The following is a 56,458-nucleotide window of genomic DNA, read 5'->3' on the forward strand; positions in this document are numbered from 1 at the left end:
CGTTGACTTTTGGCACGCTGTTGAGTTCTCAAGGAACGGACGCTTCCTTCGTACTCACCGGAGAGACTCACTCTCTCGGCTTTCCTCCGGGCGCTCCCCTTCGGTGTTTCCGACTCTATCAGATCTTTCCGATCCGATTTCCTCGGTGCTTTCCAGGTTCCCGCTTTCACGTTTCCCTTTCCGGCGGTTCCGACTTTATCAGAGGTTTTGGGGCGGACTGACCGCCGACCACTTCTGATTCAATCGGGGGAGGCTCCTCGGAACTGATCGTCCCGAGAGCCGGCAGATGCTCACTGTTCCTGTTGTGGGTGGATACCTCCACCTCCAGGCAACTGTCTGAATCTACCTCCCCACGCCACCCGTGTCAACAGGTCCCGTGGGGCGAAGAGGAGAGTAGCAGGCCGGCGCCGGAAGACGCACATCCGGAGGGGGCCATCCCGGTCACGCTGCCGTCGGAACGGTCGCGCTGCGCTCGTCCGCGTCCACGTCCCCTGTGTCCCCGGCCCGCGCCGCGCGTCCGCCGAGGACATAGACGTACGCGAGAAAGGCCAGCTCAGCGGCGATGCCGATCGCGATCCGGCCCCAGGTGGGAAGGCCGGAGGGGGTCACGAACCCCTCGATGGCGCCCGAGACGAACAGGACCAGCGTGAGTCCTATGGCCATGCCCAAGGCGGCCCTGCCCTCCTCGGCGAGGGCGGTGCGGCGGGTCCGGGGACCCGGGTCGATGAGGGTCCAGCCGAGTCGCAGCCCGGTTCCGGCGGCCACGAAGACGGCCGTCAGTTCCAGCAGCCCGTGCGGGAGGATCAGACCAAGGAAGGTGTCGAGGCGGCCGGCCGAGGACATCAGGCCGATGCCGACCCCCAGGTTCAGCATGTTCTCGAAGAGGATCCACAGCACCGGGAGACCCAGGAAGATGCCCAGGACCAGGCACATCGCGGCAGCTCGGGCGTTGTTCGTCCACACCTGGGCGGCGAACGCGGCGGCGGGATGGCTGGAGTAGTACGTCTCGTACTCGCCGCCGGGGCGTGTCAGGTCGCGTAGTTCGCTGGGGGCGGCGATCGATGCCTGGACATCCGGGTGGGTGCCGATCCACCACCCCAGGAGCACCGCCACCACCGTGGAGAGCAGTGCCGTGGGTATCCACCAGCGGCGCGAACGGTAGACGGCGGCGGGGAAACCGTGCGTGAGGAAGCGCGTGACATCGCGCCATGAGGCGCGGCGCGTGCCCGTCACGGCGCTGCGCGCGCGTGCCACCAGTTGACTGAGCCGGCCGGTGAGCTGGGGGTCGGGTGCGCTGGACTGGATCAGCGAGAGATGGGTGGCGGTGCGCTGGTAGAGGGCGACGAGTTCGTCCGCTTCGGCTCCGGTGAGGCGGCGCCGGCGGCGCAGCAGGGCCTCGAGGCGGTCCCACTCGGCGCGGTGGGTGGACACGAACACGTCGAGGTCCATGGATGGGCTGCTCCTCGTACTGCGGCGCGATGTGCCCTCAGCTTGGCAGACTGTCGTACTCCGGGGAGGGTCAGGGGAAGGACGGTCGGCGTGAGTGAGCTAGTGACGGGTGAGGCGGTGGCGCTGGAGCTGCGCCCCGCGAAGCTGCCGAGCCGGGCGCTGGCCGTGTTGCTCGACCTGGTGGTGGCCGTGGTCGCCTACGTCCTCGTGGTGATCGCTCTGGTGGCGTCCACGTCCGGCCTGGACGAGGCCGCGCAGATGGCGGTGTCGATCGCCGCCTTCGTCCTCGTGCTGGTGGGTGGGCCGATCGCGGTGGAGACGCTGAGCCATGGCCGTTCGCTGGGCAAGCTGGCGTGCGGGCTGCGGGTGGTGCGAGACGACGGGGGGCCGATCCGATTCCGGCACGCGTTGGTACGGGGCGCGGTCGGTGTGGTCGAGATCCTCATGACCTTCGGGGTCGTGGCGTGCGTCGCCTCGCTCGTTTCGGCACGGGGGCGGCGGCTCGGTGACGTGTTCGCGGGCACGCTCGTCGTACGCGAGCGCGTGCCCGCCGGCCGTGCGTCCTTCGTGCCTCCGCCGCCCCCGTGGCTGGCCGGGCGGTTCTCCGCGCTCGACCTCTCGGCTGTTCCGGACGGGCTGTGGCTGGCGATCCGGCAGTACCTGACCCGGATGCACCAGCTGGATCCGCAGGTGGGCTGGACGATGGCGGAACGTCTCGCCGCGGACCTCGCGGCTCGTACGGGCGTGCCGACGCCGTCCGAGGTGCCGCCGGCCGCTTATCTGGCGGCGGTGGTGCAGGAACGGCAGGCACGGGAGGCCCGGCGGGCATCCGGCGGTCGGGGAACTGTCGAGGTCGTCGAGGGGGGTCCGCAGACCGGCGCCGCGGCTCAGCAGCCCTACGCCCCGCCCCGGGCCCCGGGCCCCGTCTCTCAGCAGGACCCGCAGCCGGCACCGGCTCAACCCACGCGACCCACACACTCCGAACCGCCGGCTCGGCCCTCCACCGGCTTCGCGCCGCCCGCGTAACCGCGGTCACCGCCGGTCGCTGTCACCGGAACACCGACGGCGGCGACTGGAGGTCCTCCAGCTCGATGCCCGGTGCCGCCAGCACCACGTCTCCTGCGATGTGCACGGTGTGTCGCTCACCCGTGTCCAGGGCTGTGACCTGGTATTCGTCCACGACGAGGGGGGCGTTGTCAGTGGTGTGTGCTTCTCTTGCGATCAGGGCCCAGGACTGGTCCACGGTGCGGGGGGCGAGGACCGGATCGGTGAAGGCGACGAGGCGTACGCGCGTCGCGGAGGAGGAGGGGGTGAGGCGGAGCAGACGGGCGGTGGCGACGAGGAAAGCGGGGGATGTGCCGGTGAAGGCGTGGGCGCGGACATTGCCTTCGGTGGCATGGGTGCCGGTGGGGTCGGTGCGGACCCAGGTGACGCCGTCGAGGGCGGCGCCCCGCACCTGCCAGCTCGCGGCGTGGAGTTCGAGGCGGATGGGGCGGCCGAGCTCGTCGAGGGCGAGGTCGACGGAGCCTGCGTGATCGCCGGAGGGGGTGGTCAGTTGGGAGACATAGCGCCAGCCGGTGGGGCCCGGCGCGCACTGGAAGTGTTCTTCGGCGAGGAGGGTCTGGTCGTGCGGGTCGTGAAGCGAATATCGGCCGCGGGGCATGAGGGTCCTGGGGCTTGACGGGCCGGTCCGCCCAGTGGTCCGGAGGGCCCAGTGGTCTGGAAAGGGGGCAGGCCCCCGGCACGGGGGTGCGGGGGCCTGCCTTGGGACCGGGGCTCGGTCAGTAGCGGTAGTGGTCCGGCTTGTACGGGCCCTCGACCTCGACGCCGATGTACGCCGCCTGCTCGGGGCGGAGCTTGGTCAGCTTCACGCCGAGCGCGTCCAGGTGGAGTCGGGCGACCTTCTCGTCGAGGTGCTTGGGCAGCACGTAGACGCCGGTCGGGTACGCGTCGGGCTTGGTGAACAGCTCGATCTGGGCCAGGGTCTGGTCCGCGAAGGAGTTGGACATCACGAACGACGGGTGACCGGTGGCGTTGCCCAGGTTCAGCAGGCGGCCCTCGGAAAGGACGATGATCTTCTTGCCGTCGGGGAAGGTCCAGGTGTGGACCTGCGGCTTGACCTCGTCCTTGACGATGCCGGGGACCTTGGCGAGGCCGGCCATGTCGATCTCGTTGTCGAAGTGCCCGATGTTGCCGACGATCGCCTGGTGCTTCATCTTGGCCATGTCACTGGCCATGATGATGTCCCGGTTGCCGGTGGTGGTGACGAAGATGTCGGCCTTGTCGATGACCTCGTCCAGGGTCGTGACCTGGTAGCCGTCCATGGCGGCCTGCAGCGCGCAGATCGGGTCGATCTCGGTGACGATCACGCGGGCGCCCTGTCCGCGCAGGGACTCCGCGCAGCCCTTGCCCACGTCGCCGTAGCCGCAGACGACCGCGGTCTTGCCGCCGATGAGGGTGTCCGTGGCGCGGTTGATGCCGTCGATCAGGGAGTGGCGGCAACCGTACTTGTTGTCGAACTTCGACTTGGTGACCGCGTCGTTGACGTTGATCGCCGGGAACAGGAGGGTGCCCTCGCGCTGCATCTCGTACAGGCGGTGGACGCCGGTCGTGGTCTCCTCGGTCACGCCACGGATCTCGGACGCCAGCTGGGTCCACTTCTGGGGGTTCTCCGCCAGGGTGCGGGTCAGCAGCTGGAGGATGACGCGGTGTTCGTCGGACTCGGCGGTGTCGGGCGAGGGGACCTTGCCGTCCTTCTCGTATTCGACGCCCTTGTGGACGAGGAGGGTGGCGTCACCGCCGTCGTCGAGGATCATGTTCGGGCCGCCGGTGGGGCTGTCGGGCCAGGTCAGTGCCTGCTCCGTGCACCACCAGTACTCCTCGAGCGTCTCGCCCTTCCAGGCGAAGACGGGGATGCCCTGGGGGTTGTCGGGCGTGCCGTTCGGGCCGACGGCGATGGCGGCGGCCGCGTGGTCCTGGGTGGAGAAGATGTTGCAGGACGCCCAGCGGACCTGCGCGCCGAGAGCGGCGAGGGTCTCGATGAGGACGGCGGTCTGGACGGTCATGTGCAGGGAGCCGGTGATACGGGCGCCGGCCAGGGGCTGCGCCTCGGCGTACTCCTTGCGGATCGCCATCAGGCCGGGCATCTCGTGCTCGGCGAGGGTGATCTCCTTGCGGCCGAACTCGGCCAGCGAGAGGTCGGCGACCTTGAAGTCCTGTCGGTTCTCGACAGTCGTCATTGCGAGCTGCTCCTCGGGGTTGGGTCGAGGTGGGTACGGCTGGTCTGCGCGGCGGCGGGCACAGGGTGCCCGAAAGAGGACACAGGCATGCCCACGTGCGCGCAGCGCAGTCCGTCGGAGGCCCTCTCTCCCTCGGACGGCCCGTCCTGGACCGCCCGACCGCCATCAGCAGCGACGTCTGGCTCCGTTCCAAGCTACACCGGAGGACCCAGCCGTCCCCAGTCCGCCTCGGAAGACGTCCGACTGGCTGCGGCCGGCAGCGGCTCGGCGGTGAGTTCAGTGACCGGTGCTCGGTCCCGGGCCGCCCGGCGTCGCCTGGGGGTCCGGGCCCTTGGCGGCCTCGGCCTCGCTGTAGATGTCCGGCTCCAGGTAGATGACGCGGGCGATGGGGACGGCGGTGCGGATGCGGTCCTCGGCGGCGTTGATCGCGGAGGCGACCTGAGCGGCCGTGTCGTCGTGCTGCACGGCGATCTTGGCGGCGATCAGCAGTTCCTCGGGGCCCAGGTGGAGTGTGCGCATGTGGATGAGGCCGGTGACCGTCTCACCGTCGACGATCGCCGCCTCGATCTGCTTGACGACGTCGACGCCCGCGGCCTCGCCGAGGAGGAGGGACTTGGTCTCTGCGGCGAGGACCAGGGCGATCAGGACGAGGAGGACACCGATGCAGACGGTGCCGATGCCGTCCCAGATGCCGTCGCCGGTGAGCAGGGCCAGGCCGACGCCGCCGAGGGCGAGGACCAGACCGATGAGCGCGCCGAAGTCCTCCAGGAGGACGACCGGCAGCTCCGGGGCCTTGGCCCGGCGGATGAACTGCGCCCAGGAGAGCTTGCCGCGCAGTTCGTTGGACTCCTTTATCGCCGTGCGGAAGGAGAAGCCTTCGGCGATGACCGCGAAGACGAGGACGCCCACCGGCCAGTACCAGTTCTCGAGCGCGTGCGGGTGCCGGATCTTCTCGTAGCCCTCGTAGATGGCGAACATGCCGCCGATGGAGAACAGGACGATCGAGACGAGGAAGGCGTAGATGAACCGCTCGCGGCCGTAGCCGAACGGGTGCTGCGGGGTCGCCTCCCGCTGGGCGCGCTTGCCGCCGATCAGCAGCAGGAACTGGTTGCCGGAGTCGGCGATCGAGTGGACGCCCTCCGCGAGCATCGACGACGAGCCGCTGAAGGCGAACGCGACGAACTTCGATGCCGCGATCGCGAGGTTGGCGCCGAGTGCCGCCACGATCGCCCTGGTGCCGCCTGACGCGCTCATGTGTTCGCGTTGTTCCCTTCATAGCCGTCGCGCCCGGGACGTCCGTACGTACCGTACGCCGTCCGGGGCTTTGCCCGTCCTTTGCCGGTGGGCCATTGTTGCAGCAGGCTCCGACAGCGGTGCGCCAGGCCGGGACCGCGACGGCGCCCGGCCCGGGGGCCGGGCGGCCGCGTCAGGCGGCGACCGTGGCCCGGAAGACCGTGCCGGCGCCGGACACCTCGGCCTTGTCCTCCGCCGGTACGAACACCGACTCGCCGGGCGCGAGCACCTGGTCGCCCGCGCGGACGGAACCGGCCGTGCACAGCAGGATCTGCGGGGTCGCGCGCGTGAGGTCGTGCGGGGCGGCGCCCTCGGTCACCACGTACCGCGACAGGCGGAACTCGTCGATCGGGGTCTCGTAGACCTCCTCGCCGTCCGCGGAGGCCTCGGGGCGCAGGACACCGGGGTCGCTCGCCTCGAAGCGGACGATCCGCAGCAGTTCGGGGACGTCGACGTGCTTGGGGGTCAGGCCGCAGCGCAGCACGTTGTCGGAGTTGGCCATGATCTCGACGCCGAGACCGCTCAGGTAGGCGTGCGGGACACCGGCTCCGAGGTAGAGGGCCTCACCGGGCTGGAGCCGGACGTGGTTGAGCAGCATCGCGGCGATCACGCCGGGGTCGCCGGGGTAGTGGTGGGCGATGTCGGCGTACGGGGCGTAGGCGCCGCCGAGGCGGGCGCAGGCGGCCGCCGCCTCGGTGACCGTGTGGGTCATCTCCTCGGGGTCGGCGCTCAGCACGGCGGTGAGGACCTCGCGCAGGGCGGCGTCTTCGGGGTGGGCGTGCAGCACGTCGACGTACGGCTTGAGGGAGTCGACGTCGAGGCCGGCGAGCAGGTCGGCGGCGGCGTCAGGGGCGCGGAAGCCGCACAGGCCGTCGAACTCGGTGAGGGCGCAGATCAGCTCGGGCTTGTGGTTGGCGTCCTTGTAGTTGCGGTGGGGCGCGTCGACGGGGATGCCGCGGCGCTCCTCGTCGGCGTAGCCCTCCTTCGCCTGCTCCAGGTCGGGGTGGACCTGGAGGGAGAGCGGGGCGCCGGCGGCGAGGATCTTCAGCAGGAACGGCAGCCGGGGGCCGAAACGGGCGACCGTCCGCTGCCCCAGTTCGCCTTCCGGAGCCTTGTCGATCACCTCGTTGAGGGGGCCGCGCGGGGTGCGCGAGGGTGCGCCGGGGTGGGCGCCCATCCACATCTCCGCCTGCGGCTCACCGGTCGGCTCCACGCCGAGGAGCCGGGGGATGGCGGTGGTCGAACCCCAGGCGTAGGGGCGGATGGTGTTGTCGAGGCGATCCATGAGTCTTCTTCGTCTCCGTACGTACGCTCCCGGTCGGCGCCGCTGTGGACGGGTGGGCCGGTGCGCGCTGGTCAGATGGTGTGAGCCTAGTGCTGTGGCCGGAAGCTAGTGCTGTGGCCGGAAAGGTCCCCGGTGGACCTCTCCGGTGACAGCGCCAGGTCAGGCCCCGGATGCGAGCGCCACGTAAACGGCGGCGAAATCCGTGATGGCGATCAGTTCCGCGAGGGTCTCCAGCTCGTCGCCGTCCTCGGGTTCCAGTTCGCTGATCGCCGTGTCGTGGCTGAGGGCCAGGTCTCGGGCGGCGGGGGCGGCGCTGAGGCCGCCGATGGGGCGGTCGCGCAGAAGCACCACGCGCGCGTGCAGGGCCTGTGCCTCCTCCACGCGGTCGCGGAAGAAGTCGTCGGGGTCGGCGCCCGCGGCGAGCGCGCCGGAGAGCAGGACGCTGTGCGAGGCGAGTGCTTCGGGCAGTTGCGCGGTGAGCGCGGGACGGCCGGCCAGCTCGGCGAGTGCGGCGGCGAAGCGGCGGCCGGCGGGTGCGGCGGAGGCGCCTTCCGTCCAGATCACCGGGAGCGCTTCGGCGAGTTCGGCGGCGAGGTTCTTGGCGGGGTTGCTGTAGGTGGCGATGGCCGGGCCGCAGCGTTCGGCGACCTGGTCGAGGCGGTCGGCGACCTTCTCCAGGACGTCGGGCGGCGCGGAGAGCAGGCCGGTGCGGTCCAGGAGGGCGAGCAGCGGGGTGAGCAGGGCCCACAGGACGCCGGGCGCGGAGGCGGCGAGGGGTTCCTCCTGCTCGTACGGGGCGGTCGCCATGGGCACGAACAGGCCGTGGGCGGCGGCCACCGCCTCCGTGATCGGGGAGCGGGCGGGGGCCACGGAGACGACGGTGCAGCCGCGGCGGTAGGCCTGCTCGACCAGGATGCCGAGGCCGGGTTCGGAACCGTCAGGGGTGGCGATCAGCAGCAGGTCGACGGGCCCGGCCCAGCCGGGCAGCTCCCAGCGCAGCGCGCCGGCCGCGGGGGCGACGCCGGTGGGGTGGATGCGGGCGACCGGGCAGGCGGCGCCGGCGAGGGTGTCGAGGAGTTCGGCGACGCCCACTGAGGCGGTGCCGGGGCCCGCGATGAGCACGGCTCGGGGCCGGCCATCGGGCCTCAGGTCGTTGACCCCCGCCTCGGCGGCGAACCGCACGGCCGTGCGGACCCGGGCGCCTGCCTCGGCGGCGCCCCGGAGCAGTCCGCGTCGGTCGGCCCGCGCCAGCGCCTCGGGGTCGTCGAGCAGCGATTCGTCGAGCATGGGCGGCAGCCTCCGATCGCCGGGTGCGTCAGGCGGGGCGGCGGGCTTCGTCGACGAGCAGGACCGGGATGCCGTCCCGGACGGGGTAGGCGAGGCCGCAGTCCTGGCCGGTGCAGACCAGCTCGTTCTCCTCCTCCTTGAGCGGTGCGTGGCACGCCGGGCAGGCGAGGATCTCGAGGAGGCCGGCTTCGAGCGGCATGACGGGTCCCTTCGGGCTGGTGCGCTTGGCCTGGTCAGACTACCGCTGCGGACGGCGGCGTGCGGGGGTTGGGCGGGGCGGGCGCTGTCGTGCGCCCGCCCCGCCCGGCGCGGCGTGTGGCGGGGCGTCAGGCCCGGATGATCTCCAGCACCTCGTCCCGGATCTTCGCCATGGTCGCCTCGTCCCTCGCCTCGGCGTTCAGGCGCAGGAGCGGTTCGGTGTTGGAGGGGCGGACGTTGAACCACCAGTCGGCGGAGGAGACGGTCAGACCGTCCAGCTCGTCCAGTTCGACGCCCTCGTGGCCCTCGTAGGCGGCCTTGATGGCGGCGAGGCGGCCCTTCTGGTCGTCGACCGTGGAGTTGATCTCGCCGGAGCCCACATAGCGGTCGTACTCGGCCACGAGCTGGGAGAGCGGGCCCTCCTGGCCGCCGAGGGCCGCGAGGACGTGGAGCGCGGCCAGCATGCCCGTGTCGGCGTTCCAGAAGTCCTTGAAGTAGTAGTGCGCGGAGTGCTCGCCGCCGAAGATCGCGCCGGTGCGGGCCATCTCGGCCTTGATGAAGGAGTGGCCCACGCGGGTGCGGACCGGCGTGCCGCCGTGCTCCCGGACGACCTCGGGCACCGACCAGGACGTGATCAGGTTGTGGATGATCGTGCCCTTCCCGCCGTGCTTGGCCAGTTCACGGGCGGCGACCAGCGCGGTGATCACGGACGGGGTGACCGGGTCGCCGTGCTCGTCGACGACGAAGCAGCGGTCCGCGTCGCCGTCGAAGGCGATGCCGATGTCGGCGCCCTCTTCCCGCACCCGCTTCTGCAGGTCGACGATGTTCTTCGGGTCGAGCGGGTTGGCCTCGTGGTTCGGGAAGGTGCCGTCCAGCTCGAAGTACATCGGGACCAGGTCGACGGGCAGTCCGGCGAGGACGGTCGGCACCGTGTGGCCACCCATGCCGTTGCCGGCGTCGACGACGACCTTCAGCCGGCGGATGGAGGTCAGGTCGGCGAGGGAGCGCAGGTACGCCGCGTAGTCGTCCAGCGTGTCGCGCTGGGTGATCGTGCCCGGCGTCCCGACCGGCTGCGGCGCCTCCCCGTCCAGCCACTCCTCGACCAGGGCGCGAATCTCCGCGAGGCCCGTGTCCTGGCCGACGGGTGCGGCACCCGCGCGGCACATCTTGATGCCGTTGTACTTCGCCGGGTTGTGCGAGGCGGTGAACATGGCGCCCGGCAGGTTCAGCGCGCCCGACGCGTAGTACAGCTGGTCCGTCGAGCACAGGCCGATCTCCGTGACGTCGGCACCGCGTCCGGCGGCTCCACGCGCGAAGGCGTCCGCCAGGCCCGGGGACGAGGGCCGCATGTCGTGGCCGATCACGATCGCGTCCGCACCGGTCACCTGGGCGAAAGCCGCGCCGAACAGCTCGGCCAGCGTCTCGTCCCACTGGTCCGGGACCACCCCGCGTACGTCGTACGCCTTCACGATCTGCGACAGATCAGCAGCCACGGCCAACCCTCCTGAGTTCTCAACGGTGCCCCCAAATTACCTGCTGGGACCGGTGCCCGGCCGCGGGCCCTTGCATCCGACGAACAGTTCGGACGGAGTTCATACCTGATCTCACCGGCACACGGGTCCGCGGGACCACACCTGATGGGGGCAGCGTGTGCGATCAGGAGGTGGAAGGGATCACGGGGTGGGGAGGAGGAGTGACAAGGAGGCGTGGACGCTCAGTTGTCGGGTGAGCGCAGGACCCGCAGATGGCCGCGGCGTGCGACCTCCATCGGGTCGGCCGTACGGGCGCTGCCGCCGCCGCCCGCCTCGGCCGTGCGCTGGTGCGGGCGGGCCGCCTCGCGAACCGCGTTGGCCAGCGCTTCCAGGTCGTCGCCGCTCGGGCGCGTGGGGGCCGAGCCGTCCAGCAGCCGGACGACCTCCCAGCCGCGCGGGGCGGTGAGGCGCTCGGAGTGCTCGGCGCACAGGTCGTAGCAGTGGGGTTCGGCGTAGGTGGCGAGCGGGCCGAGGACCGCGGTCGAGTCGGCGTAGACGTACGTCAGCGTCGCGACGGCGGGTCGGCCGCAAGCGGTGCGCGAACAGCGACGTACAGGGCTCACGACGTTGGACGGTACCGCACTCTTGAGCGGGCCGCGACGACTCTCCCCCAGGTCACTCCACCGTGTCGTGCTGTGAAACACCCCACACCCCCTTTCGGGGCCGCCTGGCTGACCTGCGTGGACAGCCCATGCCGAGATACCGGACGACTCTGAAACCGGTCACCACTTGGTACAAACCTCATCAAAGTTCATGAGCTCGGTGGTCTCGGAGGCTATGGAATCGAGCTCAAGCTTGGCTGGAATGGTCATCCGGCGACATGCCGTGTGACCTCCGCCCGTCGGGGGCCCGAACGTCCGGGCTGAGCCGTCGGAGGAGCGCGGAGGAAGCTGCGCGGGTTCGCGTGGGGCCGGGCGTGGCGCCCCGGCGGGGACTACGCTTCTTTCAGTGATGGACACCCCCGTACCACCCCGCGCCGCCGCACCCGGGCCACGCCGCCGTGATCGCCACGGCCGAGGCATGCGCGGCCCCGTCGCGCCGCCGCAGGTGCCGCTCTCCGCGAGCCGCGCCGAGGTGTTCGCGGATCTGGTGCAGGACTCCGTGGAGCGCCTGGAGCGGCACTGGCCGCAGCTCGCCGACATCGACTTCCTGGTTCTGGAGGTGCCGCGCCTGGACGGCCCCGGCGCGGGCTGGAGCGATGAGGCCGTACCTCTGGGAGGCACCATCCCTGCCCGCGACGGCCGCCGCGCTCGCGTCGTGGTCTACCGGCGCCCGGTCGAGATCCGCACCAAGGCCCGCGACGAGCGTGCCGCCCTGGTCCACGAGGTGGTCGTGGAGCAGGTGGCGGAGCTGCTCGGCCTGACACCGGAGACGGTGGATCCGCGCTACGGCGAGGACTGAGCCCCGCGCGCCCACGGAACCCTCCGCATGCTGACGGATCCTTCCGTCACTTCTCCTTACCCGTCACTTCTCCAGCAGCACCGACAGGTCCTGTCGCGCCTCCGGCACGGCCACCGTGCCCCGGTCGTCCGGCAGGGTCTGCACGGTGAACGCGGACAGGCCCTCGATGGTCGTCCGGAGGGTGCGGGACGCGTAGACGGGGCCGCCGGAGAGCGTCTCCACGGTGAGCGCGTAGGTGCCCTTCAGGCCGCTCGGCACGGGCACGTCCACGTCCTGCGTCGTGCCGCCCTTGATCGTGTACTGCTTCGTCACGGCCGTGCCGCCCCCGCTCCCCACCGACGCGGTGACCTTGACGGTGGCCGCGGCGCCCGGTGCGGCCAGCGCGAGCGTGGTGCCCTTGGCGCTGTTGTCGGCGACCGACGCGCGCGTGCCGACCGGCGCGGTGGCCGGGATGAACGCGGACTCCTGCCCGCCGCCCTTGCCCCGCACCACGCGCAGCGCGGCGACCACCGGGACCGGTGTGCCGGTGGGCGTCAGCACCAGGGAGCCGGCCTCGCCCCGCGTGATGTCGCCGAGGTCCACGGCGGTGGTCATGCCGGCCTTCACGTGCACCGTCTCGTTCCCGGCCGGGGTGATCTCCCCGGAGGGCGAGGCGAGGCGCACCTTGAGGTCGGCGTCGGAGTCGCCGGGCGTGAAGGCGACCAGACGCACGTCGGTGGCGTCCTTGGGGATGCCGGGCAGCACCAGGGACCCCGCCGGGTCCGTGGAGGCGGGCAGCCAGTCGCCGCCCAGCTTGTCGTCCAGGGCCTGTACGGCGGCGCCGACCCGGCCGCTGCGGACGCTGACGTGGACCGTCAGGTCGCTCTCCTTCGCCTCGGTGAGCGTGGAGAGCAGGACCGGCTCGCTGGAGTGCGGCTGGACGGTGATGCCCTCGCCGACCGCCGACTTCAGGTTGCCGTCCTTGCCGTACAGCTCGATGTCGACGACCGCGGCGGAGTCGTCGGGGTTGGTCAGGTGCACGTAGTCGGTGCGCGAGGCGGCGGTGCTGGCACCCGGGAACCAGAACTCGGTGTCGGGAGCGGTGCAGTTGACGCCGAGCAGGCCGCGCCCGGAGCCGGCGGCGACCGCGGTGGTCTCCTGGACCGTCCAGCCGGGCGCGAACCTGCCCGTGGCGGTGCCGATCAGCGCGGGCGTGTCGGCGCCCGAGCCGTCCCCGGTCGCCGGGGTGCCGGGCTGCTTGGGGGTCACTGCCGGCGCGTCGGACTGTTTCTTGCCCTTGCCCGACTTGCCGCTCTTGCCGTTGCCCGTGCTGTCCGCCGACTGCTCGGCGGCAGCGACCAGTTGGGCCTTGCCGCTGCCGCCGGTGCTCGGCGAGACCGGCGTGAAGGACGTGTACGAGGTGTCGGCGATGTCCGAGTTGCTCGGCTGGGGGCACAGCAGCCGGGTCTGCTCCACCGGCAGCCGTGCGGCCGACTTCGGAGTGTCGCTGCCGGAGGCGGCCGGCGCGCCGAGTGCCGCGAATCCGGTGACGGCGGCGAGCGCGGTCGCGCCGGCGATCAGGGACAGGGTCGTGCGGTTCACTGCTGGCTCCCGTCGGGGCGCTCACTGTCGGTGCCGTGCGCCGGGTCGTACGGCGTGGCGTAGCCCTGGGTGTACGTCGGGTCGTACGGCGCCGTGTTGCCGTACGCGTACGGGTCGTACTGGGCGCTCTGGTGCGGGTCGGCCTGGTACGGCTGTTGCTCGTAGGCGCCCGGCGCGTACTGCTGGGGGACGCCCTGGTAGTGCTCGCCGCCGTAGGAGCCGTACCCGGTGTCCGCGTAGCCCGCCGTGTCCCACTCCCCGTACGCCGGCTGGTGCGGGACGTCGGCGGGCGGCTCCTGCGGAGGGGCGGGCGGGGTGTCGGCGTCCTGGGCGGGCTCTTCCACCTCGGCCTGCGCCCGCAGCCGGCGGGCGCGGCGGCCCTCGCCGGCGGTGTCCTGCGCGGGCGCAACCCGCTCCTCGGGGAGGTCGTCGTCGACGTCACGGCGGCGCCCGGGCAGGGCGAGCACCACCAGGACGACGGCGAGCGCGCCCTGCGCCCACAGCCAGGCCGTGTGGCCCATCGGAGTGTCATAGGTGACGTCCAACGTGCCGCCGGAAGCTGGCAGTCGGAAGCCCTGGGCCCAGCCGTCCACCGTGGTGGGGGTGAGCGGCTTGCCGTCCAGGGTGGCGGTCCAGTCGGGGTCGGCGGTGTCGGCGATCCGCAGGATGCGGCCCTCGCCGCCCGAGGGGATCGTGGTGTGGATCTCCACGGGTCCGGCCTCGACGGGCTGCGGCGCGCCCGTGCCGCCGACGATCGCGGCGCGGGAGACCTCGTGATCGACGCGCCACAGGGCGCTGCCGTCCTGCTGGCTGAGCCGGGACAGGCCGGGCGTGGCGTCCAGGACGCGGCTGATGTCGCGCGGCGCGCCCTTGCGGACCAGGACGTAGCGCACGGCGAAGCCGCCCAGTTCGTCGGCCTGGTCGGCGCCGGAACCCGCGACGAGGTTGGCGACGACCTTGTCGAGCTGCTTGTTCTCGCCGTCCTCGGCGGCCAGTTCACCGTCGCCGAGGCGGGCGCCGGAGCCGCGCACCAGGGTGTAGCCGACGCGCGCGGTGGATTCGCCGTCGAGGACCAGAGTGCGGGCCTGGTCACTGGTGCCGCTCTCCTCGGCGACGAACGCGGGCACCTGCACGGGGTCGCGCCGCTCCAGCGGCCCGTCCGCGCCGCGGATCATCCACCCGGCGGCGATGAGCAGGGGACCGGCCGCGGACGCGAACGCGATGAGGGCGGCGACCGGCTGGCGCCAGCCGAAACTCTGCTCGGCCACGCGTGCGCGTGCGCCGTCCGCACCGACCGCCGCGGCGGCCAGCAGCGCGAGGCCGTAGACGAGGGTCGCGGGTCCGGCCCAGGCGGAGCGGTTGGACAGGACCGCGAAGACGAGCGCCACCAGGGCGGCCGCCCACGCCGTCCAGACGGCGGCCTGGCGCTCGCCGCGCATCAGGGCGGCCAGCGCGGCGAGGACGACGCCGATGAGCATCAGCCCGCTGACCGTGCCCGGTCCGCCCGGGCTGGCGCCGAGCAGGTCGGAGGCGGAAGCCGCGCTCGCGCCGTAGGCCAGACCGGCCTCCTTGAAGAAGCCGAACGGCAGCAGCGACAGCGACCAGGGAGCGAGCAGCAGCAGCGGGGTGCCGACCTGGACGAGGAGGCGCAGACCGTGGGCGACGATGTCGTTGCGGCGCACGACGAGCAGCGCGACGCCCAGGACCAGCGCGATCGGCCACACGATCGGTGTGAACGCGGTGCTGATCGTCAGCAGGAGTGCGTAGGCCCAGGTGGCGCGCCAGCTGCCGCGCGCGCCGGAGGTGTGGGCGAGGCCACTGGCCGCGATGCCCGCGCGCGCGATGAGCGGCAGCAGGACCGCGAGGACCGCGGTGCCGATGCGGCCGCCCGCGAGGGCGCCGGTGGCGGCGGGCAGGAAGGCGTAGGCGACGGACGCCCACGCGCGCAGCAGCCGCGACTCGACGAGGGGACGCGAGGCGAAGTACGCGGTGAACCCGGCGAGCGGCACCGAACAGACGAGCAGCACCGTGACCGCGAGACCTGTGGAGCCGAGCAGCATCGAGGCGAGCAGGGCGACAAGTGCCAGATAGGGCGGCGCGGAGTGCGTGCCGCCGGCGCCCACCGGATGCCAGGCGTCGAGATAGCGCGACCACAGCTCGGAGGAGTCGGCGGGCGCGGGCAGCAACGAGCCGCCCGCGAGCGCGCCGCCGCCGAGCAGCGCGCGGCAGGCGACGAGCGAGACGAGCAGGAGGACGCCGAAGAGCACAGGTCCGGGCTTACGGGCGATGCGCTTGAGCCGTGCGAACTGCTCGACCTCCAGGAAGTCGGCGTCGTCGCCTCCGGGTCCGGACTCCAGGCCGCCGCCGTGCCGGCCGGCCGAGGACACCTCGGGGTCGGAGCGGCCCACCAGGTTGCTCGCGACCTGTTCGACGGTGGCCCGGACGGTCGCTCCGGGCGGCGGGAACAGCGCGCGCAGCTCGCCCTTGTCGACCTGCGGACGGCCGCGCCCGCGGCGTCCGGCGATGATCCGCTCGGGCCGCAGCAGTGTCCCGAGGAGGCCGCGGATCTCGTCGACGGCCTGCCCGGGCACCTTGCCGACGAGGTAGGCCACCGTGCGCAGCAGGGTGCCGAGCACCAGACGGAGCAGGACCCAGGGCAGCTGAGCGGAACGGGCGTTGACGAGGAGGGTGTAGACCGCGCCCGCCTTGTCGACCTTGTGCGGGGAGGCCGCGGTGCGGCCCACGCAGTCGACGGTGCGGCGTTCGCGGGAGGCCGCCTCGGCGTGGCGTACGACCGCGTCGGGGGCGACGAGGACGCGGTGGCCGGCGGCCTGGGCACGCCAGCACAGGTCGACGTCGTCACGCATCAGCGGCAGGTTCCGGTCGAATCCGCCGAGCTGCTCGAAGACATCGCGCCGGATCAGCATGCCGGCGGTGGACACGGACAGCACCGGGCGGACGTGGTCGTGCTGGCCCTGGTCCTGCTCACGGCGGTCCAGGCCGGTCCAGCGACGGCCGGAGTTGGCGATGGTGACGCCGACCTCGAGCAGCTGCCGGCGGTCGTACCAGCCGCGGAGCTTGGGGCCGACGACGGCGACCTCGCGCCCCAGCTCGGCCTCGTGCTCCACGACGCGCAACAGCTCGGCCAGTGCGCCCGGTTCGGGGGCGCAGTCGTCGTGCAGGAGCCACAGCCACTGCACCGGCTCGCCGTACGGCAGCTCGGGCATGTCGTAGGCCTCGTCCCGCCAGGTGCGGGTCACGGGGTCCCAGCCGCTCGGGCGCTTGAGGTAGGGCAGGTCGTCCGGGGTCGGTACGGGCGCGGAGCGGCTCACCTCCTCGACGGCCTGGCCGAAACCGGTGCGCCGGGCCAGGTGCAGGACGCGGTCGGGGCCGAGGGCGTCGGTGAGCAGCTGGGCGGAGTCGTCCGCGCTGCCGGTGTCGGCCGCCACGGCGTTCTGCACGGGGCGCTCCTGGCCGAGCAGGCCGGCGAGCGCGTCGGGCAGCCAGCGGGCGCCGTCGTGGGCGACGAGCACCGCGGTGACCACATGACGCGGGAACTCTGGTGGAGACGGGTCGTGTTGGACCGCCGTATGGCTGTGCACGGACATCGAGGTACAGGCCCCGGTTCGTTGGACTGCGGTGGACGCCTGTGCCCCGAGGGGGCAGCGGGACGTCTCGGACGGAGGCCCACACTAACGGCTGGACAAGATCACGGCCCGCCGCCTGTGGACAACCCACCTGCGACGGGCCATTCGTCACGAAAGGATGTGCGGCTTTTCGCCGCGTCGTCGGCCGGACCGGCCGCCACGCCCGCATGCGACTGCTTTACGACGTCCTGAACGACTCTTTTCGGACATTGCTCACGGTGACCGCAGCGACGTCAGACGGCGGCCTTCTTCAGACGGCGGCGCTCACGCTCGGACAGACCGCCCCAGATGCCGAACCGCTCGTCGTTGGCGAGCGCGTACTCGAGGCACTCGGAGCGGACCTCGCAGGCGAGGCAGACCTTCTTGGCCTCGCGGGTGGAGCCGCCCTTCTCGGGAAAGAAGGACTCGGGGTCGGTCTGGGCGCACAGCGCGCGCTCCTGCCAGCCGAGTTCCTCGTCCGCGTCGTCGACCAGCAGTTGCTGCACCAGCTCGGTCATGTGCGCCCCTCGTCTGTCTTTCGCGTCCCCGTGATGTAGCCGTTACCGAATCCGGCTGAACGACACGAGTGAAATTACAAGTGTGCCGATCCGGGCCAGTCAAGCCGAGATCTGCTATTGGGCCCCTTATTCACTCTGCGGAACCAAGGCTATGCGGAAAGTGTTCAAATCGACATAAACCCTGACAGCCTGTGAGGGTCCAGGTGGCCCTGCGACCCCTCACCGAGAAGGACGCCCAGCAGTTCGATCTCGTTCCGACACGCACACCGAAGCGAACCGGATCACATTCGGATCACGAGATCGCAACGACGTCCACGCGCCCGGCGGTGCGCCATGTGTCCCCCCGACTGCAGTGAACAAACCTTTCCTCTGCAGGATGAACCGGATGAGGTGAAACAGCTCCCACATGGCGGACGTCAAGTTGACAGGGAAAGGTGTGAACCGATGTCCTGTGGGCATGCTCGCGAACTCGGCACTCACCCAGACCCGCACCGCCGGGTCCCACGGTGCTGCCCGCGCTCGCTGTAGCTGTTGCTGTTCCGGCTGTTGAGCCTTCCCCCGCGCTCCGGCCGCTCCCGGGTCCACACGGCCCGGCTGTAGTTCCCTCCGCCCGCACCAGGGCTCGCGCCACGCCCGTGACCCGGGCGGACGACACGCGACACCCCACCCCGCACTCTCCCGCCGAGGAACCACCGCACCCATGAACAGCGACAGCGACCTGCAGATCGCCGGCGACATCCTGGAAGTACCGCACCTGCTCCAGCCGCCGCGCGAGCACCCGGTCACCGTGGCCGAGTTCGCCGGACTCGCCCGCACCATCGCCGCCGACCGCTCCCGGTGGGAGCACCTGGTCCGGTACGACGCGACCTCCCGCTGGTACCACCGGCTGCAGACCGGACCCGGCTACGAGGTGTGGCTGCTGTCCTGGGTGCCCGGGCAGGGCAGCGGGCTGCACGACCACGGGCGCTCGTCGGGCGTACTGACCGTCCTGCACGGCGCACTCACGGAGCGCACGGAGCGTGGCACGCGCGCACTGCGCACGGGGGCGCAGCGCGTGTTCGCACCCGGCTACGTACACGAAGTGGTGAACGACGCGCTGGAACCGGCGGTCAGCCTGCACGTCTACTTCCCCGGCCTGACGGAGATGCCGATGCACACCAGGGCGTGCGCGGCGGAGCGCGGCACGGTGGACACGGTCACAGCCTGAGCGCCCCGGACGGAAGAGGAGCCCCGCGCGGCAGGGGAGCCCGGCGGCGGGTCGGGGCCCGCCGGCGCCGGGCGGCGCCTCGGGTGTCACCGCCGGGTCACGCGTAGTCGCAGGCGCCTGCAAGACTGCATCCATGCGCATTGTGGTTCTGGCAGGCGGCATCGGCGGTGCCCGGTTTCTGCGGGGTCTGAAGCGGGCCGTGCCCGACGCGGAGATCACCGTCATCGGCAACACCGGCGACGACATCCATCTCTTCGGGCTGAAGGTCTGCCCGGACCTCGACACGGTGATGTACACGCTCGGCGGCGGCATCAACGAGGAACAGGGCTGGGGCCGGGCCGACGAGACCTTCCACCTCAAGGAGGAGCTCGCCGCGTACGGCGTCGGGCCGGAGTGGTTCGGGCTCGGCGACCGCGACTTCGCCACGCACATCGTGCGGACCCAGATGCTGGGCGCGGGCTACCCGCTGAGCGCGGTGACGGAGGCGCTGTGCGACCGCTGGAAGCCGGGGGTCCGGCTCATCCCCATGTCGGACGACCGCGTCGAGACCCATGTCGCCGTCACCCTGCCCGACGGCGGCTCGGCCGCGGGCCCGGGCGAGCGCAAGGCGATCCACTTCCAGGAGTACTGGGTGCGGCTGCGCGCCTCCGTCCCGGCCGAGGCGGTCGTGCCGGTCGGCGCGGAGCAGGCGAAGCCCGCGCCGGGTGTCCTGGAGGCGATCGCCGAGGCGGACGTGATCCTCTTCCCGCCGTCCAACCCCGTCGTCTCCATCGGCACGATCCTCGCGATCCCCGGCATCCGGGAGGCCATCGCGGACGCCGGGGTCCCGGTGGTGGGCCTGTCCCCCATCATCGGTGACGCTCCTGTGCGGGGGATGGCCGACAAGGTGCTCGCGGCGGTCGGAGTGGAGTCCACGGCCGCGGCGGTGGCCGAGCACTACGGCTCGGGGCTGCTGGACGGCTGGCTCGTCGACACGGTGGACGCGGCCGCCGTGGAGCGCGTGGAGGCCGCGGGCATCCGCTGCCGCGCGGTACCGCTGATGATGACGGACCTGGAGGCGACGGCGCGGATGGCCCAGGAGGCCCTCGCGTTGGCGGAGGAGGTGCGGGGGGCTTGAGCGGCGGGCTTTCCATGGATGCCGGGTCCGGCGGCGGTGCACCCGTCGCGGCACCCGCCTACCGGGTCTGGGCGCTTGCGGGACTGCCTGAGATCCGAGAGGGCGACGACCTCGCCAAGGTGATCGCCGCGGCCGAGCCGGGGCTCGTCGACGGCGACGTCCTGCTGGTCACCTCCAAGATCGTCTCGAAGGCGGAGGGACGCGTCGTACGGGCGGACGACCGGGAGTCCGCCATCGACGCCGAGACCGTGCGGGTCGTGGCCCGGCGTGGTCCGCTCAGGATCGTGGAGAACCGGCAGGGTCTGGTGCTGGCCGCCGCCGGTGTCGACGCCTCCAACACCCCTGCGGGCACCGTGCTGTTGCTGCCCGAGGACCCCGACGCGTCCGCGCGCGCCATCCGCGAGGGTCTGCGGGACACGCTCGGCGTCGAGGTCGGCGTGATCGTCACGGACACCTTCGGGCGGCCCTGGCGCACCGGGCTCACCGACGTCGCCATCGGGGCGGCGGGCGTACGGGTCCTCGACGACCTGCGCGGCGGCACGGACGCGCACGGCAACCCGCTGAGCGCGACCGTCGTCGCCACCGCCGACGAGCTGGCGGCCGCGGGCGATCTGGTCAAGGGCAAGGCCGCCGGGCTGCCCGTCGCGGTGGTCCGCGGGCTGCCGCACGTGGTGACCGGCGACCACGGCGACGGCGCGCGGGCCATGGTGCGCGGCGCGCGCGACGACATGTTCCGGCTGGGCACGTCCGAGGCGGTACGGGAGGCGGTGACCCAACGGCGTACGGTGCGGGCGTTCACCGACGAGCCCGTCGACCCCGGTGCCGTACGCCGTGCGGTGGCCGCCGCCGTGACCGCTCCCGCGCCGCACCACACGACGCCGTGGCGGTTCGTGCTGCTGGAGTCCGAGGAGTCACGGACGCGGCTGCTCGACGCGATGCGGGACGCGTGGATCGCGGATCTGCGCCGGGACGGGAAGACCGAGGAGTCCATCGCCAAGCGCGTCCGGCGCGGGGACGTGCTGCGCAACGCCCCCTGCCTCGTCGTCCCGTGCATGGTCATGGACGGCTCCCACACCTACGGCGACGCGCGACGCGACGCGGCCGAGCGGGAGATGTTCGTGGTCGCGACGGGCGCGGGGGTGCAGAATCTCCTGGTCGCGCTCGCCGGGGAGCGGCTGGGGTCGGCGTGGGTGTCCTCGACGATGTTCTGCCGGGACGTCGTCCGGGAGGTGCTGGAACTGCCGGGGACCTGGGAGCCGATGGGCGCCGTGGCGGTGGGGCATCCGGCTGAGGAACCGAAGCCGCGGCCGGAGCGGGATGCGGGGGCCTTCATCGAGGTGCGGTGAGCGGGGGCAGCCGCAAGGCGCCCCCGGGCCGGGCACGCGCCCCCTACCCTCGTAGGACGACACCCAGAACTCCACGACACCTATCCACCAGGACCTCATCCGTGGCCGGACGATTCGCTCCCCGCCCCACCCCCACGACCGCGCGCGGTGGGCATGTCGTCGTGCCCGCGGGCATTCCGCGGCCGGCCGCGGCACCCGGTCGGCGGCGGACCTGGGCCCCGCCCGGGCCACTGGACCTGGGCCTGGTGCTCGGGCCGCTGCGGCGCGGTCCCGCCGATCCCACCTTCCGGGCGACGCCCGACGGCTCGGTGTGGCGGGCCAGCCGTACGCCGCTCGGTCCGGGCACGCTGCGGGTCGCGCTCCGGTGCGGGGTCGCCGAGGCGGAGGCCTGGGGGCCCGGGGCGGAGTGGCTGCTGGACCAACTGCCGGAATTGCTCGGCGCGTCGGACGATCCCGACGCCTTCGAGCCACGGCACCGACTGGTCGCGCAGGCACGGCACCGCCGGCCGGGACTGCGGCTCACCCGGACCGGCCTGGTACTGGAGTCGTTGATTCCGTCGATCCTGGAGCAGAAGGTCACGACGGACGAGGCGTACCGGGCCTGGCGGCTGCTCGTACGGAAGTTCGGGGAACCGGCGCCGGGACCCGCGCCGGGGCGTATGCATGTGATGCCGGCGCCCCGGTCGTGGGCGCTCATTCCGTCCTGGGAGTGGCACCGGGCCGGGGTGGACAACAAGCGGGCGTCGACGATCCTGCGGGCGGTGCGGGTCGCCGCCCGGCTCGAGCAGGCGGTGGGGATGGAGCCGGCCGAGGCGCAGGCGCGGCTCGAGGTGGTCCCCGGGATCGGGCCGTGGACCTCGGCGGAGACCGTGCAGCGCAGTCACGGGGCGGCGGACTCGGTGACCGTAGGGGATCTGCATCTGCCCGGGATCGTCGGATACGCGCTGGCCGGGGACCGGGACGCGGACGACTCCGTGATGCTGTCGCTGCTTGAGCCGTACGCGGGCCAGCGGCACCGGGCGGCACGGCTGATCCTGTTGAGCGGGTGTGCGCCGCCACGGCGCGCCCCGCGGATGCGGCGGGGCGATATCGGACGGTTGTAGCGCGACGCCGGGTGCCCACGTGACACAGGACACCCGGCGTCGTCGAAAGGCGCTACTGCTGGTCCGAGGAGAAGCGCACCGAGCCCGCCGGGATCCGCGCGTCGCACCAGACCCGCACTCCTTCTCGGAGTTCGTTGTCCGCGCCGACCACCGCGCCGTCACCGATGACCGCGCCCGTGACGATCGAGCGCTCGCCGATGCGGGAGCGGGCACCGATCAGGGAGTCCGTGATGACGGCCCCGGGCTCCACGACGGCGCCGGAGAGCACCGTGCTGCCGGAGATCCGGGCGCCCTCTCCGACGAACGCACCCTCGCCCACCACGGTGCCGCCCGTCAGCTTCGCGTCCGACGCGACCGAGGCCGTCGGCAGGATCAGACGGTCGCCGCAGCGGCCGGGCACCGCCGGGGACGGCGCCCGCCCGAGGACCAGGTCCGCCGAGCCGCGCACGAAGGCCGCCGGGGTGCCCAGGTCCAGCCAGTACGTGGAGTCGACCATGCCCTGCAGATGGGCTCCCGCCGCCAGCAGGTCCGGGAACGTCTCGCGTTCCACCGACACCGGGCGGCCCACGGGAATCGTGTCGATCACCGAGCGGCGGAAGACGTACGCGCCGGCGTTGATCTGGTCGGTGACGATCTCCTCGGGGGTCTGCGGCTTCTCCAGGAACGCCGTCACCCGGCCCGTCTCGTCGGTGGGGACCAGGCCGTACGCCCTCGGGTCCGTCACCTTCGTCAGGTGCAGCGACACGTCCGCGCCCGTCGACTGGTGGGTGTCGACCAGGGCGCGGATGTCGAGGCCCGTGAGAATGTCCCCGTTGAAGATCAGTACCGGATCTTCGGGACCGGACTGGAGGCGGCTCGCCACGTTGCGGATGGCGCCACCCGTGCCGAGGGGCTCCTCCTCCGTGACGTACTCGAGGCGGAGGCCGAGGGACGAGCCGTCACCGAAGTGCGGCTCGAAGACCTCTGCCAGATAGGAGGTGGCGAGCACGATGTGCTCCACGCCCGCCGCCTTCGCCCGCGCCAGTTGGTGTGTGAGGAACGGGACCCCGGCCGCCGGAACCATCGGTTTGGGGGTGTTCACCGTGAGCGGGCGAAGTCGGGTGCCTCTACCGCCGACCAGGAGGATCGCTTCTGTCACCTGTCGTCTCTGCTTCCTGCCGGGACCGGCCAAACTGTGAATCGGCCGACCAGTGTATGCAGACCGTGTTGCGGGGACCGCAAGGGGCGTTATGAGGACCGTGAGAGAGGTCCCTCTCAGGCACCTTCGTCATGCGGCGGGCCTTGGTCCTCAGCGGCCCTGCAGGCGGGCAGCGGTCGAGCGGATCGTGGAGAGTTTGCCGTAGAGCTGCTCTCCAGGACAGTCCGTGGGGTACCCGTCGCGATGGCCGGAGAGCACGTTCAGTCGCGCCTTCTCGCCCTTTGGGTACAGATTGCCACCTGCGGACACCAGGTAGGTCGTGCCACGCGGATCCATACCGTACAGACCGAGTTTCCACGCGCTCAGTGCGCCCACGCCGTCGAGCGTCTGGGCCGGCGGTTTGGTGTTGCCCGAGTAGGTGCCGATAACGGCGACGCCCATGCTGTCGCTGTTGAACCCCATGGTGTGGGCGCCCAGCACGGGCTTGTCGATGCCTCCGGCGCGGCCCTCGTAGATGGTTCCGCACTTGTCCACGAGGAAGTTGTAGCCGATGTCCCGCCAGCCGTTGCTCACCACGTGGTAGCGGTAGATGCTCCGGATGACGGAAGGCGCCTGAGCGCAGGTGTAGTTGTTGCCCGAAGCCGTGTGGTGCACGAACGCCACCTTCACGCTGTCCGTGTAGACGAAGCCCGCCTCGCGCAGAGTCTCGTCGGCGCCCCAGCCGCTGCGGGTGACGATTTTCGGGCGCGGGGCGGTGTGGGTCCCCGAGTGCTCCGGGAGCTGCTGAGGGGATGCTTCCTGGTCGCTGTCGGAGGTTTCCTTTGCGGGGCCGGTGGTGTCCGCGGGGCTTGCGGTCCCCTTTGCCGGGTTTGTCGTCTCCTGCGCCGGATCATCGGCCCCTTGGGTCGGGTTCGGAGTCTCCTTCACGGGATTCACCGTGCCCTGCGCAGGGGTGACGGTCTCCTCCGCCGTGCCCGGCGGTTCCTTCACGGTCCCCTGCGGGCGCTGCGTTCCCTTCGCTCCCTGCGGCTCCTGCGCCTGGTACGAGGGTGACGGGGCCGCGCCGTCATTCAGGGACGCGCGATCGACGTCCCGGCCGGACGCGTTGGAACCCGCGCCGGCCGCGGTGTCGGGTGCGCCCCCGTCGGACGGGGCCGGCGCGGCCGTGTGTGCGACGGGACCGGGGGCGCCCGCCTTCGAGTCCACGCCGGGGTCGACCAGTTCGACACGGAGTCCGTTGGGGAGCATGGGTGATCGCGTTGTTCCGGCGTCGTCCCCCTCGGCGCTCACCCGTACCGCCACTCCGTCCGAGTCGCCGACCCACAGTGGCGCGGTCGCCCCGCGTGCCCTGCTGGTCCGGCCCTCCGCGGTGCCGGGGTCGGGGCCGTGGCCCTGGTGGTGCGTCTCGAGTTCCTGCCACTCGGACCACTGGTGCGTCCCGCTCGCACGGGTACGGACCTCCACGTGCCCGTGGAGTTCGGCGCCCGGGTCGTCCCAGACGACGCCCACGAGCGAGAAGGGTCGCACCGTCCGCGGGTTCAGGCCCGCTTCGACCACCGCCCCGGCGGCGCGGGTGAAGGGCAGGAGGGGGAGGGACTGGGTACTGCCGGGGACGGCCGCCGAAGCCGACGGACCCCGCACACCCGTTCCGGCCACCGCGGCCGGGATCGCCGGCGAAAGGGTCAGCACCGCCGCACAGGTGACGCCGATCGAGGAAGCAAGATATCCACGCATGCACACAATCTTGGACATAGTCAGACATGTATGTCCATACGGAATCTGACGGCCCGTCGGCCGCACTCGGCCGAACCGGTGGCGCCCGACACCCCGCCGCCGACGCGCGCACGTCCGCCCCCGCGTACTCTTGGCGCCGTGACCGCCACCGATCGCACACCCTCCGACCTGCTGCGATCCGCGCTCGCCGCGGACCCCGCGCGCCCCCTGGTGACCTTCTACGACGACGCCACGGGCGAACGCGTCGAACTCTCCGTCGCCACCTTCGCCAATTGGGTGGCCAAGACCGCCAACCTCCTTCAGGGTGACCTCGCCGCCGAGCCCGGCGACCGGGTCGCGCTGCTGCTGCCCGCGCACTGGCAGACGGCGGTGTGGCTGCTCGCCTGCTCGTCCGTGGGCGTCCTCGCGGACGTCGGCGGCGACCCGGCCGCCGCCGACCTCGTGGTCAGCGGTCCCGACACGCTGGACACGGCGCGTGCCTGTTCCGGGGAGCGCGTGGCCCTCGCCCTGCGCCCACTCGGCGGCCGCTTCCCGCAGACCCCGGACGGCTTCGTCGACTACGCCGTCGAAGTACCGAGCCAGGGCGACCGCTTCCAGCCCTACGCCCCCGTCGACCCGGACGAGCCGGCGCTGATCGTCTCCGGGGCCGAGCACACGGCGGCGGAGGTCGTGGAACGGGCCCGGGCGGACGCGCTGCCCCTCGGGCTGACGGGGCCCGGGGCGCGGTTGCTGTCGGGGTTGCCGTATGACACGTGGGAGGGATTGAGCGCCGGGTTGTACGCGCCCTTGGCCGCGGGGGGCTCGGTCGTGTTGTGCCGGCACCTCGAGCGGTTGGGAGAGGAAGGGCTGGCCAAGCGGATCGAGAGCGAAAAGGTGACGGCGACGGCTGTCGGCTGATCAGCGCCGTGCGGCTGCCGCCCGTTGTCCGGCCGCGCGTCCCCTGCGGCTGATCACGCCACGCCGCGAAGCCGCACGATGTCACAGCCCCGCGCCTCTATAGGGGCGCGGTCGGCGTCCATCCGGACCAGTTCCGGACGCCCCGCGACCCGGCCCCGGGCCATCGTCGTAACAGCAGCTTCCGTTCATACGACGCAAGGCGGTGGACCCGGCAGTGAGAGCACGTCATCGGCGATGGCGCTGGGCGCGATGGTGTGCGGTCGGACTGGCCGCGCTCCTGCTGAGCGCCGCCGGGGCCGGCTGGGTCGCGTACGAGAAGCTGGACTCGAACATCACCGCGGACGAGGCAGCCGCCGCCGAGCTCGCCCGGTACGAGAAGGAGCGGCCCACTTCGCTCGTGCGCGGCGCGCGGAACATCCTGCTCATCGGGTCCGACTCACGCGCGGGCGCCGGCAACGGCCGGTACGGGCGGGATTCCGGGACGGAGCGGTCCGACACCACGATCCTGCTGCACCTCGCGGCCGACCGGCGCAGTGCCACCGCCGTCTCCCTGCCCCGTGACCTCATGGTGAACGTGCCGAGCTGCGGCCGGCCGGACGGCAGCCGCAGCGAGGCGCAGTTCACCATGTTCAACCACGCCTTCGCGACCGGGGGTTCGGCCTGCACGATCCGTACCGTCGAGAAGCTGACGAACATCCGCGTCGACCATCACATGGTCGTCGACTTCAACGGCTTCAAGAAGATGATCGACGCGCTCGGCGGCGTCCAGGTGTGCCTGAGGCACCCGATCGACGACACGGCCGCCAGGCTCAGACTGCCCGCGGGCAAGGTGAAGCTCGACGGCGAGCAGGCGCTCGGCTACGTACGGGCCCGCAAGAGCCTCGGCGACGGCAGCGACACCGAGCGGATGGAGCGCCAGCAGCGTTTCCTCGGCGCGCTGGTGACCAAGGTGCGCAGCAACGGCGTCCTGCTCAACCCCGTGAGGCTGTATCCGGTGCTGGACGCGGCCACCTCGGCCCTCACCACGGACCCGGGCCTGGCGAGTCTGCGCGGACTCTATGCACTCGTGCGCGGGCTCGGGAACCTCTCCGCGGAAAATGTACGGTTCCTGACGGCCCCGCGCACCCCGTACCCGGGCGACATGAATCGTGACGAACTCGTGCAGCCGGCGGCGGACAGGCTCTTCCGGCGCCTGCGTGCGGACCAGCCGGTCGAGGTCACCAAGGAAGTTCCGGGTAATTCAGCCGCAAAAACGAGCAATACGCCGCCCGGTTCCGGACCCGGTTCGCGGGAGAGGACACCATCCGGGCCCACGCCCACTTTCACCGGCAACACCGCCGCCCAGGACGCCTGCGGGTAAAGCGCACCCCATGGCGGGGAACGCGTGAGCTAAGAAGTGTCTGAGAAATAGGGCGGATTGCCCGGTTGTAGGGAAGTGGAATTTGTCACCGCCGTCGCTCGACGCCGAACTGGGCGGATAGTGTGAGCGATCCGGTGCCACGCCCCGAGGTCCGTCCTGGGCAAACGCACTGGCTGAAGAGACCCGAGCGCCTTGAGGGGGAAGGCGCCGCGTGGCCCCGACGGAGGATTCGGACAACCGTGGACGCGCAAGGCCGTGGGCGGGCGGACAACATCGACCCCGCAGACCAGTGGGTGCTCAACCCGAACACCGGCGAATACGAACTGCGACTGGCCGCTCCCGGAGCGCAGTCGTCCGTGCCGAGACCGCGCAGGGGGACCCCCGCCGGCAGCGCGCAGGGGGGCACCCGCACGGCACCCGGCCGGGGGGAACCGGCCCCGGACGTCCTCCCCGGTCAGCGCCGCCGCCGCGCGGCGCCCCCGGAGCCGCCGGGGCGCCGCCGGGGCCGTACCAAGCCCAAGAAGGGCAAAGCGAAGAAGATACTGCTGTGGACCGGCGGCAGCATGGCGTTCGTGCTCGTCGCGGTCACGGCGGCCGGTTACTTCTACCTGCAGCACCTCGAGGGCAACGTCTCGACGACGGACGTGGGTGACGCCGCGAAGAACGGCTTCAGCAAGGACGAGGCGTTCAACATCCTGATCATCGGCACCGACAAGCGCACCGGCGCGGGCAACGAGGGCTACGGCGACGCCGGCAGCGTCGGCCACGCCGACACCAACATCCTGGTGCACGTCTCCAAGGACCGGACGAACGCGACCGCGCTGAGCATCCCGCGCGACCTGGTCGTCGATGTGCCGGACTGCCCGACCAAACAGCCCGACGGCACCACCAAGGTGATCCCCGGTACGCGGGACGTCCGCTTCAACACGAGCCTCGGGCAGGACGGCCGCGACCCGGGCTGCACCATGCGCACGGTCAAGGAAGTCACCGGCATAGAACCCGACCACTTCATGATGCTGGACTTCAACGCGGTGAAGACGCTGACGACGGCGGTGGGCGGCGTCGATGTGTGCCTCAAGCACGCGGTCAACGACCCGAAGTCGCACCTCAAACTGCCCGCCGGTCCGTCCAAGATCGAGGGCGAGCAGGCCCTCGCGTTCGTGCGCACGCGGCACGCCTGGGGCAATAAGGGCGACCTGGACCGGATCAAGGTGCAGCAGCAGTTCATGGCGTCGCTGATGCGCAAGATGTCATCGAGCGACACGCTGACCAACCCGTCGAAGCTGCTCGACCTCGCCGAGGCCGCCACCAAGGCGTTGACCGTGGACACGGGCCTGCACAAGGTGAGCACGCTCAAGGACGTGGCCCTGGAGCTGAAGAAGGTACCGACGAAGAACATCAGCTTCCTGACCGTGCCGGTGCTCGACAATCCGGCGGACGGCCCGGTGCACAAGACGGTCATCGTCGACCCGAACTCGGCTCCCCAGGTCTTCGACGCCATCAAGAACGACGTGTCCTTCACCGCGGTGAAGAAGAAGCAGCAGGCGGAGAAGACCGCCGCGAACGACCCCCTCAAGGGCTCGCGCTCCGCCGCCTCCGCCATCCGCGTCGACATCTACAACGGCGGCGCCCCCGCCGGCAGCGCACAGTCGACGCTGAGCTGGCTGCAGAACAACGAGGGCGTGACCAAGTCCAGCCAGCTCGGCAACGCGGGCAAGACGCTCAGCAAGACGACGCTCGAGTACTCTCCCGACCAGGCCGACCAGGCGCGGAAGCTGGCGGACATCATGGGGTTGCCCGCTTCGGCGCTGAAGCCGGGCAAGAGCGAGAAGAACGACCAGGGGCTGCCCGCGATCGTGCTGACCCTCGGACAGGACTTCCAGGGCCCGGGCACGCCGCTCACCGCTCCGACCAAGGCGCCGGACGTCCCCAACAAGTCCACGGCGGACAAGGTTCAGTGCGCCAGTTGAGCGCACAGCGCCACCTTACGGGCCTGTCGTGCGTCTAACAGGACGCCTGGCAGGCCCGTCAGGTGCCGCAAGGGTGGGGAGGATGGGTAGTTGACGCAGTACGGTCTGCGGGGGGAAGCATCTGCGGTCGAAGAGGCCATGTCCCTCTCACCTCGGGAACGGCACACGCCGGACGGCCATGGCTCGAGCGGGGGGCGAGGGCCTGGCGACGGCGGACGCGACGGCGGCAACAGACGCCGCAGAAGGCGTGCGCTGCGGTGGTCGGCGACGGTTCTGTCGGTCGTGATACTCGGCACGGCCGGCGCCGGATATCTCTACTACCAGCACCTGAACGGCAACATCCGTAAGGGCGAGCGCAGCAGTGGCGACTCCAAGGCACAGAGGACCCAGCCGAACGCGGCCGGCCAGACGCCGGTGAACATCCTGCTGATCGGTTCCGACAGCCGTAACTCCGACGCGAACGTGGCGCTGGGCGGCAGCAGGGACAACCGCGGCAACCCGCCGCTGGCCGACGTCGAGATGCTCATCCATCTGTCCGCCGACCGCAAGAGCGCCGCCGTGGTGAGCATCCCGCGCGACACCCGGGTCGAGATCCCCAAGTGCAAGGATCCGGCGACCGGCCACGAGTACCCGCCGACCAACGCCATCATCAACGAGTCGCTGGCCCGCGGCGGCCCCGGCTGCACGCTGGCCACCTGGCAGAACCTGACCAAGGTCTACATCGACCACTGGATGATGATCGACTTCGCGGGCGTGGTGAAGATGGCTGACGCCATCGGCGGCGTCGACGTCTGCGTGAACCAGAACGTCTGGGACCGCCCACTGCCGAAGGTACCCGGTGGTTCCGGCCTGAAGATGACGGCCGGCACGCACAACGTCAAGGGCGTACAGGCTCTGCAGTGGCTGCGCACCCGCCACGCCTGGGGCAGTGACCTGCTGCGGGCCAGGGCGCAGCACATGTACCTGAACTCGATGATCCGCACGTTGAAGAGCCAGAACGTCTTCACCGACACCGGCCGGCTGATGGGCCTGGCCGAGGCTGCCACGAAGTCCCTGCAGGTCTCCGAGGAGATCGGCTCGGTCAGGGAGCTTTACGACCTGGCGATGCAGCTCAAGACGGTCCCGACGAACCGCATCACGATGACCACGATGCCCAATGTCACCGACCCGCAGAACGACGACCACGTGGTCCCCGACGGTGCCAACGCGGACAAGATCTGGGAGATGATCCGCGACGACGTGCCGTTCGACGACAAGGGCACGACGCCGGCGCCGAAGAATACTGCGGGCACGACCCAGGCGGCCAAGGCTCCGTCGGCCACGGTCGCGGCCGACCGGTTGGGCGTGGTGGTGCAGAACGCCACCAGGACGTCCACCCAGGCCCCGGTGCCCGGCCGGGCGCGCGACATCAGCCAGGCGCTCGTGGAGAAGGGCTTCGCCAGGGCTGTGCCCGACACCACCGCGGCGCTGTCCGAGGACCAGACGGTCGTGCGCTACCCGAGCGCGGACCTGGAGGGTGACGCCAAGAGCGTCGCCACGGCACTGGGCATTCCCATGAGCGCCGTGAAGAAGTCGACCGACGTGTCCGGCGTCACGGTCATCGTGGGCTCCGACTGGCGTACCGGCACCAGCTACCCGAAGCAGTCCACTCCGAAGCCCGGGGACCTCCCCAGCAACTCCGACGCCATCAACAGCTCGGACGCCGGCCAGTGCATGGACGTCTACGCCCCCTACCGGTGGTGAGCGCCCGGAGCCGGTCCAAGGGGCCGGCTCCGGTGACGAGTCGAGGCACGCCGGGTTTCCGGGGCTGATGTGTGTCCGCCGGCGGCTGCGGGAAAGCAGACCGGTCAGGCCTGGCTGACCACTGCCGGCCGCCGGGAGGCGATGACCTTCCTCGCCAGGGACCTGGGGCTCGTCAGGAAGCCCCAGCCCCACGACATGTGCATCGTGGCGAGGGCGACGGGGATCTGCAGCCGGGCCTTCAACGGCAGGCCCCTGCCCGCCGGGATCGAGCCCAGCGCGATCGCCGCGAGATAGCCGCCGGGGATCACGAAGCCCCACGGGGTGATCGCGGCCCCGACCACGATGCCCGCGGCGATCGCGCACACGGCGGTCGGCGGGGCGAGGTAGCGCAGGTTGATGGAGCCCTCGTGGTAGCGGGCGACGACATGACGCCAGCGGCCGTAGTCCTTGTACTGCTTGGCGAGCGCGCGCACCGACGGCCTGGGCCGGTACGACACCTTCAGCTCCGGTGAGAACCAGATCAGGCCGCCCGCTTCGCGGATGCGGAAGTTCAGCTCCCAGTCCTGGGCCCTGATGAACTCCTCGTTGTAGCCGCCCTGCTGCTCGAGGGCCTCCCTGCGGAAGACGCCGAGGTAAACCGTCTCCGCGGGGCCGGCCTCGCCGCCGGTGTGGAAGGCGGCGTTCCCGACCCCGATCTTCGAGGTCATGGCGGCGGCGACCGCGCGGTCCCAGTCGTTCTCGCCCTCGGCGTGCATGAGGCCGCCGACGTTCTGCGCGCCGGTCTCCTCCAGGAGGCGTACGGCGGTCGCGATGTAGTTCGGCGAGAGCATGCCGTGGCCGTCGACGCGGACCACGATCGGGTGCCGGGACGCCTTGATCGCTGCGTTGAGCGCGGCGGGCGTGCGGCCCGTCGGGTTCGGGACCGTGTGCACGCGGGGGTCCTCCCGGACCAGCTCGGCCGCGATCTCGTCCGTGCGGTCCGTGGACGGGCCGAGCGCGATCACGACTTCCATCTCGCCGCCGTACTCCTGCGCGAGGATCGCTCGGACGGCTCCGCGCAGATGCCGCTCCTCGTTGAGCACGGGCATGATCACGGACACGGCAGGCAGCTGCACGTCGGGCTTGTCGTTCATAGGAGCCTCACGTTACCGCGAACGGGGGACACCGTTGCGCGCCGCCCGGGCGCCGCCGAGGGCCGAAGATCACGAGGGCCTACGGTGCTCCCGGACCCATGCCCAGCCCCGCGGAGGTCTCCCCCGTGCCCACGCCCACCCGCTCGCCCGCGCGCCGCGAGCAGGTCCGCCGCTCCCCCGCCAGGCGGCCGCCCGTCCGGCCGCGGAAGCGCGGCTGGACCGTGCGGATGACCACAACGCTGTCGGTGGTGGTCCTGGTCGCGGCCGGCATCGGGCACGCGGTGATCACCAACCTCGACGACGGGATCTCCCGCATCGACCCTTTCAAGGACATGAAGAACCGTCCCGCGGCGGGCAACGGCATGAACGTCCTGCTGGTCGGCACCGACGGGCGCGACAGGATCACGGAGAGGGAGCGGCGGGCGTTCCACCTGGGCGGCGAACCCTGCCACTGCACCGACACGATCATGATCGTGCACATCTCGGCGGACCGGCAGCGGGCGACCGTGGTCAGCCTGCCCCGCGACTCCTACGCGGAGGTGCCGGAGCACACCGACGAGGCGACAGCGCAGCGGCGCCCCGCCCATCCGGTCCGGCTGAACGCGGCGTACGCGGAGGGCGGGCCGAACCTGACCGTGCGGACGGTCGAGGACATGACCCATCTGAAGATCGACCACTACCTGGAGGTCGACTTCATCAGCTTCATGAAGACGGTGGACGTCCTGGGCGGGGTACGGGTGTGCACCACGCAGCCGCTCAAGGACACCTACACCGGGCTCGATCTGGCCACGGGCACACATGTGCTGAGCGGCGGGCAGGCGCTGCAGTACGTGCGGTCCCGGCATGTGGACGGGGCGTCCGACCTGGGGCGGATGCAGCGGCAGCAGAGGTTCCTGGCGGCGCTGATCGACCGGGCGACGTCGTCGGGTGTGCTGCTGAACCCGATGAAGCTCCGGGCCGTGGCGCAGGCGGCGCTCGGGGCGGTGCGGGCGGATCAGGGGTTCGGGACGGAGCAGTTGCTGGACCTGGGGCAGGCGATGCGGAACTTCTCGCCGCGGTCGTCGGAGTTCACGACCGTGCCGATCGGGCAGATGGAGTACGAGGTCAAGGGGCTGGGGTCGACGGTGAAGTGGGACGACGCGAAGGCGAAGGCGTTGTTCGACTCGCTGCGGGAGGACCGGCCGCTCACTCCTCGCGAGCCACGGCCGAAGGGGCAGGCGAAGCCGGAGGCTCCTGCCCGGGCACCCGCGGCCGCGGAGGTGGAGGTGCCTCCGCAGCAGATCCCGGTGCAGGTGGAGAACGGCACGCTGACGGAGGGGCTCGGCAGGAGGGCGGACGACGGGCTCGCGGCCGCCGGGTTCCGCACGACGCGGCAGCCGGTGAACGCGGCGGAGCGCGGCGTGCGGCGCACGGTCGTGATCTACGACCCGCGCTGGGACCGCTCGGCGAAGGTCCTGGAGGCGGCGTTGCCGGGGAGCGAACTGCGGGCGGTGCCGGGACAGGGGGCGGCGCTGCGGGTGATCGTGGGGACGGACTTCAAGGAGGTGCGGCCGGTGAGGGTGCGGACACCGGAACCGAAGGCTTCGCCGACGCCGCAGCAGGCGGTGGTGACGGGGGATCAGGTGGTGTGCCCGGCGTAGAGGACGCCGGGCACGAAACGGACTACCGTGCGTCAGTCCTCGAAACCCTCCGCCGCCCTCTTCTCGCGTAGTTCCTTGATCGCCCGACGGCGGGCCAGGCGGTGGGTGCGGCGGATCTGGGCTTCCTGGTAGCGGCGCCTGTCCCGGTCCGTCTGCGGGATCACCGGCGGGACCCGGCGGGGCTTGCCGTCCGCGTCGACCGCGGCGAAGACCAGGTAGGCGGAGCCGACCTGGGTGGGCGGGGTGGACTCGTTCCAGCGTTCGGCCAGGACCCGTACGCCGACCTCCATCGATGTCCGGCCCGTCCAGTTGACCTGCGCCTTCACATGAACCAGGTCACCGACCCGGACGGGCTCCAGGAACACCATCTCGTCCATCGACGCCGTCACCGCGGGTCCGCCGCTGTGCCGGCCGGCCACCGCGCCCGCCGCGTCGTCGACGAGTTTCATGATCACGCCGCCGTGCACCGTGCCCAGCAGGTTGGTGTCGTTGTGCGTCATGATGTGGCTGAGCGTGGTCCGGGACGCGGAGGTGGGCTTCCCCGGAAGTGCAGCCTCTGTTTCGCCCAGAATTTCTGATTCCGGGGCGGGGGCCTGGTCTGTCATGGCCTCCACCTTATGCGGCGCCACGATCCGGAGACTTTGTGTCGGCTTCGCAACAGCCCTGACCCTGTTTTTCCTCGGCTCTTGTACGGCCCACAGCCCGACCCTGCACACTGGGGCGCATGAACAATTGGCCCGAGGGATGGTCCGACGACAGCCGCGGCAACCGCTACGGACGCGGCAGCACCAGCGCTCAGCCCGAGGGCGCGCGCGTGATGCGGCAGGTCCGGCGTACGCCCGGCGCACCGGGCGGCCCCCAGGCCGCGCCGCCGTACGGCGGGGTGCCGCAGCAGCCGACGTACGACGACCAGGGGGGGTACGGCGGCTACGACAACGGCTATGGCAGCGGTTACAACACCGGCCAGGTCTACGGAAGCCCGGCCGGCAGACCCCACGGACCGGGCGGCGGCGGACCCGGCGTAGCGCGCACCGCGCCCAACTGGCGCCGCCGGATCAAGTGGACCGCGATCACGCTGGTCACCGCCTTGGCGGTGACCTCGGTCGCCACCTACTTCTGGGCCGACTCCAAGCTCCACCGCGACGTCGACCTCTCCAAGGTCATCGACCGGCCCGCGACGGGCAAGGGCACCAACTACCTGATCGTCGGATCCGACAGCCGCGCCGGCATGTCGGACGCGGAGAAGAAGAAGCTGCACACCGGGTCCGCCGAGGGCAAGCGCACGGACACCATGATGATCCTGCACGTCGGCGACAACGGCGACACGCTGATCTCGCTGCCGCGCGACTCGGACGTGCAGATACCCACGTACAAGGGGTCCACGTCCGGCAAGGTCTACCAGGGCACCGGACGCCATGTGAAGCTGAACGCGGCCTACGCGGAGGACGGCCCGGAGCTGCTGGTCCGCACGGTGGAGTACAACACCGGGCTGCGTATCGACCACTATGCGGAGATCGGCTTCGACGGCTTCGCGAACATCGTGGACGCGGTCGGCGGTGTCACGATCACGATCGACAAGGGCTTCAAGGACAAGTACTCGGGCGCCGACTTCCAGGCGGGCACCCAGAAACTGAACGGCGGGCAGGCCCTCGCCTTCGTCCGCACCCGGCACGCCTTCGCGCAGAGCGACCTGCAGCGCACCAAGAACCAGCAGAAGTTCCTGGCGGCGCTCGCCCACCAGGTCGCGACCCCCTCGACGGTCCTCAACCCGTTCAAGCTCTACCCGACGATGGGCGCCGGGCTGGACGCGCTGACCGTGGACAAGGACATGTCCCTGTGGGACCTGGCCTCCATGTTCTGGGCGATGAAGGGCGTCAACGGCGGCGACGGCAAGTCCATGAACATGCCGATCTCCGGCTCCACCGGCGGCAACCTGCTGTGGGACAAGGCGAAGGTCAAGACGCTGGTAGACGAGCTGAAGAACGACCAGACGGTGACGGTCTCCGGCAACTAGTCCCTCACGCGGCGACACGCCGTCGCGGCGGCGTGCGGCACGTGTGGGGAAGGGAACCGCGCCCTTCCCACCTCACCGACCGGGCGGGACGGTCAAGGACCCGCCCGGCTGGCACCGCGGGCACCACACCGTCCCGCGACCCGCGATGCGCGAACGACGCAAGGTCTCGCCGCAGCGCGGACAGGCCGGGTAAGGGTCGTCGCGGTGGCCGGTGAGCCAGGAGTCGCGCGGGGGCACGCAGCCGGCGGTGACCGCGGAGCGCAGCGTGCGGCGCATGTGTGTGTACAGGCGCCGGAGTTCGGCCTGGGTGAGATCGCCGGCCCTGCGGGTGGGAGGAAGCCCGGCGCGCCACAGGATCTCGTCGACGAGCAGATTGCCCAGCCCTGCCAGGACCGACTGGTCCATGAGGACGCTCTTGACGCGGCCGCGGCGGGAAGAGAGCGCGGCCCCGAACTCCCTGCCGTCCACGGCCATGGCGTCGGGGCCCTGGCGGCCCAGCAGCCGGGCGACGTCGCAGTCGTCGGCCAGCCAGAGTCCCTGTAGCTTGCGCTGGTCGCGGTAGCGGAGCTGGCGGTCGCCGCCCAGGGTGAACAGGACGCGGTCATGGGCCTCGACCGCATCCTCGGGGTGACCGCAGACCAGCCGGCCCGTCATGCCGAAGTGCAGCAGGAGAGTGGGACCGTCGCCGGTACGGGCGAGCAGCCACTTCCCGTGCCGCCGCGGCTCGGTGAACCGCCGGCCTTCCAACGCGTCGCGCAGCCGCCGAACGCTCACCCCGCGCAGGACGCCTGCGTCGCGCACGTCGACGCGCTGAACGACCCTGCCCTTCGCGCAGGACTCGAACACCTTCCGGAATCCCTCGACGTCTGGCAGCTCAGGCATGGGATTACGCCCTTCAGCCGGCCGGCGCCCGGCGCGCCCTGGGGGCTGCCGCACATGAGATGCGTCGCCCCTTCCCTGACACCTCCTTCATTCCCCGTGGGCTTCATTCCCCGTCGGCTTCTTTTCCAGTCTGCTTCTTTTCCGGCCTGCTTCTTTTCCCGTCGGCGCCGTCCGGTCCCCACCGGCCATCTGTGCGCCTCTGACCACCCCATGCGAACGGCCCCCGGCGATGCCGGGGGCCGAGGTGTCTGGCGCAGGTGAAGGCGGTCTCCCGTTCTCCCGTCAGGGAAGGTTCCTTGCCATCACGATCCGCTGAACTTGGTTCGTGCCCTCGTAAATCTGGGTGATCTTCGCGTCGCGCATCATGCGCTCGACCGGGTAGTCCCGGGTGTAGCCGTAGCCGCCGAGCAGTTGGACGGCGTCCGTGGTGACCTCCATGGCCACGTCCGAAGCGAAGCACTTGGCGGCGGCGCCCTGGAAGGTGAGGTCGGAGTCGCCACGCTCGGACTTGGCGGCGGCCGCGTAGGTCAGCTGGCGGGCGGCCTCGATCTTCATCGCCATGTCGGCCAGCATGAACTGGATGCCCTGGAAGTCGGCGATCGGCTTGCCGAACTGCTTGCGTTCCTTGACGTAGTTCTTGGCGTAGTCGAAGGCGCCCTGCGCGACACCGAGGGCCTGCGCGGCGATGGTGATGCGGGTGTGGTCCAGGGTCTTCATCGCCGTGGCGAAGCCGGTGCCCTCCTCGCCGATCATGCGGTCGGCGGGGATGCGGACGTTGTCGAAGTAGACCTCACGGGTGGGTGAGCCCTTGATGCCGAGCTTCTTCTCCGGGGCGCCGAAGGACACGCCCGGGTCCGACTTCTCGACGACGAAGGCGGATATGCCCTTGGAGCGCTTCTCGGGGTCGGTCACCGCCATGACCGTGTAGTACTCGGAGACGCCCGCGTTGGTGATCCAGCGCTTGACGCCGTTGAGCACCCAGTGGTCGCCGTCGCGCACGGCCCGCGTCTTCATGCCGGCCGCGTCCGAGCCCGCCTCCGGCTCGGAGAGGCAGTACGAGAACATCGCGTCGCCCTTGGCCAGCGGCGCGAGGTACTTCTTCTTCAGCTCCTCGGAGCCGGAGAGGATCACCGGCAGCGAGCCGAGCTTGTTCACGGCCGGGATGAGGGAGGAGGAGACGCAGACACGGGCCACCTCCTCGATCACGATGACGGTGGCGAGCGCGTCCGCGCCCGCGCCGCCGTACTCCTCCGGTACGTGCACCGCGTGCAGGTCGTTCGCGACGAGGGCCTCCAGCGCCTCCTGCGGGAAGCGGGCCTCCTCGTCCACCGCGGCGGCGTACGGCGCGATCTTCGCCTCGGCCAGCGAGCGGATGGCGTCACGGAGCATGTCGTGCTCTTCGGACGGGCGGTACAGGTCGAAGTCAGCCGATCCGGCCAAGGTCTCTCACGCTCCAGGAAGACGCAGTGCTCTGACGCTAATTACCGTTAAGTAACTCGAATTTTAGGGGCCCGCCCACGGGACGGGTACGTGAGCTTGGCGACAGCTGGGAAATTGCCCGGGAAGGCGCCCGGCTATGCTCGGGCACCGGTCACCGCCCTACCCGTTCTGGAGCACCCATGAGCCTCAAGATCACCGTGATCGGCACCGGCTATCTCGGCGCGACGCACGCCGCGGCCATGGCCGAGCTGGGGTTCGAGGTGCTGGGTCTGGACGTCGTGCCCGAGAAGATCGAGATGCTGCAGCGGGGCGAGGTCCCGATGTACGAGCCCGGGCTCGAGGAGTTGCTGCGCAAGCACGTCGCGGGCATCGAGGGATCCAGCGGGCGGCTGCGCTTCACGATGGACTGGGCCGAGCTGGCCGAGTTCGGCGACGTCCACTTCCTGTGTGTGAACACCCCGCAGAAGCACGGCGAGTACGCCTGCGACATGTCGTACGTCGACGCCGCGATCGCCTCCCTCGCGCCGCATCTGAAGGGCCCCGCGCTCGTCGTCGGCAAGTCGACCGTGCCCGTCGGCTCCGCGGACCGCCTCGCCACGTACCTCGCCGAGCACGCGCCCGCGGGCGGGGACGCCGAACTGGCCTGGAACCCCGAGTTCCTGCGCGAGGGCTTCGCCGTCAAGGACACGCTGCACCCGGACCGGATCGTGATCGGCGTGCGCAGTGAGCGGGCCGAGAAGCTGCTGCGCGAGGTGTACGCGACGCCCCTGGCCGAGGGCACGCCGTTCGTGGTGACCGACTTCCCGACCGCCGAGCTGGTGAAGACCGCCGCGAACTCCTTCCTCGCCACCAAGATCTCCTTCATCAACGCGATGGCGGAGGTGTGCGAGGCCGCGGGCGGCGACGTGGCCAAGCTGGCGGAGGCCATCGGCTATGACGACCGGATCGGCAAGAAGTTCCTCCGTGCGGGGATCGGCTTCGGCGGCGGCTGTCTGCCGAAGGACATCCGGGCCTTCATGGCGCGCGCCGGTGAGCTGGGCGCCGACCAGGCACTGACCTTCCTGCGCGAGATCGACTCCATCAACATGCGCCGGCGCGGCCAGATGGTGGAGATGGCGCGGGAGGCGCTGGGCGGCGGTTCGTTCCTCGGCAAGCGGGTCGCGGTGCTCGGCGCCACCTTCAAGCCGGACTCCGACGACGTCCGTGACTCGCCCGCGCTGAACGTCGCCGGGCAGATCCACCTGCAGGGCGGCCAGGTCACGGTCTACGACCCCAAGGGCATGGACAACGCCCGGCGGCTCTTCCCGACGCTCGGCTACGCCGACTCCGCGCTGGAGGCGGTCAGGGGCGCGGACGTGGTCCTGCACCTCACCGAGTGGCGTGAGTTCCGCGAGCTGGACCCGGCGGAGCTGGGCGAGGCGACGGCCTCCCGCATCCTCCTCGACGGCCGCAACGCGCTCGACCCGGAGGTCTGGCGCCGGGCCGGGTGGACGTACCGGGCGATGGGCCGCCCCACCGCATAGCCGTACGGGTGACGCCGGTCCGGCCGAGGCTCAGTCGGCCGGACCGGCGTCCTGTTGCATTCTGCACCACCGGGTCACCGTCCGACCGGTGAACTCCCTGTGGATCACGCCTCTTTCGCCCGATACCGCCGCATCTTCGCGCGCGCCCCGCACACCGCCATCGAGCACCAGCGGCCACGTCCGGCCGGACTGCGGTCGTAGTACGCCCAGTGGCACGTCACGGCCTCACAGGCCTTCAGACGGCCCCAGGTGCCCGCTGTCAGCGCCTCGGCGACCGCCGCCGCCACGCGCGCGTGCAAGGTGCCCTCGCCGGCGGGGGTCAGACGGGCCGAGCCGTCCCGCTCGTCGACGGCCACATAGAGCGGGGCCTGCGCCAGCAGACGGGTCAGGGGGGTCACCTCGCGGTGCGGCGGGTGGCCCGCGTGGGCGAGCAGGGCGGCCCGCAACGACTCGCGCAGTTCGCGGGCGCGCGGCAGCTCGTCCTCGGTGAGAGCGAAACGGGACCGGCCCTCCACGGTGTCCAGCGAGTCGGTGCCCGACTCGATGTCCAGCGTGTTCACCAGGGCCTGGACGAGTTCGAGTCCGCCGGGAGCGGGCGATCTCTCACTCATGCCCGCGACGTTACCTCCAGCTGCCCCTGATGCGGTAACCGGGGCCGGCCGGCGTGTACCTCTTGCGCCGTCACCTCATGACCGGGAGCATGACCACGCAGCAGCTGTTACCTGTTGACGGCTTCTTTCGGTAACAGGTGCCAGAGTTCCATCGGTGACCGCGATCTGGAGGAGGAAGTCATGGCTCTCGCCAAGCTCGGCCCCGTCGTCCTGGACTGCCCGGACCCGGGCGCGCTCGCGGCCTTCTACGCCGAGGTGCTCGGCGGCAGCGTCGAGGGCGAGGGGGACTGGGTGGACCTGCGGGTGCCCGGCGGGCAGGCGCTGGCCTTCCAGGCGGCGCCCGGATTCGTACCGCCGAAGTGGCCCGCGCCCGACCACTCGCAGCAGTTCCACCTGGACCTGGTGGTGGAAGACCTGGACGCGGCGGAGAAGGGGGTGCTGGAGCTGGGCGCGAAGCCGCTCGACGCGGAGGACCGCTCGCGCACCTTCCGCGTTTACGCGGACCCGGCCGGGCACCCGTTCTGTCTCTGCGCCTGCTGACGCCGAAGGAGGCCCCTCATGCCCGCTGTGGCACGTTTCCGCAACGTGGTGATCGACTGCCCGGACCCCCGCGCGCTCGCCGAGTTCTACGCGCGCGTGGGTGGTGGCACACCCAAGGCCGAGGACGAGGAGTGGGTCGTCCTGCGGATCCCCGACGGGCCGCGGATCGGCTTCCAGCGGGTGGAGGGCTACACCCCGCCGGAATGGCCGCGCGCGGACCGCAACCCGCAGCAGTTCCATCTCGACTTCGACGCGGGTTCCACCTGGGAGGAGGTGGACGCGGCGCACGAGAAGGTGCTGGCGCTGGGCGCGCAGCCACTGGACGTGGCGGACCGGGAGAAGAAGGACTTCATGGTGTACGCCGACCCGGCGGGACACCCCTTCTGCCTGTGCCGGATCGAGCACACCTGAACCGGCCGTTGCCCTGACCGGACCGCGCCGCCCACAGCGCGGGCCGGGTGGGCGGCAGCTCGGGTGCGGGCGCGACCCCCAGGGCCGGGAGGAGGGCGGCTCGGACTCGGTGGGGCGTACCGGACCGTCATCCCGCTCCGTCCCGGACGGTCAGCCGTCGAGGTCCTCGATGGTCGCGTGGGACGGCCCGCGGGTGGTCTGCACGTCGCGCGCCACGTCCTCGGCCGCGCCCAGCACCCGTACCGCGTTCTGCCAGGTCAGCTTCGCCAGGTCGGCCCTCGACCAGCCGCGGTCCAGCAGCTCCGCGATCAGGTTCGGGTAGCCCGAGACGTCGCCGAGGCCGTCCGGGGTGAAGGCCGTGCCGTCGTAGTCGCCGCCGATGCCGACGTGGTCGATGCCCGCCGCCTCGCGCATGTGGTCGAGGTGGTCGGCGACCGTCGCGACCGTGGCGACCGGGCGCGGGGTGCGCTCCTCGAAGGCGCGGTGGACCTTCATCGCCTCGGGGGTGGTGTCGAGGGGGTGCAGGCCGTGCGCGCGCATGTTGTCGTCCGCCGCGGCCGTCCAGTCGACGGCCGCCTGGAGGACGAACTTGGGCACGAACGTCACCATCGCCACTCCGCCGTTGGCGGGCAGGCGTTCGAGGACGTCGTCGGGGATGTTGCGCGGGTGGTCGCACACCGCGCGGGCCGAGGAGTGGGAGAAGATCACCGGGGCGTCGGTGGTGTCCAGCGCGTCGCGCATCGTGGTCGCCGCCACGTGCGAGAGGTCGACGAGCATGCCGAGGCGGTTCATCTCCCGGACCACCTCACGGCCGAATTCCGAGAGGCCGCCGACGCCCGGTTCGTCCGTCGCGGAGTCCGCCCACGCCACGTTGTCGTTGTGGGTGAGGGTCATGTAGCGCACACCGAGCGCGTACAGGCCCCGCAGCGTGCCGAGCGAGTTCGCGATGGAGTGGCCGCCCTCCGCACCCATCAGGGAGGCGATACGGCCCTCCTTGCGCGCCGTCTCCATGTCGGCGGCGGTCAGGGCGGGGGCCAGGTCAGCCGGGTAGCGGGCGAGCAGCTGCCGTACGCAGTCGATCTGCTCCAGCGTCGCGGGCACCGGGTCGGGCAGGTCGCAGGGCACGTACACCGACCAGTACTGGGCGCCGACCCCGCCCTCGCGCAGCCGGGGCAGGTCGGTGTGCAGGCGGGTGTTCTGGTGCCGGGCGACGTCCAGGGCGTCGAGGTCGTACCGGACCTGTTTGCGCAGTGCCCAGGGCAAGTCGTTGTGCCCGTCGACGACCGGGAACTCCCGCAGGAGTTCCCGGGCGGACTGCAAGGACGGCGAGGTCATCGCGTCACTTCCCCGAGTTGAAGCCGAAGCCCGCCGCCGCTCCCTCGACCTTGGAGCGCAGGCGCTTGCCCTTCTCGGTGGCCTGGTCGTTGAGTTCCTGCTGGAACTCCCGCATCCGCTGCAGGAGGTCCTCGTCGTGAGCGGCGAGGATGCGCGCCGCGAGCAACCCGGCGTTGCGGGCGCCGCCGACGGACACGGTGGCCACGGGGACACCGGCCGGCATCTGCACGATCGACAGCAGCGAGTCCATGCCGTCCAGGTACTTCAGCGGGACCGGCACGCCGATGACGGGCAGCGGGGTGACGGAGGCGAGCATGCCGGGCAGGTGGGCGGCGCCGCCCGCGCCCGCGATGATCACCTTCAGACCGCGCTCCGCCGCCTGCTCGCCGTAGGCGACCATCTCGCGCGGCATGCGGTGCGCGGAGACGACGTCGACCTCGTACGCGATCTCGAACTCGTCGAGGGCCTTGGCGGCGGCCTCCATGACGGGCCAGTCGGAGTCGGACCCCATGACGATGCCAACAACAGGGCTCATTCGGTGATCGTGCCTCTCAGGTAGCCGGCTGCGTGACGGGCGCGCTCCAGCACGTCGTCGAGGTCGTCGCCGTAGGTGTTGACGTGGCCCACCTTGCGGCCGGGCTTCACGTCCTTGCCATACATGTGGATCTTGAGCTGCGGATCGCGCGCCATGCAGTGCAGGTACGCCGAGTACATGTCGGGGTAGTCGCCGCCGAGGACGTTGACCATGACCGTCCACTTGGCGCGCGGGCGCGGGTCGCCGAGCGGGAGGTCGAGGACGGCCCGGACATGGTTGGCGAACTGCGAGGTGATCGCGCCGTCCATCGACCAGTGGCCCGAGTTGTGCGGGCGCATCGCCAGCTCGTTGACCAGGATGCGGCCGTCACGCGTCTGGAACAGCTCCACGGCGAGGTGACCGACGACGCCCAGTTCCTTGGCGATCGTGAGCGCGAGCTGCTCGGCCTCGAGGGCCAGCTCGTCGTCCAGGTCGGGGGCCGGGGCGATCACGGTGTCGCAGACGCCGTTCACCTGCCGGGACTCCACGACCGGGTAGGCGACGGCCTGCCCGTGCGGCGACCGTACGACGTTGGCGGCCAGCTCCCGGACGAAGTCGACCTTCTCCTCGGCGAGGACGGGGACGCCGGCACGGAAGGGGTCGGCGGCCTCCTCGACGGAGTCCACCACCCACACGCCCTTGCCGTCGTAGCCGCCGCGGACGGTCTTCAGGACGACGGGGAAACCATCGCCCTCGGCGGCGAACGCGGCGACGTCCTCGGGGTCGCTGACGATCCGGTGCCGCGGGCACGGCACACCGATCGAGTCGAGTTTGGCGCGCATCACGCCCTTGTCCTGGGCGTGCACGAGCGCGTCGGGGCCGGGGCGCACGGGGATGCCGTCCGCCTCCAGGGCCCGCAGGTGCTCGGTGGGCACGTGCTCGTGATCGAAGGTGATCACGTCACAGCCCTGCGCGAAGGCACGCAGCGTGTCCAGGTCGCGGTAGTCGCCGACGACGACGTCGCCGACGACCTGTGCCGCGGAGTCCTGGGGTGTGTCACTGAGGAGCTTGAACCTGATGCCCAGCGGGATGCCTGCCTCGTGGGTCATACGAGCGAGCTGGCCACCGCCGACCATGCCGACTACCGGGAATGTCACGGACCCAGGGTATCGGCCCGGCCAGGGAGGCCGGTTTCCGTCCCAGCGGAGGGCGTTTGGAGTGCCGATTCCGAGGGACTTTCGAAGGGGTACGCGAAGAAAAACTCGGGGGGTTTGCGGAACGGGGTCCAGGTGGCTTTCTTTCCGTCCTCATGTATGGTCCCCGGACATCGTTCACCGGCGCTCGTTAGCATGGCCGGGTTGACGGAGCCGTTCGGCGCCCTCCGCCGAGGGCCTGTTGTCACCGAGCGGCACGAACGACACCAGTGACGCGACCGATTACGACCGACCCGACGGGGGCTGGCGACACCATGGGCAGTGGTTCCACAAGTCTGACGGACAGGCCCCAGGGCGCGGTGCGCCGGAAGTTCGACCGGGTACTGCGCGAGGTCGCCAAGTTCGGCGCGGTCGGCGGAGCGGGACTGCTGGTCAACCTCCTGGTGTTCAACCTCGTGCGGAACGTCACGGGGCTCCAGGTGGTCCGGGCGAGCATCATCGCCACGGTCGTCGCCATCGTCTTCAACTACATCGGCTTCCGCTACTTCACCTACCGGGACCGGGACAAGAGCGGGCGCACCCGTGAGATGACCCTGTTCCTGGTGTTCAGCGCGGCGGGACTGGTGATCGAGAACGGTGTGCTGTACCTGGCGACGTACGGGTTCGGCTGGGACAGCCCGCTGCAGAGCAACGTCTTCAAGTTCCTCGGCATCGGCCTCGGGACGCTGTTCCGCTTCTGGTCGTACCGCACCTGGGTGTTCCGGGCCATTCCGGCGGGGTCGGCGGTGGCGGGCGCCGAGTCGATACTCCAGGAGGCACAGCAGCGGCGCCACGACGAGCACGCGAACCGCTGACCGGCACGAACCGCTGACCGGCGGCATCGCCTTGCCGCCGGTGCAGCACCTCGCCCGGCGTCATGCTGCGAAGGACTTCGCCCGGCGTGATGCGGCGAAGCAGCCGGCTCCTGACCGACCGCTTCACCGGGACCCCCGCTCCCGGTTCACCTCACAGTGGGTTCCGGTTCCTCCGGTTCGGCGGGCACCTTCAGCGGGGTCCGGGACAGGAACAGGCCGAAGACCGGGGGCTTGGCCTGGAGCATCTCCAGACGGCCCCCGTCGGCCTCCGCGAGATCACGCGCCACCGCGAGACCGATGCCCGTGGAGTTGCGGCCGCTGATGGTGCGCTCGAAGATCCGGGAGCCCAGCTCCGGCGGCACCCCCGGCCCCTCGTCCGTGACCTCCACGACCGCCTGGTTGCCGGTGACCCGGGTGCGCAGGGCGACCGTGCCGCCCCCGTGCATGAGCGAGTTCTCGATCAGCGCCGCCAGCACCTGGGCGACCGCCCCCGGCGTCCCCACGGCCCGCAGATGCCGTTTGCCGGAGCTGACGATCGCACGTCCCGCGCTGCGGTAGGCGGGCCGCCATTCGGCGAGCTGCTGCTGGATGACCTCGTCCAGGTCGAAGGAGACGGCGGAGCCGGTGCGCGGGTCACGGGCGTTCGTCAGCAGCCGCTCCACGACGTCCGTGAGCCGCTCCACCTGCGTCAGTGCGATCGTCGCCTCTTCCTTCACCGTGTCCGGGTCGTCCGTGAGCGTGATCTCCTCCAGCCGCATGGACAGCGCCGTCAGGGGTGTGCGCAGCTGGTGCGAGGCGTCGGCCGCCAGGCGCCGCTCGGCGGTCAGCATGCGGGCGATCCGCTCGGCGGAGGAGTCGAGGACGTCGGCGACCCGGTCCAGCTCCGGGACGCCGTACCGCTTGTGGCGCGGCCGCGGGTCGCCGGAGCCGAGGCGCTCGGCGGTCTCGGCGAGGTCGGTCAGCGGGGAGGCGAGACGGTTGGCCTGGCGCACCGCGAGCAGCACCGCCGCGATGATCGCGAGCAGCGCCACCAGGGCGATGATCAGCAGCGTACGGCCGACTTCGCGTGTGACGGCGGATCGGGGCTCCTCGACGCGGACCGTCTCCCCCTCCTCGCCCTTGGTCGTGGAGTGGATGACGTCACCCGTGGGCTGGTTGCCGACCCGGATGCTGGGCTGGCCGGGGATGTCGATCACCGCGTACCTGTCGCCGGTGACCTGGTCCTTGAAGACCGCGGCGCTGACCTTCTCGTCGCCGAGGATCCGGCTGTCCACGATGCTGGCCAGCCGCAGCGCCTCGGAGTCGACGCGCTCCTGGGCGCTGTTGCTGATCGTCCGGGTCTCGACGATCACGAGCGAGACGCCGAAGACCGCGATCACCACGAGGACGACGGCGAGGGTGGACTGGATGAGACGACGACGCACGGGGCCCTCCGGGCGGTGGCTTTACGACGACCAGTGTCCCCCGGGCAGGTCTGGGCCATGGGGTGGGGCCGCGCCCTGAGGGGGCGCGGGGAACTGCGCGACCGGCCACAGGAGACCCGCGGCCGTGGACGCACACCGGACCCACGGCCGTGCACACCGGCCACAACTGCGTGACGCCCTGTGGCCACCCCGAACCACACGGATCCCGGCGGAGCCCAGCGGCAGCGCCTAGTTCTTCTCGAACCGGAAGCCCACGCCCCGTACCGTCGCGATGTACCGCGGGTTCGCCGCGTCGTCGCCCAGCTTCTTGCGGAGCCATGAGATGTGCATGTCGAGGGTCTTCGTGGACGACCACCACGTCGTGTCCCAGACCTCGCGCATCAGCTGGTCGCGCGTGACGACCCGGCCCGCGTCCCGGACCAGGACCCGGAGCAGGTCGAACTCCTTCGCGGTGAGCTGCAGCTCCTCGTCGCCCATCCACGCCCGGTGCGACTCCACGTCGATACGCACGCCGTGCGTGGCGGGCGGCTGCGCGGGCTCGGTGGCGCCGCGCCGCAGCAGGGCGCGGACCCGGGCGAGCAGTTCGGCGAGCCGGAACGGCTTGGTGACGTAGTCGTCGGCGCCCGCGTCGAGGCCGACGACGGTGTCCACCTCGTCGGCCCGTGCGGTCAGGATGAGGATCGGGACGGTGTGGCCCTCGGCGCGCAGCCGGCGGGCCACCTCCAGACCGTCCATGCCGGGCAGCCCGAGGTCCAGCACGACCAGGTCGACGCCGCCCTGCATTCCGGCGTCGAGCGCGGTGGGTCCGTCCTCGCGCACCTCGACCTCGTAACCCTCCCGGCGCAGGGCACGGGCCAGCGGCTCCGAGATGGACGCGTCGTCCTCGGCGAGCAGTACACGGGTCATGGGGTGATGGTAGTCCGCCCAGGACAAGAGCAAAGGTGTGAGCGCGAGTGTGATGGCGGCTGCGAATTCTTACCTGTACCTGGGACGATGCGGCGGCGTCGCCGTCCGTGACGCTGTGTGGTCACGCCTGCACCTCTTGGGGGCCATTTGGGCATAGACCTTCGAATGGGTGACCATAGTTCCGTAACTACCTGTGATCCGCGTCTCAAGTCCTTCCATATCCGGCCCTGCCCTGCCGTATGGTGAAGAGAACGCCTGTAGCACCAACAGGGACCTTTGGCGGTAGCTCGACGCTGAAGGTCTCTTTTGTGTGCGGGCTGGCCTCCTCCCAGCCTTGAAGGAATGACCTGTGGCCGGGCCTTGAGCGCTCAACGCGCGTAGAGGCGTGGATGCCGGTGGTCGCCGTCCATCGCTCCGTGATCCGGGGCGTACACCCCGTGGGCGTGGGGCGGACGTCCGATCCCGCCGGTGCCGGCCGTCCCCCCACGGGCGCGTGCCGCTCGTGCAGCGCGTCCCGACCAGCAAGGAACGACCATGGCGTCCAGCCTGACGAAGGACTCGGTCCGCCCGGGCACCCCCGGATCCGAGAAGACCTTCTTCGGCCACCCCCGCGGACTGGCCACACTCTTCATGACGGAGATGTGGGAGCGTTTCTCCTACTACGGCATGAAGGCCCTCCTCCCGCTGTACCTGGTGGCACCGGGCGGCCTGCACCTGAGCGCGGCCACTGCGACCGCGATCTACTCGGTGTACGTGTCGCTCGTGTACCTGCTCGCCCTGCCGGGCGGCTGGTTCGCCGACCGCGTCCTCGGTCCCCGCAAGACGGTCGCCGTGGCGGGCTTCGTCATCATGCTGGGCCACCTCACGCTGGCCCTGCCGTCCTCCGGCACCTTCTTCGCCGGTCTCGGCCTGGTCGCGATCGGCTCGGGCCTGCTGAAGGCGAACATCTCGACGATGGTCGGCCACCTCTACGAGGGCCCGGACGACCCGCGGCGCGACGGTGGCTTCACCGTCTTCTACATCGGCATCAACCTGGGCGCCTTCGCCGCGCCGCTGGTCATCGGCACCGTCGGTGAGAGCGTCAACTGGCACCTGGGCTTCGCGCTCGCCGCGCTCGGCATGGCGCTCGGCCTCGGCCAGTACCTGCTCGGCCGCCGTCACCTGAGCCCCAGCTCGGAGGTCGTGCCCACCCCGCTGTCGGCCGAGCAGAAGAAGGCCACCCTCACCAAGGCCGCCCTGTGGGCGGGCGTCGCGGTCGTCTTCTACGCGATCGTCGGCTTCTCCGGCGTCTACACGCTGAACTGGCTGCTGGTCCCGATCACCCTCGCCGGCCTGATCATCCCGATCCTGGTCATCGCCCGCATCAAGCGGGACAAGGAACTGGACCGCACCGAGCAGTCGAGGATGACGGCGTACATCTGGTTCTTCGTCGCCGCGGCCGTGTTCTGGATGATCTACGACCAGGGCGGCTCGACGGTCTCGCTGTTCGCCGACTCCGCGGCGAAGAACACGATCTTCGGCTGGAACTTCCCGGTCTCCTGGTACCAGTCGGTCAACCCGGTCATGATCATGGCGCTGGCCCCGGTCTTCGCCTGGGCGTGGCTGGCGCTGGCCCGGCACGGCAAGGAGCCGAGCACCGCGGTGAAGTTCGCGATGGGCCTGGTCCTGATCGGCGCGTCCTTCTTCCTCTTCCTCGCCCCGCTGGCGATCGCCGACGGCGGTCACAAGGCGGCCGCGATGTGGCTGGTGGCGATCTACTTCGTGCAGACCATCGGTGAGCTGACGCTGTCCCCGGTGGGTCTGTCGGTCACCACGAAGATGGCGCCGGCGAAGTACGCCTCCCAGATGATGGGTGTCTGGTTCCTGGCCGTCACCGCCGGTGACGCCACGACCGGTCTGCTGTCCATCGCGGGCGTCGACCTGAACAAGACGGGCATCGTGACCCTGCAGGCCGCGCTCGCCGTGGTCGCCGGTCTTGCGGTGTGGATGTACCGCAGCAAGGTCAAGGAGCTCATGGGCGACGTGCACTGACGTCTGTCCCCGGCTCTCGGAGGGCCGCCGCACCCACGTGGGTGCGGCGGCCCTCCGCCGTTCTCCGGGGTCAGCGGACGCGGCGGGGCAGGAACGTGAAGACCGCGCCGCCCAGCAGGATCGCCGTTCCCGCCACCAGGCCCAGGGCCTTGAGGGTGCCGTGGTCGTCCGCGCCCGTCTGGGCCAGGCCGCCGCCTGTCGTACCCCCGGCCGTCGTACCCCCGGCCGTCGTGCCGCCGCCCGCGGTCCCGCCGCCCGTCGTACCGCCCGACGACGTGCCTCCGGACGTCCCGCCCGGCTGCCGCGCGGTGTCCAGCGTCAGCGACACCTCCGTCTTCGTCGGTGTGCACGTCGTGGTGGTGCCGAGGGCCTTGATGGTCAGCACGCCCGGCGACAGCGTCGACTCCCCGTCGGCGCCCGGTCTGTAGGTTCCCGTCAGATCCGGGATCGCGATCGGCTCGCCCGACTTGATGTCCTGGGCGTTCGCCGGGCCCTCGACGTGGACCGTACCCTTGTCCGCGCCGCCCACCACGACCTCCATCGACGGTTTCACCGAGCCTTTGGGGATGTCCGCCGGGCTGTTCATCACCGACTTCTTGAACCGCACGGTGAGATCGAAGTTCCCGCCCGCCTTCTTCGCGTCGATCTGCACCGGCGACGTGGCGCTCTTGTCCCCGATGGGCGTCTTGCAGGCGTACGGGACCTGGACCTCCTTGCCCGTGAAGTCCGTCTGCCCGCCGGTCGCACTCGCGCTCGCCGTCGGGGACGTCGCGGAGGAGGTGGCCGTGGGGGACGTCGCGGTGGAGGACGCGGTCGGCAGGCCCGTCGGCGGGGTGGTCGGGAGGAGCGTCGTCGGCACCACCGTCGGCAGCCCGCCCGTCGTACCGCCCGCTCCGCCGCTCCCGCCGGTCACCTTGATGGTCGCCGCCGGTCCCACCGTCTCCTTCGGAGTGCACTTGGTGTCCGTGGAGATCGGCTTGTTGACGTTGATGGTGTACGCGTCCGGTGTCAGCGTCACCTCGCCCGCCGCCGTCAGTTTCAGGGTGCCCGTCATGCCGGACAGCTTCATGTCGCTGTTCTTGGGGATCGGCGGGTTCGACCGCGGCCCCTCCATGGCGATGTCGGCGGTCTGCGCGCCGCCCGCCTTCAGCGTGCCGGTCGGCTTGACCGTGTCCTTGTCCAGGTCGAGCACGTCGGGGTTCTTGGACGCGGCCTGCACGAACTTCCAGCCGACCGTGACCTCGTCGCCGGCCTTGGCCTCGGCCGGTGCCGTGATCTCCACCTTCGTGGTGCCCTCGACCGGGGGCAGCCCGGAGATCGAGGGCGGGATGCACTCGGTGGCGTACGACACCTCGGCCGCCTGGGCCGGTGCCACGGCGACGCCGAGCAGAAGCCCCGCACCGCACAGCATCATTGCCGCTCCGGCCGCGGCCGCCCTTCCGCCGCTGTTCCCGGCCGCGCTCCTTCCGCCTGTCGCCTTGGACACTCTCCGTTGCGTTCTCACGTGTTTCCCTTCGTCGGGGTCGCCGGACCGTCCTCGTGCGGTGCGGAGAGCCGGCCACTCGCCGCGGTCCCCGGATCCGTGTCCGGGGTGAACCACGGCAGGGCCGAAGTGGGGCTGGTCCTCGCGGGAGCGGGCGGTTTCGGCAGGGGCAGGGCGACGCCGGGCAGCCGAAGGCCCCGGTGGCGTACCACCGCGCCGCGCGGCCGGACCCGGTCCACGACCGCCATGCCGACGCGGTAGGCGGCCGCCGGCACGACCACGCAGACCAGGACCCAGAAGACGGTCACGCCCCAGGGCCGGGCGACACCCCAGGGCTGCTCCGCGAGGACCTTGCCGCCGTATTCGAGGGAGACCGTGTAGTCGCCGTGGGCGCCCGCCGTGAGCTCCACCGGCAGCCTGATCTCCGCCTTCCTGCCGGGCGCGACCGTGCCGTGCCACTGCCGCTCGTCCCACTGCGGCGCGAACACGCCGTGCGAGGTGCCGACCCGGAAGACGGGATCCTTCACCGGCGACGAGCCCACGTTGCCGACCGTGAACACGACCGTGCGCTGCGGTGGTGCCCCGAACCAGGTCAGCAGCCCACTGGAGCCGTCGAGACGGGTGTCCGTCAGCACCGAAAGACGTCCGGCGGCGGACTCGGCGGGCAGCGGCTTGACGGGGTGCCCGGCGACCTGGAAGGCCGCGTCGGCGGTGACCCCGGCCCCGGTGACGGTGGCGACGTGCACCACGCAAGGGCACGGCGCGGGCGGCTCGGCCACCGGCAGCCTCTTGCTGAAGTGGCCCCGCGCGTCCGTCGTGACGGCCCGTCCGTCCGCGTTGGCGCAGGAGTTGGTGCCGCCGATCACTCCCCGGGACGGCGCGGCCTGCCCGCAGATGAGGATCATCAGCAGGGTCTTCGCCCGCCAGCCGCTGCCCGACACGGTGACCGAACCTCCCGTGCCCGCCTGGGACACGGACAGCTCGACTGCCGGTTCGGCGGCGCCCCAGGCGGGTGCCGCCAGGGGCGCAAGGACGAGCACCAGCACCGCCACCAGTGCGGAGACACGCCCCTTCACCTCGGCGCTCCCGTCAACTCGGCGTCGGGCCGCGCTCGTCCGCCGGTCAGCCGGTCCGGCGGCCGGTGCCTGCGGCGCCGTACGACGGCACCGGCGACCGCAGCCGCGAGCAGCCCCGTCCCGCCGCCCGCCACCGCGCCCCACGGCACGAACCGCGCCGACGCGCCCCCGGAAGCGTGCGCCCCGCCCGCCGCCGTGACCATGAGCCGGACGTGCACCGCGTCGAGCGCCGGATGGTGCGGCCACGGCTCGGCGAGCCGGACCCGGCGGCCGGGCGGCAGGTCGAGGGGCAGGGTGCGCTCCGGGCGGTCCAGGACCCGGCCGAGGACACCGTCGGCACGCACGGCGAGCCTCGGGGTCAGCACGGTCGTACCGCGGTTGACCAGTTCGTAGGAGATCCGTCCGCCGCCCACCGCCACGTGCTCCACGGTCAGCGCGGACAACGCAGGTCCGACGACGCGGAGTCGGAGGCGCAGGGCGGTGGAACGGCCGCCCGCGCTCGCCACGATCGAGCCCGGGTGGTCGCCGGGTGCTGCTCCCGCGGGCACCACCACGGTGAACGGCACGTCGGCGCGGGTACGGGCGGGCACGGTCACCGCGAGGGTGCGCACCGGGATCCGGTGCCCTCCCGTGGTGCGTGCGAAGGCGATCCAGGGGCCGGAGTCCCCCGGCGCTCCCCGTTCCCCGTGGTCGCCGCTCAGCCGGACGGTCAGCGGCCGCCCGCCCGGGTTGCGCACCGACACCGCGTCCTCGAGGACCGTCCCGGGCTCGCCCTCCGCGTATACGTACGGCCGCCCGCCCGCACCGCCCAGGGACCAGCCGGCGTCGGCGACGGCGGGCGCGGCGACCAGCGGGCTCGCACAGGCGACGGCGAGAGCGAGGGCGGAGGCGGGGCGGACGTACGGCATGGCGGCTCCTGCTGGTACGGGTGCGGCTCAGTGCCGTACCGCCGGGTTGCGGCGGGTCAGCCACAGCACCCCGGCCGCGCCGGCGAGCAGGACGGTGCCGCCGAGGGTGCCGAGGGCGACCACGGAGTCCTCGGGTCCGGTCTGCGGCAGCCGCCCGCCGGAGGCGGAGCCGCTCGGGGCGGAACCGGATGTGCCGCCGCCGGCCGCCGTGACGTCGAGGGTCAGGGACGGGCCGGGGCGGTTGGCGGGCGTGCACGTGGTCGTCGTACCGAGCGCCTTGATGGTGAGCACACCCGCGGTGAAGGTGACCTTGCCGGTCTTCCTGGGCGTGTACGTGCCGCTCAAGTCGCTGATCTTGATGGGGGTGTCGGCGGGGATCGCCGCCTGGTTGGCCGGGCCCGTGACGGTCAGGGTGCCGCTGTCGGCGCCGCCCAGCACGATCGTGGCGCTCGGGTTCATCGCGCCCTTGCCCAGTTCCACCGGGCTGGAGGAGACGCCCTTCTGCCAGGACATGGTGATCCCGTAGCCGCTGCCGCTCCTGACGCCCTTGATGTCGATGGGCGAGACGGCGCTCTTGTCGCCGATCGGCGTCCTGCACTGGTAGTTGACGTCGACGACGTCGGCCCGGGCCACGGGAGCGGCCATCAGGACCGCCGAGCCGGCCAGGGCAGCGGCGGACGCCAGCGCCGCGCTTCGCTTGTGGTACGACACGGTCCCCTCATTCCTGACGGCACATCAGATCGGCCGTCAAGGTACGCCCGGGGCCGTGGGGAGGGAAGACACAGTGCGCGCGGGATCCGTGGCGATCCGGCGCGCGAGGCGTGTCGCACGAAAGGAGGATTCGAACCGCGGGTAACCGGAGGTCAGCCACCCAGGAGGCGGCCGAGCGGAGTCACGCGGGCGCGCGTAGCCGCGTCATGCCGGCCCACCTGGCCGCTTCACGCGGGTGCACCGAGCCGTGTCACGCGGGCGCACCGAGCCGTGTCACGCGGGTGCGCCGAGCTCCGCCCACACCGTCTTGCCGGCGACGCCGGGGGTCCTGACGACGCCCCAGTCCAGGCAGAGCCGCTGCACGATGAACATCCCGTGGCCGCCGGGGCGTCCGGCGCGGTGCGGAGTGCGCGGGGCGGGCTGGCCGGAGCCCCGGTCGGAGACCTCGATGCGCAGCACCTTGTTGTCGCACGCGATCCACAGTTCTTCGGGACCCTCGGCGTGCAGGCACGCGTTGGTGACCAGTTCGGAGACGACGAGCAGCACGTCCTCGGCCGCGGCCCGCTGGTCGGCGGTGGCGGCGGGCAGCCAGCCCCATGCGTACAGCGCCTGGCGGGTGAAGTCGCGGGCGAGCGGAACGACACCGCTCTCGCCCGCGAAGCTCATCCTTCGGACCTGCCGGCCGGAGGAGGACTCCGCCTCCACGGGTGCACCGGACGGGGCGCCCTCACCCGACGGGCCCTGCGCGGGCGTTCCGGAAGCGCCGCTGGGCTCGGGGCCGCGGTCGCCCGGCGAGTAGGGCCGGGTGGTGCTCATCAGCGCTTCACCTCACCGATTCACCAGTTCACGATTCAAGACTCAGTACGGGGGCCGACGTCGTATCCGTCGGTTGTTGCTCGTGCCGTGCGTTCGAGGCCCTTTTCTTGCGGCTTTCGCCCTCACTGCCGACGTGGTCAGCATGTCTCCTGCCCGAGCGGACCGCTGGAACACCCATGGATTCGGCCGGGGAACTGTGACGCGCGTAACGTGCTGCTAACGCGGAGGGATCCGGGACGCGAACCATCGGCGGTGTCACTCGGCCAGCGCCGCGTCCAGCGTGTCGTGGACGGTGAAGACGGCGTCCGCCCCGGTGATCTCGAAGACCCGGGCCACCACCGGCTGCATCCCCACGAGATGGACCCCACCGCCCGCGGACTCGGCCTTCAGCCGGGCGGAGAGCAGGACGTTCAGCCCGGTGGAGTCGCAGAACTCCAGCCCCGAGCAGTCGACGACCAGGCGCGAGAACCCCTTCTCGAGGCAGTCCTCGAGAGGTTCGCGCAGCAGATCGGCGGTGTGGTGATCCAACTCACCCGCCGGGGTCACGACGGCACTCGTGCCTTCTTGTCGCACCTCGACCAGAAGCCGGCCCGACTGTGCGCTGCCGACCGTCCCGCGGTCCATGCCGTCTCTCTCCCGACCGTCGTGGTTGATGCTGGACGCCCTCGAACATTACGCCCTCTGTGCGCCTCTCGACACCCGAACAACCCCACCAATTCGGACATTTCGCCACAGTACGCACTTGCGAACGGTCAACGAAAGCGGGTAGGGCTAGTACAGACACCTATTCAACACGGCCGGCTTTGGAGGGCGCCGCACACCGCAGTGCACATATGGGCATCGGCGGCCATATGCCGACAACGATGGAGGACATCATGTCACCCCGGCTCGACGCATCGCAGACCCAGAGGGCGACGTCGACACCCCCCCTGGATCGACCGGACCACGGCTACGGCCTGGCCGACCACGAAGGCCCCACCGGGTCCGACGGCCTTGCCGATCTACCGGAGATTCCCCCGTACGACGAAGTGGGACCGGTCGACGCCCGGGCCCTTTCCAAGACTCTCTTCGAGCGGCTCGAGTCACTCGAAGAAGGCACGCACGAATATTCGTACGTGCGCAACACGCTCGTCGAACTGAACCTGGCCCTGGTGAAGTTCGCCGCCTCCCGCTTCCGCTCGCGCAGCGAGCCGATGGAGGACATCATCCAGGTGGGCACGATCGGCCTGATCAAGGCCATCGACCGGTTCGAACTCAGCAGGGGCGTGGAGTTCCCCACCTTCGCGATGCCGACGATCGTCGGCGAGATCAAGCGCTTCTTCCGCGACACGTCCTGGTCGGTCCGCGTCCCGCGCCGGCTGCAGGAGCTGCGCCTCGACCTGGCCAAGGCCGGCGACGAACTGGCGCAGAAGCTCGACCGCGCACCCACCGTGGCCGAGTTGGCCGAGCGCCTCGGCATCTCCAACGAGGAGGTCGTCGAGGGCATGGCCGCGTCGAACGCGTACACGGCCAGCTCCCTCGACGCCCAACCCGAGGAGGACGACTCCGAGGGCGCGCTCGCGGACCGCATCGGCTACGAGGACCACGGGCTCGAAGGCATCGAGTACGTCGAGTCCCTGAAGCCGCTGATCGCCGAACTTCCGCAGCGTGACCGGAAGATCCTCTCGCTGCGCTTCGTGGCCAACATGACGCAGTCGGAGATAGGCGAGGAGCTGGGCATCTCGCAGATGCACGTGTCACGGCTGCTGTCCCGCACCCTGGGACGCCTGCGGAAGGGACTCACCGTCGAGGAGTGAGTCCCGCCGCGGTGGGCAGCGAGTGAGGCGCGCCGCGATGTGCGGTGAGTGACGCACGCCATGTGGCACCTGCCGAGTGGCACCAGCCGCCCGGTGTCCGGCCGAATCCCAGAACTCGGCCGGGCACCGGGCGACTTGCGTTCGGCAGCCGCCTCACAGGTCGTTCCCCGGCCGTTCATCACCTGCTCACAACGTGTTCCCTGGTTACCCGCGGGAACCCCTTTTCCCGCAG

Annotated in this window: 48 protein-coding genes; 18 read left to right on the plus strand and 30 right to left on the minus strand. The window is 71.2% G+C overall.

Annotated features, from left to right (window positions below):
* Positions 1 to 441: 441 nt before the first annotated feature.
* Positions 442 to 1,449, minus strand: a complete 1,008-nt coding sequence (locus ACFYZE_RS33890; RefSeq protein ID WP_389002829.1) for a stage II sporulation protein M — start codon at positions 1,447 to 1,449, stop codon at positions 442 to 444.
* A gap of 90 nt (positions 1,450 to 1,539) precedes the next feature.
* On the opposite strand from ACFYZE_RS33890, the gene ACFYZE_RS33895 reads away from it, so the two are divergent.
* Complete coding sequence (locus ACFYZE_RS33895; RefSeq protein ID WP_389002832.1) at positions 1,540 to 2,475, plus strand: RDD family protein; 936 nt, start codon at positions 1,540 to 1,542, stop codon at positions 2,473 to 2,475.
* A 22-nt stretch (positions 2,476 to 2,497) separates the two neighbouring features.
* Here the strand turns inward: ACFYZE_RS33895 and ACFYZE_RS33900 are convergent, their stop codons facing one another.
* The 8 genes from ACFYZE_RS33900 to ACFYZE_RS33935 form a co-directional block, all read right to left on the minus strand.
* Positions 2,498 to 3,112, minus strand: coding sequence for a hypothetical protein (locus ACFYZE_RS33900; protein WP_389002835.1), 615 nt, complete (start codon positions 3,110 to 3,112; stop codon positions 2,498 to 2,500).
* 118 nt (positions 3,113 to 3,230) lie between these two features.
* Positions 3,231 to 4,688, minus strand: a complete 1,458-nt coding sequence (ahcY, locus tag ACFYZE_RS33905; protein WP_366028276.1) for an adenosylhomocysteinase — start codon at positions 4,686 to 4,688, stop codon at positions 3,231 to 3,233.
* Positions 4,689 to 4,964: 276 nt separating this feature from the next.
* On the minus strand, positions 4,965 to 5,942 hold the full coding sequence (locus tag ACFYZE_RS33910; RefSeq protein WP_389002838.1) for a cation diffusion facilitator family transporter: 978 nt from the start codon (positions 5,940 to 5,942) through the stop codon (positions 4,965 to 4,967).
* Between the two features lie 172 nt (positions 5,943 to 6,114).
* The gene (gene manA, locus ACFYZE_RS33915) at positions 6,115 to 7,266 is read right to left on the minus strand and encodes a mannose-6-phosphate isomerase, class I (RefSeq protein WP_389002841.1); all 1,152 of its coding nucleotides are present in this window, start codon (positions 7,264 to 7,266) and stop codon (positions 6,115 to 6,117) included.
* Between the two features lie 159 nt (positions 7,267 to 7,425).
* Positions 7,426 to 8,553 carry an SIS domain-containing protein gene (locus ACFYZE_RS33920; protein ID WP_389002844.1) on the minus strand — a complete coding sequence of 376 codons (1,128 nt, stop codon included), beginning with the start codon at positions 8,551 to 8,553 and terminating at the stop codon, positions 7,426 to 7,428.
* A gap of 28 nt (positions 8,554 to 8,581) precedes the next feature.
* Positions 8,582 to 8,752: a Trm112 family protein gene (locus ACFYZE_RS33925; protein WP_190189352.1), complete on the minus strand. Its 171-nt coding sequence runs from the start codon at positions 8,750 to 8,752 to the stop codon at positions 8,582 to 8,584.
* Between the two features lie 127 nt (positions 8,753 to 8,879).
* Positions 8,880 to 10,244 carry a phosphomannomutase/phosphoglucomutase gene (locus ACFYZE_RS33930; protein WP_389002847.1) on the minus strand — a complete coding sequence of 455 codons (1,365 nt, stop codon included), beginning with the start codon at positions 10,242 to 10,244 and terminating at the stop codon, positions 8,880 to 8,882.
* A gap of 221 nt (positions 10,245 to 10,465) precedes the next feature.
* Entirely contained in the window at positions 10,466 to 10,897 is a 432-nt protein-coding gene (locus ACFYZE_RS33935; RefSeq protein WP_263234783.1) for a DUF3499 domain-containing protein, read from the minus strand.
* Between the two features lie 337 nt (positions 10,898 to 11,234).
* On the opposite strand from ACFYZE_RS33935, the gene ACFYZE_RS33940 reads away from it, so the two are divergent.
* Positions 11,235 to 11,684, plus strand: coding sequence for a metallopeptidase family protein (locus tag ACFYZE_RS33940; protein ID WP_389002850.1), 450 nt, complete (start codon positions 11,235 to 11,237; stop codon positions 11,682 to 11,684).
* A gap of 63 nt (positions 11,685 to 11,747) precedes the next feature.
* Here ACFYZE_RS33940 and ACFYZE_RS33945 read toward each other — a convergent pair whose 3' ends face one another.
* From ACFYZE_RS33945 to ACFYZE_RS33955, 3 genes are all read right to left on the minus strand, one after another.
* Positions 11,748 to 13,265 (minus strand): DUF5719 family protein, encoded by a 1,518-nt coding sequence (locus ACFYZE_RS33945; protein WP_389002853.1) that lies wholly within the window; start codon positions 13,263 to 13,265, stop codon positions 11,748 to 11,750.
* A complete protein-coding gene (locus ACFYZE_RS33950) occupies positions 13,262 to 16,873 on the minus strand; it encodes a glycosyltransferase family 2 protein (RefSeq protein WP_389002856.1) in 3,612 nt (1,203 codons plus the stop codon). The genes ACFYZE_RS33945 and ACFYZE_RS33950 overlap by 4 nt, the downstream gene beginning before the upstream one ends.
* Before the next feature lie 272 nt (positions 16,874 to 17,145).
* Positions 17,146 to 17,409, minus strand: a complete 264-nt coding sequence (locus ACFYZE_RS33955) for a WhiB family transcriptional regulator (RefSeq protein ID WP_003975777.1) — start codon at positions 17,407 to 17,409, stop codon at positions 17,146 to 17,148.
* A gap of 700 nt (positions 17,410 to 18,109) precedes the next feature.
* Here ACFYZE_RS33955 and ACFYZE_RS33960 point away from each other — a divergent pair.
* The 4 genes from ACFYZE_RS33960 (at position 18,110) to ACFYZE_RS33975 (ending at position 22,182) form a co-directional block, all read left to right on the plus strand.
* Positions 18,110 to 18,616 carry a cysteine dioxygenase gene (locus tag ACFYZE_RS33960; RefSeq protein ID WP_389002859.1) on the plus strand — a complete coding sequence of 169 codons (507 nt, stop codon included), beginning with the start codon at positions 18,110 to 18,112 and terminating at the stop codon, positions 18,614 to 18,616.
* 133 nt (positions 18,617 to 18,749) lie between these two features.
* Complete coding sequence (cofD, locus tag ACFYZE_RS33965; RefSeq protein ID WP_389002862.1) at positions 18,750 to 19,733, plus strand: 2-phospho-L-lactate transferase; 984 nt, start codon at positions 18,750 to 18,752, stop codon at positions 19,731 to 19,733.
* 14 nt (positions 19,734 to 19,747) lie between these two features.
* Positions 19,748 to 21,079: a coenzyme F420-0:L-glutamate ligase gene (locus ACFYZE_RS33970; RefSeq protein ID WP_389002982.1), complete on the plus strand. Its 1,332-nt coding sequence runs from the start codon at positions 19,748 to 19,750 to the stop codon at positions 21,077 to 21,079.
* A gap of 101 nt (positions 21,080 to 21,180) precedes the next feature.
* The gene (locus ACFYZE_RS33975) at positions 21,181 to 22,182 is read left to right on the plus strand and encodes a DNA-3-methyladenine glycosylase family protein (protein ID WP_389002865.1); all 1,002 of its coding nucleotides are present in this window, start codon (positions 21,181 to 21,183) and stop codon (positions 22,180 to 22,182) included.
* A gap of 52 nt (positions 22,183 to 22,234) precedes the next feature.
* Here the strand turns inward: ACFYZE_RS33975 and ACFYZE_RS33980 are convergent, their stop codons facing one another.
* Both ACFYZE_RS33980 and ACFYZE_RS33985 read right to left on the minus strand, forming a co-directional pair.
* Positions 22,235 to 23,320, minus strand: coding sequence for a sugar phosphate nucleotidyltransferase (locus ACFYZE_RS33980; RefSeq protein WP_389002868.1), 1,086 nt, complete (start codon positions 23,318 to 23,320; stop codon positions 22,235 to 22,237).
* Positions 23,321 to 23,470: 150 nt separating this feature from the next.
* Positions 23,471 to 25,054: an N-acetylmuramoyl-L-alanine amidase gene (locus ACFYZE_RS33985; protein WP_389002871.1), complete on the minus strand. Its 1,584-nt coding sequence runs from the start codon at positions 25,052 to 25,054 to the stop codon at positions 23,471 to 23,473.
* A gap of 138 nt (positions 25,055 to 25,192) precedes the next feature.
* Between ACFYZE_RS33985 and ACFYZE_RS33990 the strand changes: the two genes are divergently transcribed.
* The 4 genes from ACFYZE_RS33990 (at position 25,193) to ACFYZE_RS34005 (ending at position 31,024) form a co-directional block, all read left to right on the plus strand.
* On the plus strand, positions 25,193 to 25,951 hold the full coding sequence (locus ACFYZE_RS33990; protein ID WP_389002874.1) for a TIGR03089 family protein: 759 nt from the start codon (positions 25,193 to 25,195) through the stop codon (positions 25,949 to 25,951).
* A 214-nt stretch (positions 25,952 to 26,165) separates the two neighbouring features.
* Positions 26,166 to 27,311 carry an LCP family protein gene (locus ACFYZE_RS33995; RefSeq protein WP_389002877.1) on the plus strand — a complete coding sequence of 382 codons (1,146 nt, stop codon included), beginning with the start codon at positions 26,166 to 26,168 and terminating at the stop codon, positions 27,309 to 27,311.
* Positions 27,312 to 27,550: 239 nt separating this feature from the next.
* A complete protein-coding gene (locus tag ACFYZE_RS34000) occupies positions 27,551 to 29,281 on the plus strand; it encodes an LCP family protein (RefSeq protein WP_389002880.1) in 1,731 nt (576 codons plus the stop codon).
* Positions 29,282 to 29,419: 138 nt separating this feature from the next.
* Positions 29,420 to 31,024 carry an LCP family protein gene (locus ACFYZE_RS34005; protein ID WP_389002883.1) on the plus strand — a complete coding sequence of 535 codons (1,605 nt, stop codon included), beginning with the start codon at positions 29,420 to 29,422 and terminating at the stop codon, positions 31,022 to 31,024.
* A 104-nt stretch (positions 31,025 to 31,128) separates the two neighbouring features.
* On the opposite strand, the gene ACFYZE_RS34010 is transcribed toward ACFYZE_RS34005, so the two are convergent.
* Positions 31,129 to 32,157 (minus strand): glycosyltransferase family 2 protein, encoded by a 1,029-nt coding sequence (locus tag ACFYZE_RS34010; protein ID WP_389002886.1) that lies wholly within the window; start codon positions 32,155 to 32,157, stop codon positions 31,129 to 31,131.
* 98 nt (positions 32,158 to 32,255) lie between these two features.
* On the opposite strand from ACFYZE_RS34010, the gene ACFYZE_RS34015 reads away from it, so the two are divergent.
* Entirely contained in the window at positions 32,256 to 33,797 is a 1,542-nt protein-coding gene (locus ACFYZE_RS34015) for an LCP family protein (protein ID WP_389002889.1), read from the plus strand.
* A gap of 32 nt (positions 33,798 to 33,829) precedes the next feature.
* On the opposite strand, the gene ACFYZE_RS34020 is transcribed toward ACFYZE_RS34015, so the two are convergent.
* A complete protein-coding gene (locus ACFYZE_RS34020) occupies positions 33,830 to 34,402 on the minus strand; it encodes an acyl-CoA thioesterase (RefSeq protein WP_389002892.1) in 573 nt (190 codons plus the stop codon).
* A 119-nt stretch (positions 34,403 to 34,521) separates the two neighbouring features.
* Between ACFYZE_RS34020 and ACFYZE_RS34025 the strand changes: the two genes are divergently transcribed.
* Positions 34,522 to 35,811 (plus strand): LCP family protein, encoded by a 1,290-nt coding sequence (locus tag ACFYZE_RS34025; protein ID WP_389002895.1) that lies wholly within the window; start codon positions 34,522 to 34,524, stop codon positions 35,809 to 35,811.
* A gap of 72 nt (positions 35,812 to 35,883) precedes the next feature.
* Here the strand turns inward: ACFYZE_RS34025 and ACFYZE_RS34030 are convergent, their stop codons facing one another.
* Together ACFYZE_RS34030 and ACFYZE_RS34035 are read right to left on the minus strand one after the other, a co-directional pair.
* The gene (locus ACFYZE_RS34030; RefSeq protein ID WP_389002898.1) at positions 35,884 to 36,693 is read right to left on the minus strand and encodes an Fpg/Nei family DNA glycosylase; all 810 of its coding nucleotides are present in this window, start codon (positions 36,691 to 36,693) and stop codon (positions 35,884 to 35,886) included.
* A gap of 282 nt (positions 36,694 to 36,975) precedes the next feature.
* The gene (locus ACFYZE_RS34035; RefSeq protein ID WP_389002901.1) at positions 36,976 to 38,133 is read right to left on the minus strand and encodes an acyl-CoA dehydrogenase; all 1,158 of its coding nucleotides are present in this window, start codon (positions 38,131 to 38,133) and stop codon (positions 36,976 to 36,978) included.
* A 179-nt stretch (positions 38,134 to 38,312) separates the two neighbouring features.
* On the opposite strand from ACFYZE_RS34035, the gene ACFYZE_RS34040 reads away from it, so the two are divergent.
* Positions 38,313 to 39,656, plus strand: a complete 1,344-nt coding sequence (locus tag ACFYZE_RS34040) for a UDP-glucose dehydrogenase family protein (protein WP_389002904.1) — start codon at positions 38,313 to 38,315, stop codon at positions 39,654 to 39,656.
* 104 nt (positions 39,657 to 39,760) lie between these two features.
* Here the strand turns inward: ACFYZE_RS34040 and ACFYZE_RS34045 are convergent, their stop codons facing one another.
* Positions 39,761 to 40,267: a CGNR zinc finger domain-containing protein gene (locus ACFYZE_RS34045; RefSeq protein ID WP_389002907.1), complete on the minus strand. Its 507-nt coding sequence runs from the start codon at positions 40,265 to 40,267 to the stop codon at positions 39,761 to 39,763.
* Between the two features lie 180 nt (positions 40,268 to 40,447).
* Here ACFYZE_RS34045 and ACFYZE_RS34050 point away from each other — a divergent pair, with 180 nt between their 5' ends.
* On the plus strand, positions 40,448 to 40,807 hold the full coding sequence (locus tag ACFYZE_RS34050; RefSeq protein WP_389002910.1) for a VOC family protein: 360 nt from the start codon (positions 40,448 to 40,450) through the stop codon (positions 40,805 to 40,807).
* A gap of 18 nt (positions 40,808 to 40,825) precedes the next feature.
* Positions 40,826 to 41,218 (plus strand): VOC family protein, encoded by a 393-nt coding sequence (locus tag ACFYZE_RS34055; RefSeq protein WP_389002913.1) that lies wholly within the window; start codon positions 40,826 to 40,828, stop codon positions 41,216 to 41,218.
* 150 nt (positions 41,219 to 41,368) lie between these two features.
* Here the strand turns inward: ACFYZE_RS34055 and ACFYZE_RS34060 are convergent, their stop codons facing one another.
* The 3 genes from ACFYZE_RS34060 to ACFYZE_RS34070 are packed head-to-tail and all read right to left on the minus strand — an operon-like array spanning position 41,369 to position 44,224.
* Positions 41,369 to 42,553, minus strand: coding sequence for a dipeptidase (locus ACFYZE_RS34060; RefSeq protein WP_389002916.1), 1,185 nt, complete (start codon positions 42,551 to 42,553; stop codon positions 41,369 to 41,371).
* Positions 42,554 to 42,557: 4 nt separating this feature from the next.
* Positions 42,558 to 43,088: a 5-(carboxyamino)imidazole ribonucleotide mutase gene (purE, locus tag ACFYZE_RS34065; protein WP_389002919.1), complete on the minus strand. Its 531-nt coding sequence runs from the start codon at positions 43,086 to 43,088 to the stop codon at positions 42,558 to 42,560.
* Positions 43,085 to 44,224: a 5-(carboxyamino)imidazole ribonucleotide synthase gene (locus tag ACFYZE_RS34070; RefSeq protein ID WP_389002922.1), complete on the minus strand. Its 1,140-nt coding sequence runs from the start codon at positions 44,222 to 44,224 to the stop codon at positions 43,085 to 43,087. The genes purE and ACFYZE_RS34070 overlap by 4 nt, the downstream gene beginning before the upstream one ends.
* Positions 44,225 to 44,535: 311 nt before the next feature.
* Here ACFYZE_RS34070 and ACFYZE_RS34075 point away from each other — a divergent pair, with 311 nt between their 5' ends.
* On the plus strand, positions 44,536 to 45,075 hold the full coding sequence (locus ACFYZE_RS34075; RefSeq protein ID WP_389002925.1) for a GtrA family protein: 540 nt from the start codon (positions 44,536 to 44,538) through the stop codon (positions 45,073 to 45,075).
* Between the two features lie 146 nt (positions 45,076 to 45,221).
* Here ACFYZE_RS34075 and ACFYZE_RS34080 read toward each other — a convergent pair whose 3' ends face one another.
* Both ACFYZE_RS34080 and ACFYZE_RS34085 read right to left on the minus strand, forming a co-directional pair.
* Positions 45,222 to 46,499, minus strand: coding sequence for an ATP-binding protein (locus ACFYZE_RS34080; RefSeq protein WP_389002928.1), 1,278 nt, complete (start codon positions 46,497 to 46,499; stop codon positions 45,222 to 45,224).
* A gap of 228 nt (positions 46,500 to 46,727) precedes the next feature.
* Positions 46,728 to 47,405, minus strand: coding sequence for a response regulator transcription factor (locus tag ACFYZE_RS34085; protein WP_086747411.1), 678 nt, complete (start codon positions 47,403 to 47,405; stop codon positions 46,728 to 46,730).
* 534 nt (positions 47,406 to 47,939) lie between these two features.
* Between ACFYZE_RS34085 and ACFYZE_RS34090 the strand changes: the two genes are divergently transcribed.
* A complete protein-coding gene (locus ACFYZE_RS34090; RefSeq protein WP_389002931.1) occupies positions 47,940 to 49,436 on the plus strand; it encodes an oligopeptide:H+ symporter in 1,497 nt (498 codons plus the stop codon).
* Between the two features lie 70 nt (positions 49,437 to 49,506).
* Here the strand turns inward: ACFYZE_RS34090 and ACFYZE_RS34095 are convergent, their stop codons facing one another.
* The 6 genes from ACFYZE_RS34095 to ACFYZE_RS34120 all read right to left on the minus strand — a co-directional run bounded on the left by ACFYZE_RS34095 (position 49,507) and on the right by ACFYZE_RS34120 (position 55,054).
* Positions 49,507 to 50,847 carry a hypothetical protein gene (locus tag ACFYZE_RS34095; RefSeq protein WP_389002985.1) on the minus strand — a complete coding sequence of 447 codons (1,341 nt, stop codon included), beginning with the start codon at positions 50,845 to 50,847 and terminating at the stop codon, positions 49,507 to 49,509.
* A gap of 89 nt (positions 50,848 to 50,936) precedes the next feature.
* Complete coding sequence (locus ACFYZE_RS34100) at positions 50,937 to 51,995, minus strand: hypothetical protein (protein WP_389002934.1); 1,059 nt, start codon at positions 51,993 to 51,995, stop codon at positions 50,937 to 50,939.
* Positions 51,992 to 52,903, minus strand: coding sequence for a hypothetical protein (locus ACFYZE_RS34105; RefSeq protein WP_389002937.1), 912 nt, complete (start codon positions 52,901 to 52,903; stop codon positions 51,992 to 51,994). The genes ACFYZE_RS34100 and ACFYZE_RS34105 overlap by 4 nt, the downstream gene beginning before the upstream one ends.
* A gap of 27 nt (positions 52,904 to 52,930) precedes the next feature.
* Positions 52,931 to 53,614, minus strand: coding sequence for an LPXTG cell wall anchor domain-containing protein (locus tag ACFYZE_RS34110; RefSeq protein ID WP_389002940.1), 684 nt, complete (start codon positions 53,612 to 53,614; stop codon positions 52,931 to 52,933).
* A 273-nt stretch (positions 53,615 to 53,887) separates the two neighbouring features.
* Complete coding sequence (locus tag ACFYZE_RS34115; RefSeq protein ID WP_389002943.1) at positions 53,888 to 54,430, minus strand: ATP-binding protein; 543 nt, start codon at positions 54,428 to 54,430, stop codon at positions 53,888 to 53,890.
* A gap of 255 nt (positions 54,431 to 54,685) precedes the next feature.
* Positions 54,686 to 55,054: an STAS domain-containing protein gene (locus tag ACFYZE_RS34120; protein ID WP_389002946.1), complete on the minus strand. Its 369-nt coding sequence runs from the start codon at positions 55,052 to 55,054 to the stop codon at positions 54,686 to 54,688.
* A 251-nt stretch (positions 55,055 to 55,305) separates the two neighbouring features.
* Here ACFYZE_RS34120 and ACFYZE_RS34125 point away from each other — a divergent pair, with 251 nt between their 5' ends.
* Entirely contained in the window at positions 55,306 to 56,226 is a 921-nt protein-coding gene (locus ACFYZE_RS34125; protein ID WP_389002949.1) for an RNA polymerase sigma factor SigF, read from the plus strand.
* Positions 56,227 to 56,458 lie beyond the last annotated feature (232 nt).

Origin of the sequence: Streptomyces sp. NPDC001796 (assembly GCF_042892355.1) — a bacterium.
GTDB lineage: Bacteria > Actinomycetota > Actinomycetes > Streptomycetales > Streptomycetaceae > Streptomyces.

What these genes read in the sequence shown, in the direction of transcription:
- ACFYZE_RS34010 (WP_389002886.1), bottom strand. Translation starts at nt 32,157, where the DNA reads ATGAACGACAAGCCCGACGTGCAGCTGCCTGCCGTGTCCGTGATCATG.
- ACFYZE_RS34085 (WP_086747411.1), bottom strand. Translation starts at nt 47,405, where the DNA reads ATGACCCGTGTACTGCTCGCCGAGGACGACGCGTCCATCTCGGAGCCG.
- ACFYZE_RS34125 (WP_389002949.1), top strand. Translation starts at nt 55,306, where the DNA reads ATGTCACCCCGGCTCGACGCATCGCAGACCCAGAGGGCGACGTCGACA.
- ACFYZE_RS34105 (WP_389002937.1), bottom strand. Translation starts at nt 52,903, where the DNA reads ATGCCGTACGTCCGCCCCGCCTCCGCCCTCGCTCTCGCCGTCGCCTGT.
- ACFYZE_RS34095 (WP_389002985.1), bottom strand. Translation starts at nt 50,847, where the DNA reads ATGCTGTGCGGTGCGGGGCTTCTGCTCGGCGTCGCCGTGGCACCGGCC.
- ACFYZE_RS33925 (WP_190189352.1), bottom strand. Translation starts at nt 8,752, where the DNA reads ATGCCGCTCGAAGCCGGCCTCCTCGAGATCCTCGCCTGCCCGGCGTGC.
- ACFYZE_RS34025 (WP_389002895.1), top strand. Translation starts at nt 34,522, where the DNA reads ATGAACAATTGGCCCGAGGGATGGTCCGACGACAGCCGCGGCAACCGC.
- ACFYZE_RS34055 (WP_389002913.1), top strand. Translation starts at nt 40,826, where the DNA reads ATGCCCGCTGTGGCACGTTTCCGCAACGTGGTGATCGACTGCCCGGAC.
- purE (WP_389002919.1), bottom strand. Translation starts at nt 43,088, where the DNA reads ATGAGCCCTGTTGTTGGCATCGTCATGGGGTCCGACTCCGACTGGCCC.
- ACFYZE_RS33900 (WP_389002835.1), bottom strand. Translation starts at nt 3,112, where the DNA reads ATGCCCCGCGGCCGATATTCGCTTCACGACCCGCACGACCAGACCCTC.
- ACFYZE_RS34115 (WP_389002943.1), bottom strand. Translation starts at nt 54,430, where the DNA reads ATGAGCACCACCCGGCCCTACTCGCCGGGCGACCGCGGCCCCGAGCCC.
- ACFYZE_RS33910 (WP_389002838.1), bottom strand. Translation starts at nt 5,942, where the DNA reads ATGAGCGCGTCAGGCGGCACCAGGGCGATCGTGGCGGCACTCGGCGCC.
- ACFYZE_RS34075 (WP_389002925.1), top strand. Translation starts at nt 44,536, where the DNA reads ATGGGCAGTGGTTCCACAAGTCTGACGGACAGGCCCCAGGGCGCGGTG.
- ACFYZE_RS34020 (WP_389002892.1), bottom strand. Translation starts at nt 34,402, where the DNA reads ATGACAGACCAGGCCCCCGCCCCGGAATCAGAAATTCTGGGCGAAACA.
- ACFYZE_RS33920 (WP_389002844.1), bottom strand. Translation starts at nt 8,553, where the DNA reads ATGCTCGACGAATCGCTGCTCGACGACCCCGAGGCGCTGGCGCGGGCC.
- ACFYZE_RS33890 (WP_389002829.1), bottom strand. Translation starts at nt 1,449, where the DNA reads ATGGACCTCGACGTGTTCGTGTCCACCCACCGCGCCGAGTGGGACCGC.
- ACFYZE_RS33955 (WP_003975777.1), bottom strand. Translation starts at nt 17,409, where the DNA reads ATGACCGAGCTGGTGCAGCAACTGCTGGTCGACGACGCGGACGAGGAA.
- ACFYZE_RS34015 (WP_389002889.1), top strand. Translation starts at nt 32,256, where the DNA reads ATGCCCAGCCCCGCGGAGGTCTCCCCCGTGCCCACGCCCACCCGCTCG.
- ACFYZE_RS33970 (WP_389002982.1), top strand. Translation starts at nt 19,748, where the DNA reads ATGGATGCCGGGTCCGGCGGCGGTGCACCCGTCGCGGCACCCGCCTAC.
- ACFYZE_RS34060 (WP_389002916.1), bottom strand. Translation starts at nt 42,553, where the DNA reads ATGACCTCGCCGTCCTTGCAGTCCGCCCGGGAACTCCTGCGGGAGTTC.
- ACFYZE_RS34120 (WP_389002946.1), bottom strand. Translation starts at nt 55,054, where the DNA reads ATGGACCGCGGGACGGTCGGCAGCGCACAGTCGGGCCGGCTTCTGGTC.
- ACFYZE_RS33960 (WP_389002859.1), top strand. Translation starts at nt 18,110, where the DNA reads ATGAACAGCGACAGCGACCTGCAGATCGCCGGCGACATCCTGGAAGTA.
- ACFYZE_RS34005 (WP_389002883.1), top strand. Translation starts at nt 29,420, where the DNA reads ATGTCCCTCTCACCTCGGGAACGGCACACGCCGGACGGCCATGGCTCG.
- ACFYZE_RS33950 (WP_389002856.1), bottom strand. Translation starts at nt 16,873, where the DNA reads ATGTCCGTGCACAGCCATACGGCGGTCCAACACGACCCGTCTCCACCA.
- manA (WP_389002841.1), bottom strand. Translation starts at nt 7,266, where the DNA reads ATGGATCGCCTCGACAACACCATCCGCCCCTACGCCTGGGGTTCGACC.
- cofD (WP_389002862.1), top strand. Translation starts at nt 18,750, where the DNA reads ATGCGCATTGTGGTTCTGGCAGGCGGCATCGGCGGTGCCCGGTTTCTG.
- ACFYZE_RS34030 (WP_389002898.1), bottom strand. Translation starts at nt 36,693, where the DNA reads ATGCCTGAGCTGCCAGACGTCGAGGGATTCCGGAAGGTGTTCGAGTCC.
- ACFYZE_RS34090 (WP_389002931.1), top strand. Translation starts at nt 47,940, where the DNA reads ATGGCGTCCAGCCTGACGAAGGACTCGGTCCGCCCGGGCACCCCCGGA.
- ACFYZE_RS33985 (WP_389002871.1), bottom strand. Translation starts at nt 25,054, where the DNA reads ATGCGTGGATATCTTGCTTCCTCGATCGGCGTCACCTGTGCGGCGGTG.
- ahcY (WP_366028276.1), bottom strand. Translation starts at nt 4,688, where the DNA reads ATGACGACTGTCGAGAACCGACAGGACTTCAAGGTCGCCGACCTCTCG.
- ACFYZE_RS33940 (WP_389002850.1), top strand. Translation starts at nt 11,235, where the DNA reads ATGGACACCCCCGTACCACCCCGCGCCGCCGCACCCGGGCCACGCCGC.
- ACFYZE_RS34050 (WP_389002910.1), top strand. Translation starts at nt 40,448, where the DNA reads ATGGCTCTCGCCAAGCTCGGCCCCGTCGTCCTGGACTGCCCGGACCCG.
- ACFYZE_RS34045 (WP_389002907.1), bottom strand. Translation starts at nt 40,267, where the DNA reads ATGAGTGAGAGATCGCCCGCTCCCGGCGGACTCGAACTCGTCCAGGCC.
- ACFYZE_RS34040 (WP_389002904.1), top strand. Translation starts at nt 38,313, where the DNA reads ATGAGCCTCAAGATCACCGTGATCGGCACCGGCTATCTCGGCGCGACG.